The sequence below is a fragment of the Methylocystis rosea SV97 genome (genome assembly GCF_000372845.1).
GTDB lineage: Bacteria > Pseudomonadota > Alphaproteobacteria > Rhizobiales > Beijerinckiaceae > Methylocystis > Methylocystis rosea.
In genome coordinates this window covers 2321923-2377799 of sequence record NZ_KB889963.1, presented here as the reverse complement: position 1 = coordinate 2377799, position 55877 = coordinate 2321923, and the positions used below count along the sequence as shown (strand labels likewise).

Annotated in this window: 54 protein-coding genes, 2 tRNA genes, 2 rRNA genes and 2 pseudogenes (2 of these 60 only partly in view); 23 read left to right on the top strand and 37 right to left on the bottom strand. The window is 62.2% G+C overall.

The genetic code is table 11. The features are described 5' to 3' along the window. Positions 1-19: the beginning of an acetate/propionate family kinase gene (locus tag A3OO_RS0112510; RefSeq protein WP_018408181.1), read on the bottom strand. Its footprint begins 1169 nt before the window's first position; the window shows 19 of its 1188 coding nt (coding positions 1-19); its start codon is at positions 17-19; its stop codon lies beyond the left edge, outside the window. A gap of 22 nt (positions 20-41) precedes the next feature. Beyond that, complete coding sequence (locus A3OO_RS21625; protein ID WP_040573428.1) at positions 42-5513, bottom strand: GH36-type glycosyl hydrolase domain-containing protein; 5472 nt, start codon at positions 5511-5513, stop codon at positions 42-44. A gap of 218 nt (positions 5514-5731) precedes the next feature. Here A3OO_RS21625 and A3OO_RS0112500 point away from each other — a divergent pair, with 218 nt between their 5' ends. Next, entirely contained in the window at positions 5732-6469 is a 738-nt protein-coding gene (locus tag A3OO_RS0112500; protein ID WP_018408180.1) for a hypothetical protein, read from the top strand. Between the two features lie 3 nt (positions 6470-6472). On the opposite strand, the gene A3OO_RS0112495 is transcribed toward A3OO_RS0112500, so the two are convergent. Continuing rightward, on the bottom strand, positions 6473-7354 hold the full coding sequence (locus A3OO_RS0112495) for a metallophosphoesterase family protein (protein ID WP_018408179.1): 882 nt from the start codon (positions 7352-7354) through the stop codon (positions 6473-6475). Positions 7355-7466: 112 nt separating this feature from the next. Between A3OO_RS0112495 and A3OO_RS0112490 the strand changes: the two genes are divergently transcribed. Continuing rightward, the gene (locus A3OO_RS0112490; protein ID WP_026222936.1) at positions 7467-7961 is read left to right on the top strand and encodes an NUDIX domain-containing protein; all 495 of its coding nucleotides are present in this window, start codon (positions 7467-7469) and stop codon (positions 7959-7961) included. Here the strand turns inward: A3OO_RS0112490 and A3OO_RS0112485 are convergent. Further along, positions 7947-8522, bottom strand: coding sequence for a GNAT family N-acetyltransferase (locus A3OO_RS0112485; protein ID WP_018408176.1), 576 nt, complete (start codon positions 8520-8522; stop codon positions 7947-7949). The genes A3OO_RS0112490 and A3OO_RS0112485 overlap by 15 nt on opposite strands. Positions 8523-8631: 109 nt before the next feature. Between A3OO_RS0112485 and A3OO_RS0112480 the strand changes: the two genes are divergently transcribed. Then, entirely contained in the window at positions 8632-9129 is a 498-nt protein-coding gene (locus A3OO_RS0112480; RefSeq protein WP_018408175.1) for a GNAT family N-acetyltransferase, read from the top strand. After that, a complete protein-coding gene (zapE, locus tag A3OO_RS0112475; protein WP_018408174.1) occupies positions 9126-10277 on the top strand; it encodes a cell division protein ZapE in 1152 nt (383 codons plus the stop codon). The genes A3OO_RS0112480 and zapE overlap by 4 nt, the downstream gene beginning before the upstream one ends. Here the strand turns inward: zapE and A3OO_RS0112470 are convergent. The 4 genes from A3OO_RS0112470 to surE form a co-directional block, all read right to left on the bottom strand. Further along, on the bottom strand, positions 10252-10545 hold the full coding sequence (locus tag A3OO_RS0112470) for a hypothetical protein (protein WP_018408173.1): 294 nt from the start codon (positions 10543-10545) through the stop codon (positions 10252-10254). The genes zapE and A3OO_RS0112470 overlap by 26 nt on opposite strands. Before the next feature lie 159 nt (positions 10546-10704). Beyond that, a complete protein-coding gene (locus tag A3OO_RS0112465) occupies positions 10705-12087 on the bottom strand; it encodes a peptidoglycan DD-metalloendopeptidase family protein (RefSeq protein WP_018408172.1) in 1383 nt (460 codons plus the stop codon). Between the two features lie 114 nt (positions 12088-12201). Beyond that, the gene (locus A3OO_RS0112460) at positions 12202-12891 is read right to left on the bottom strand and encodes a protein-L-isoaspartate O-methyltransferase family protein (protein ID WP_018408171.1); all 690 of its coding nucleotides are present in this window, start codon (positions 12889-12891) and stop codon (positions 12202-12204) included. Further along, positions 12888-13661 carry a 5'/3'-nucleotidase SurE gene (surE, locus tag A3OO_RS0112455; RefSeq protein WP_018408170.1) on the bottom strand — a complete coding sequence of 258 codons (774 nt, stop codon included), beginning with the start codon at positions 13659-13661 and terminating at the stop codon, positions 12888-12890. The genes A3OO_RS0112460 and surE overlap by 4 nt, the downstream gene beginning before the upstream one ends. A 122-nt stretch (positions 13662-13783) precedes the next feature. Here surE and A3OO_RS0112450 point away from each other — a divergent pair, with 122 nt between their 5' ends. Continuing rightward, a complete protein-coding gene (locus tag A3OO_RS0112450) occupies positions 13784-14293 on the top strand; it encodes an SH3 domain-containing protein (RefSeq protein WP_198008803.1) in 510 nt (169 codons plus the stop codon). Here A3OO_RS0112450 and serS read toward each other — a convergent pair. From serS to A3OO_RS0112390, 12 genes are all read right to left on the bottom strand, one after another. Then, positions 14231-15658: a serine--tRNA ligase gene (serS, locus tag A3OO_RS0112445; RefSeq protein ID WP_018408168.1), complete on the bottom strand. Its 1428-nt coding sequence runs from the start codon at positions 15656-15658 to the stop codon at positions 14231-14233. The genes A3OO_RS0112450 and serS overlap by 63 nt on opposite strands. 320 nt (positions 15659-15978) lie before the next feature. After that, on the bottom strand, positions 15979-16773 hold the full coding sequence (tatC, locus tag A3OO_RS0112440) for a twin-arginine translocase subunit TatC (RefSeq protein ID WP_018408167.1): 795 nt from the start codon (positions 16771-16773) through the stop codon (positions 15979-15981). Then, positions 16770-17246: a Sec-independent protein translocase subunit TatA/TatB gene (locus A3OO_RS0112435; protein WP_018408166.1), complete on the bottom strand. Its 477-nt coding sequence runs from the start codon at positions 17244-17246 to the stop codon at positions 16770-16772. The genes tatC and A3OO_RS0112435 overlap by 4 nt, the downstream gene beginning before the upstream one ends. 145 nt (positions 17247-17391) lie before the next feature. Beyond that, complete coding sequence (locus tag A3OO_RS0112430) at positions 17392-17628, bottom strand: twin-arginine translocase TatA/TatE family subunit (protein ID WP_018408165.1); 237 nt, start codon at positions 17626-17628, stop codon at positions 17392-17394. 166 nt (positions 17629-17794) lie between these two features. Continuing rightward, positions 17795-18550 (bottom strand): SMC-Scp complex subunit ScpB, encoded by a 756-nt coding sequence (gene scpB, locus A3OO_RS0112425; RefSeq protein ID WP_018408164.1) that lies wholly within the window; start codon positions 18548-18550, stop codon positions 17795-17797. A gap of 24 nt (positions 18551-18574) precedes the next feature. Next, the gene (locus tag A3OO_RS0112420) at positions 18575-19381 is read right to left on the bottom strand and encodes a segregation and condensation protein A (protein ID WP_018408163.1); all 807 of its coding nucleotides are present in this window, start codon (positions 19379-19381) and stop codon (positions 18575-18577) included. Between the two features lie 129 nt (positions 19382-19510). Then, positions 19511-19921 (bottom strand): PIN domain-containing protein, encoded by a 411-nt coding sequence (locus tag A3OO_RS0112415; RefSeq protein WP_018408162.1) that lies wholly within the window; start codon positions 19919-19921, stop codon positions 19511-19513. Then, positions 19918-20205: a hypothetical protein gene (locus A3OO_RS0112410; protein ID WP_245257154.1), complete on the bottom strand. Its 288-nt coding sequence runs from the start codon at positions 20203-20205 to the stop codon at positions 19918-19920. Before A3OO_RS0112410 ends, A3OO_RS0112415 begins: the two co-directional genes overlap by 4 nt. A gap of 4 nt (positions 20206-20209) precedes the next feature. Then, positions 20210-21217 carry a beta-N-acetylhexosaminidase gene (gene nagZ, locus A3OO_RS0112405; protein ID WP_018408160.1) on the bottom strand — a complete coding sequence of 336 codons (1008 nt, stop codon included), beginning with the start codon at positions 21215-21217 and terminating at the stop codon, positions 20210-20212. Between the two features lie 9 nt (positions 21218-21226). Next, positions 21227-22555 (bottom strand): SPOR domain-containing protein, encoded by a 1329-nt coding sequence (locus A3OO_RS0112400; RefSeq protein ID WP_018408159.1) that lies wholly within the window; start codon positions 22553-22555, stop codon positions 21227-21229. A gap of 89 nt (positions 22556-22644) precedes the next feature. Then, positions 22645-24426, bottom strand: coding sequence for an arginine--tRNA ligase (gene argS / locus A3OO_RS0112395; protein WP_018408158.1), 1782 nt, complete (start codon positions 24424-24426; stop codon positions 22645-22647). A gap of 102 nt (positions 24427-24528) precedes the next feature. Further along, a complete protein-coding gene (locus tag A3OO_RS0112390) occupies positions 24529-25767 on the bottom strand; it encodes a deoxyguanosinetriphosphate triphosphohydrolase (protein ID WP_018408157.1) in 1239 nt (412 codons plus the stop codon). A 187-nt stretch (positions 25768-25954) separates the two neighbouring features. On the opposite strand from A3OO_RS0112390, the gene A3OO_RS0112385 reads away from it, so the two are divergent. From A3OO_RS0112385 to A3OO_RS0112375, 3 genes are all read left to right on the top strand, one after another. Further along, entirely contained in the window at positions 25955-26293 is a 339-nt protein-coding gene (locus tag A3OO_RS0112385; protein WP_026222934.1) for a HesB/IscA family protein, read from the top strand. Between the two features lie 86 nt (positions 26294-26379). Further along, entirely contained in the window at positions 26380-27288 is a 909-nt protein-coding gene (locus A3OO_RS0112380) for a sugar kinase (RefSeq protein ID WP_018408155.1), read from the top strand. A 114-nt stretch (positions 27289-27402) separates the two neighbouring features. Continuing rightward, a tRNA-Asn gene (locus A3OO_RS0112375) sits at positions 27403-27478 on the top strand. 241 nt (positions 27479-27719) lie between these two features. Here A3OO_RS0112375 and A3OO_RS0112370 read toward each other — a convergent pair. Continuing rightward, positions 27720-28472 (bottom strand): hypothetical protein, encoded by a 753-nt coding sequence (locus A3OO_RS0112370; RefSeq protein WP_018408154.1) that lies wholly within the window; start codon positions 28470-28472, stop codon positions 27720-27722. Positions 28473-28765: 293 nt separating this feature from the next. On the opposite strand from A3OO_RS0112370, the pseudogene A3OO_RS24265 reads away from it, so the two are divergent. The 4 genes and pseudogenes from A3OO_RS24265 to A3OO_RS0112350 form a co-directional block, all read left to right on the top strand. Next, positions 28766-28960 (top strand): annotated as a pseudogene (locus A3OO_RS24265) (TrbI/VirB10 family protein); the annotation flags it as partial. 202 nt (positions 28961-29162) lie between these two features. After that, positions 29163-29501: a hypothetical protein gene (locus A3OO_RS0112360; protein ID WP_018408153.1), complete on the top strand. Its 339-nt coding sequence runs from the start codon at positions 29163-29165 to the stop codon at positions 29499-29501. A gap of 195 nt (positions 29502-29696) precedes the next feature. Continuing rightward, a complete protein-coding gene (locus tag A3OO_RS23600) occupies positions 29697-29990 on the top strand; it encodes a hypothetical protein (RefSeq protein ID WP_156824814.1) in 294 nt (97 codons plus the stop codon). Positions 29991-30440: 450 nt separating this feature from the next. Next, a complete protein-coding gene (locus A3OO_RS0112350; RefSeq protein WP_018408152.1) occupies positions 30441-31277 on the top strand; it encodes a hypothetical protein in 837 nt (278 codons plus the stop codon). A gap of 24 nt (positions 31278-31301) precedes the next feature. Here A3OO_RS0112350 and A3OO_RS0112345 read toward each other — a convergent pair whose 3' ends face one another. Further along, entirely contained in the window at positions 31302-32495 is a 1194-nt protein-coding gene (locus A3OO_RS0112345) for an extracellular solute-binding protein (RefSeq protein ID WP_018408151.1), read from the bottom strand. Between the two features lie 309 nt (positions 32496-32804). Between A3OO_RS0112345 and A3OO_RS0112340 the strand changes: the two genes are divergently transcribed. From A3OO_RS0112340 to A3OO_RS0112325, 3 genes are all read left to right on the top strand, one after another. After that, the gene (locus A3OO_RS0112340) at positions 32805-33170 is read left to right on the top strand and encodes a hypothetical protein (RefSeq protein WP_040573868.1); all 366 of its coding nucleotides are present in this window, start codon (positions 32805-32807) and stop codon (positions 33168-33170) included. Positions 33171-33452: 282 nt separating this feature from the next. Then, positions 33453-34424, top strand: a complete 972-nt coding sequence (locus A3OO_RS24260; protein WP_245257153.1) for a hypothetical protein — start codon at positions 33453-33455, stop codon at positions 34422-34424. 289 nt (positions 34425-34713) lie between these two features. Next, positions 34714-35178 carry a peroxiredoxin family protein gene (locus A3OO_RS0112325; protein ID WP_018408148.1) on the top strand — a complete coding sequence of 155 codons (465 nt, stop codon included), beginning with the start codon at positions 34714-34716 and terminating at the stop codon, positions 35176-35178. A gap of 3 nt (positions 35179-35181) precedes the next feature. Here A3OO_RS0112325 and A3OO_RS0112320 read toward each other — a convergent pair whose 3' ends face one another. Further along, the gene (locus A3OO_RS0112320) at positions 35182-35595 is read right to left on the bottom strand and encodes a metallopeptidase family protein (RefSeq protein ID WP_018408147.1); all 414 of its coding nucleotides are present in this window, start codon (positions 35593-35595) and stop codon (positions 35182-35184) included. Positions 35596-35686: 91 nt separating this feature from the next. Between A3OO_RS0112320 and A3OO_RS0112315 the strand changes: the two genes are divergently transcribed. Beyond that, a complete protein-coding gene (locus A3OO_RS0112315) occupies positions 35687-35983 on the top strand; it encodes a hypothetical protein (RefSeq protein ID WP_018408146.1) in 297 nt (98 codons plus the stop codon). Between the two features lie 175 nt (positions 35984-36158). Continuing rightward, positions 36159-36455 (top strand): hypothetical protein, encoded by a 297-nt coding sequence (locus A3OO_RS21620; protein ID WP_040573867.1) that lies wholly within the window; start codon positions 36159-36161, stop codon positions 36453-36455. Between the two features lie 75 nt (positions 36456-36530). Here the strand turns inward: A3OO_RS21620 and leuC are convergent, their stop codons facing one another. After that, entirely contained in the window at positions 36531-37943 is a 1413-nt protein-coding gene (gene leuC / locus A3OO_RS0112305) for a 3-isopropylmalate dehydratase large subunit (protein ID WP_018408144.1), read from the bottom strand. A gap of 267 nt (positions 37944-38210) precedes the next feature. Between leuC and A3OO_RS0112300 the strand changes: the two genes are divergently transcribed. Further along, a complete protein-coding gene (locus A3OO_RS0112300) occupies positions 38211-39212 on the top strand; it encodes a small ribosomal subunit Rsm22 family protein (protein ID WP_018408143.1) in 1002 nt (333 codons plus the stop codon). Next, positions 39212-39625 carry a VOC family protein gene (locus A3OO_RS0112295; RefSeq protein ID WP_018408142.1) on the top strand — a complete coding sequence of 138 codons (414 nt, stop codon included), beginning with the start codon at positions 39212-39214 and terminating at the stop codon, positions 39623-39625. The genes A3OO_RS0112300 and A3OO_RS0112295 overlap by 1 nt, the downstream gene beginning before the upstream one ends. A gap of 56 nt (positions 39626-39681) precedes the next feature. On the opposite strand, the gene rplS is transcribed toward A3OO_RS0112295, so the two are convergent. Continuing rightward, positions 39682-40068, bottom strand: coding sequence for a 50S ribosomal protein L19 (rplS, locus tag A3OO_RS0112290; RefSeq protein ID WP_014889526.1), 387 nt, complete (start codon positions 40066-40068; stop codon positions 39682-39684). A gap of 236 nt (positions 40069-40304) precedes the next feature. Between rplS and A3OO_RS0112285 the strand changes: the two genes are divergently transcribed. Further along, on the top strand, positions 40305-40700 hold the full coding sequence (locus A3OO_RS0112285) for a hypothetical protein (protein ID WP_018408141.1): 396 nt from the start codon (positions 40305-40307) through the stop codon (positions 40698-40700). 33 nt (positions 40701-40733) lie between these two features. On the opposite strand, the gene A3OO_RS0112280 is transcribed toward A3OO_RS0112285, so the two are convergent. From A3OO_RS0112280 to gltX, 4 genes are all read right to left on the bottom strand, one after another. Next, positions 40734-40961 (bottom strand): dodecin, encoded by a 228-nt coding sequence (locus A3OO_RS0112280; protein ID WP_018408140.1) that lies wholly within the window; start codon positions 40959-40961, stop codon positions 40734-40736. A gap of 76 nt (positions 40962-41037) precedes the next feature. Then, complete coding sequence (locus tag A3OO_RS0112275) at positions 41038-42546, bottom strand: YcjX family GTP-binding protein (protein ID WP_018408139.1); 1509 nt, start codon at positions 42544-42546, stop codon at positions 41038-41040. A 159-nt stretch (positions 42547-42705) separates the two neighbouring features. After that, positions 42706-43992, bottom strand: coding sequence for a citrate synthase (locus tag A3OO_RS0112270; protein ID WP_026222933.1), 1287 nt, complete (start codon positions 43990-43992; stop codon positions 42706-42708). Between the two features lie 314 nt (positions 43993-44306). Then, complete coding sequence (gltX, locus tag A3OO_RS0112265) at positions 44307-45731, bottom strand: glutamate--tRNA ligase (protein WP_018408137.1); 1425 nt, start codon at positions 45729-45731, stop codon at positions 44307-44309. 155 nt (positions 45732-45886) lie between these two features. On the opposite strand from gltX, the pseudogene A3OO_RS21615 reads away from it, so the two are divergent. Then, positions 45887-46638 (top strand): annotated as a pseudogene (locus tag A3OO_RS21615) (IS1595 family transposase); the annotation flags it as partial. Between the two features lie 10 nt (positions 46639-46648). Here A3OO_RS21615 and A3OO_RS24795 read toward each other — a convergent pair. Continuing rightward, positions 46649-46810, bottom strand: coding sequence for a hypothetical protein (locus A3OO_RS24795; RefSeq protein WP_425338978.1), 162 nt, complete (start codon positions 46808-46810; stop codon positions 46649-46651). 3 nt (positions 46811-46813) lie between these two features. Next, complete coding sequence (locus A3OO_RS23595) at positions 46814-47269, bottom strand: hypothetical protein (protein WP_156824813.1); 456 nt, start codon at positions 47267-47269, stop codon at positions 46814-46816. 363 nt (positions 47270-47632) lie between these two features. On the opposite strand from A3OO_RS23595, the gene lexA reads away from it, so the two are divergent. Further along, positions 47633-48343 carry a transcriptional repressor LexA gene (gene lexA, locus A3OO_RS0112255; protein WP_026222932.1) on the top strand — a complete coding sequence of 237 codons (711 nt, stop codon included), beginning with the start codon at positions 47633-47635 and terminating at the stop codon, positions 48341-48343. A gap of 25 nt (positions 48344-48368) precedes the next feature. Here the strand turns inward: lexA and A3OO_RS0112250 are convergent, their stop codons facing one another. Then, positions 48369-50633 carry a ComEC/Rec2 family competence protein gene (locus A3OO_RS0112250; RefSeq protein WP_040573866.1) on the bottom strand — a complete coding sequence of 755 codons (2265 nt, stop codon included), beginning with the start codon at positions 50631-50633 and terminating at the stop codon, positions 48369-48371. 222 nt (positions 50634-50855) lie between these two features. Between A3OO_RS0112250 and A3OO_RS0112245 the strand changes: the two genes are divergently transcribed. Beyond that, positions 50856-51218, top strand: a complete 363-nt coding sequence (locus A3OO_RS0112245; protein ID WP_018408133.1) for a DUF983 domain-containing protein — start codon at positions 50856-50858, stop codon at positions 51216-51218. Positions 51219-51241: 23 nt separating this feature from the next. Here the strand turns inward: A3OO_RS0112245 and A3OO_RS0112240 are convergent, their stop codons facing one another. The 5 genes from A3OO_RS0112240 to A3OO_RS0112220 all read right to left on the bottom strand — a co-directional run. Beyond that, positions 51242-53083, bottom strand: a complete 1842-nt coding sequence (locus A3OO_RS0112240) for a CocE/NonD family hydrolase (RefSeq protein ID WP_018408132.1) — start codon at positions 53081-53083, stop codon at positions 51242-51244. Between the two features lie 87 nt (positions 53084-53170). Beyond that, entirely contained in the window at positions 53171-53704 is a 534-nt protein-coding gene (locus A3OO_RS0112235; protein WP_018408131.1) for a DUF421 domain-containing protein, read from the bottom strand. A gap of 167 nt (positions 53705-53871) precedes the next feature. Then, positions 53872-53948 (bottom strand) — tRNA-Met (locus tag A3OO_RS0112230). Between the two features lie 104 nt (positions 53949-54052). Then, positions 54053-54168, bottom strand: a 5S ribosomal RNA gene (gene rrf, locus A3OO_RS0112225). Positions 54169-54243: 75 nt separating this feature from the next. Continuing rightward, positions 54244-55877 (bottom strand): 23S ribosomal RNA (locus A3OO_RS0112220); it runs 1188 nt beyond the window's last position.

The following is a 55877-nucleotide window of genomic DNA, read 5'->3' as shown; positions in this document are numbered from 1 at the left end:
TGACGACGCGATCGGCCATATCCACTCACGCCTCCAGGCCGCTACCAAACGCGGCGACGCTTCTCCGCTTCGAACGTCTTTCCAAGGTAGACGACGCGCTCCAGCCGCAGTTCGCCCTTGGGATGGAAGGCGTCCGGGCGCGGCTGCAACTCGCCGTTCTCGAATTCAAGGCCAAGCATCGCATATGCGGCCGACAACATGCGCGCCGCCGCGCCGGAGTACCAGCTCCACCCGCCTCGCCCTTCATAGCCCTCGCCATTATAGACGTCTGCCGGCTGCTGATGCGGCGGCAGCCCGTAAATGTCGGCGGCGGCCGGCGTCGTGAGCTTGGAGATCGGCGAGATCGCGATCCATGTCTCAAAGGCCTGGCGAAACAGTTCGTCGGCGGCGCGCGAGTCGCCGTCCTGTTGCGCCTGCGCGGCGAGCTTCGCCAGCGCGTCGACGAACCAGGACACGCCATGCGAATATTGGCCGCCGTTCTCCCGCACGCCCGGCGGATATTCGGCGCTGCGCCCGGGATAGGGCTGCGAGTGTTCGTCGAAAGGCGGATGGACGAGCAGCACGCGATCGCCGAGACCGAGAACGGCCAAGGCGTTCTCGATCGCCTCGCGTCCACGCGCAGCGTCAACGGCGCGCGCCAGAGTCGGCCATGAGGACGTCATCGCGCTCATCGGCGCGACTTCCTGGCCATTATCAGCATAGGCGCGGATGTAGCGATCGCCGCGCCAGCAGTTCTCAAGCGCGGTCCGAAGCTTCGCGGCGCGTTCGCGATAGCGCTCGGCGCGGTCGGCGTCGCCCTTCGCCTCGAACAGCGGCGCGATGTCGAGGAGGATGCCGTGCAGGAAGAAGCCAAGCCAAACGCTCTCGCCGCGGCCTTCGTCGCCGACGAGATTCATGCCGTCGTCCCAGTCGCCAGATCCCATCAGCGGCAGGCCATGGGCGCCGAAACGCTCGAGCGTCCAGTCGATGCCGCGCGCGCAGTGGCCGAGCAGCGTATCCTTGTCGCGCGACGTCAGCGGCACGGTGGCTTCGCCCTCCTGATCCTTAGGGACGGGACTTGCCTCGAGGAAGGTCTCGACTTCGTCGAGGATGGCGTAGTCTCCACTCCCGCGGACATAGCGAACCGTCACATACGGCAACCACAAGTGCGGATCCGACGCATGCGTGCGGTCCGCGAGGCCCGTGCCGCCGTTGGGCGCGCGATGCCACCATTTGCAGGCGTCGCCCTCGATATATTGATGCGCTGCGTGCAGCAGAATTTGAGCCCGGGCGCGCTCGGGCGCGAGATGGATGAGGGGGATGACGTCCTGCAGCTGGTCGCGATAGCCCGTGGCGCCGGAACGCTGTGAAGGACCTGTGCGTCCCCACAGGCGCGCGGCGAGCAACTGATAGGGCAGCCAGTCGTTGACGAGGCGGTCGAAGTCGGGGCGATTGGTCTTGATGCGCAACACGGACAATTGTTCGTCCCATGCGCGCGCATTCGCCTCGAGTTCGGCATAGGCGTGGTCGGGATCGCGCGCATAATCGGCGAGCCGCTTCGCGTCTTCGATCGTGGTCGTCTGTCCAAGCGCCACGACGACGACGGCTTCTTCTCCGGCAGGCACGTCGATCGCGCCGCTGAACGCGGCGACTTTCCGTTCATGCGCGGGCGCGCCAGCGTCCGGATGGCCGTGCTCGACCATATAAGGAAGGTAAGGATCGCGGCTCTCATGCCCCAGGAAGCGGCGACGCGACGTCTCGGCAAATTCCGCCGGTATCGATGTCGTCACAAAGGCCCAGCCCTGCACGAAATTATTGCGAGGATTGCGGAAGTAAATCGAATGCACATTTTCGTCGATGATCGATTCCAAAACGCCGAGACTTTCGTTCGGCGTTTCCGCCAATACGATTTCCATTGACGGCGTGATCTGCAGCAGACGCTCATGGTCGGTCTTGTTGCGGATCTTCAGGATCTTGAACTCGATCGGTTGCGTCGGGCTGACGAATACAGTCATCTCGAGCTCAAGATGATCGCGCTCGGCGCGAAAAACCGCAGCGCCCGGCGAAAACGTCACCTGATATTCCGCGTCGCGACGGCGCAGCGGGACGAAGGTCGGACTATGCGCGTCGGTGCGGGCGAGATCATAGACGTAGATCCTCTGCCCGGCCGGCGCCATGCGGCCCTCGCCCATGCGAAACGGGGTGAAGCTGTTTAAGCGCGAATTGCCGTGGAAGGAAAAAATTTCGCCGTCATTCGTGAGCACTGCGCCCTGTCCGAAAGCGTTCGCGATGACGTGGCCGAAAGGACGCGGCGTGCCGGGCGCAAGCGTGACGCTTTTGCCGTCTTGAGAAAAGGCGTAGCGCGGCTTCTTGGGCGCGGGCGGCAAAATGAGCCCGCGGCGGCGCGACAACGCCTTATTCAGCGTCTCAGGCGCAACGGGGGCGATCCCCAGATGCCGTGCAATAGAATCCGTCGCGCGTCCCATGTCGCGCGCCCAGCCGTCGACCATGATCAGTTCCGTCGCGCCGGCGGCCGCGAGTTCGACTTCGACGCGCAGACTGGCGCAGGGCTCGAAGCCATAGAGCAGACCTTCGTCCTTCGGATCACGGGGCGCCGCCAATCCAAGCAGGCTGTCCGGCGCATAGGTCGATCCCATTCCATAGAAACGCGACTTCACATCCTCATAGCCGACGACGGAGATCTTCGCGTCGGCGCTGGCGCCGATGGCGTGAAAGCCGATCTCCGGGGACAGCCGGCGATCGGATTGGCGCCGCGCCCCGCCCTTGAGCAAACGGTTCTGGGCGAAAATCGCGTTCAGCGATCGAACGTACCAAGTGCCGATGTGAATCGCGTTATACGCGGCGTCGCGAAGCTCGACGCCGGTCTCGTTCAGCACCCACTCACGCAGCGACGCCAGCATCAATTTACGATGACGCTGCTCGAGATTGACGATCTTGAGATGCGTGATCTCGACCGCTTCGTCGGCGGCGAGCGAAACGCGCGCTTCGATCGCGAATCCGTTGCGCTCCGCCATGAAGAACAGGCAGTTCTCGCCGGCGTCGGTGAGCGACGCTTGAGTGGCTCTGCAGCGCGTCGGCGCCTCGCCGATCGACCATAGCTCGCCGCCGTCTTCACGCAAAAAAAGGAAACGTCCGCGCGGGTGGGCGTGATCGTCCGGGCGTCGCGTCAAATCGATCGGAGGGCCGCCGCGCGCCACGCCTTCAATGCGCATGGCCCCCTGCCCGTCCTGAAACCATTCGCTGATCATCAGCCCGTTGGTCAGTTTCAGCGGCCGCGAGCCCGGCACGCCGCCAGCGCCGGTAATGCCTTCAATCGTCACTTTCTGCGCGCGCGCAAGCCGTCCGAGAAGGAAGAGGACAAGGCCGAAGGCGACAATGCCGGCGTAGATCAGATATCCGCTGACAAGATAGGCATAGGATGGCGGCCGCGTCTGCGACATCTGCTCGGCGGCGCTCCACGCCTTGTCCCATTCGGCGCCGCGCGGGATATAGAAGGGCAACAGCAGCGGCGCCCAGGTGCCAAAGCGGCGGATGCCTTCGGGGATCGCGCGGCTTGTTTGCGCCTTTCCAAGGAAGCGCGCGGCTTTCTCATCGGCGACGTCGCCGCCGACGAAGGACAGATTGACGAGCGTCGCGACGCGCAGGCCCATGTGGTCGAACCAGATCAGCACCCGCAGGGCGTCATAGGCGAGAAGCGCCGTGAAAATGTCGAGGCTCCAGGCGCGAAAATCGGAGTCCGGCAGGATGTAGCTCATCCAGCTCGCGACGCCGGTGCGGATGAGTCCGTCCTGATTGTACCAGGCGGGGTCGGGCGACGCTTTCAGGAAGGAATAGATCACCGGCGCCATCCACAGGCCCCAGCGCAAAACGCGCACGGCGTTTTCGATGAGCATGTCGAGGCCCTGCCAGCTCGCGAGTTGGCGAAGCGGCTGCAGGCTGCGCTGAACGAGCGCTGTAAGGAAGAAAAGATTGATCGAAAAGAGCGGCGCGGCGAACACCCATTGGATGACGCCCGAGAGCGACTCGTCGAACAGCAGCCTCACGCCGCCGTCGACCCTGCCGAGATCCGTCGCGCCCCACTTCGAGAAGAGCGGTCGAATGACATATTCGGTGATGGGACGTCCGTCCGCGCCGTAGTCGAGCGACGTGTAGGCGAAGAATTTCGCCGTGATGTTCTCGACCTGCCCCGCGTCGAGATACCAGGCGACCGCGCCGGCGACGAGCGCGCCGAGAAGCGCGCCCAGCGAATAGACGCGCCAACTGCGCAGATGCTGCCGGCGCCCTTGCGTCAGCGCCGCGAAATCAAACGCCGCATCGACGCCGGCATAGGCGAGCGCTCCCGCGGCCGCGCCGAACAGAAACCGCCCGCTCCCACTCGCCTCGGGAAGCCCAATCATCAGGGCTAATCCGATGGCCGCGCCGGCGACCGCGCCGCGAAAATAGTTGGACGGATGCAGATAGAGTTCTTCGACGCGCGCAAAGAAGGGCGGAGTCGAATCGGTGCTCTCCACGATCGCGCGCGCGAGCGGAAAAAGCGCGGCGCCAATCAGCGCGCCGCCGATCGGGCCGGAGGCTGAAACGACGGCGACGGCGGGCGCAAAAGACACGACCAGTCCAACCGCGAGCAGCAGCGCCATGAACACAAAGCCATAGACGGCGCCCTTTTCGGCGCCGGTCCGCCAGTCATGGAACACCACGACCTGCAGCGACGGCGTCGCGCGCAAAAGACCAGCCATCGCCTGGGTCACGAGATAGGTTTGGCCCCATAATCCCGCTTGCGCGAGCGCCGCCGCCACCGTCGCGACCAGCGCCGTCACCGGATAGGGCAAATAAGGCGCGACGAAATACGAGACCGACGTCGCGATGTAGGGCGTCAGCGAAGCGACGAAGGCCGAGGCGAGCAGAATGCTATGCGGACGCCATTGTCGGGGCAGAAAACGACCGAGCGCGAGGGGGATGCCGACGACAATCGATTCGTTGAGCAGAAACAGGATCAGCGTATGCCCGACGATTTTTCTGAAGGCCTCCGGAACGTCGAGGCCAAGGAGCAGCGCGCCGCCGATCTGGGCGACGGGCGGCGAGCCGAGCGCGATCAACAGGCTGAACTGCAGCGGCAAAACGAAAAGGGCCGCGCGGACCGCCATGCGCGAACGCGCTCTCAGCGTGACGACCCCGGCGAGATAGAGAATGGTGGCGGTCGCCGCGCCGACCGGCGAGAGCCGGAACAGTTCGGCGAAAGTTTCCGGCGATCGCCACAACAGGCCTGCGCGGTCGCACAGCAGCGTAAATGTCGCGACAGCGAGGAAATCGACGGCGAAATCGGCCGCCTGGCGCGCGCTTTCCGAGGAGCGGCGCAGCACGAAAATCGTCGCGCCGGCGAAAAACCCGGCCACGATCGCATGCTCGCCGCCGCCAGCCGCCTCCAGCGCCGCAAAGACCGCAAAGCCCATGCCGATCAAAATGCGCTCGAACAATGCGCTGTTGACGTCCGATTCGCCGCGATTGACGGCCATGGATTCCCTCCGCGCCTTTTGTTGAATCCGGCGATTTTTAACGTTAATGGCCGGAATCAGCGGCGATCGTATGGAATCCCTTGCCGGAGCCGGGGGAAAAAGTCGACTCCCCGCTTCCCTTCGTCGCGCTTGCGCTTCGCAGCGCCGCCGAGAGCCGCTATAGTCCACAACGCTTTAATGCCCCGGCCGCGCAGCGAGGGCCTCAGCGAGTGGACGACATGGAAGAGCCCCTGCCCGCGCCGCCAGCCGACACTCGCGTCGCAGACCAACCGCACGCGTCCGCCGCCACGCCCGCCGAGCGTCTATCGCTTCTCGTCGAGCGCGAGCGCGTCGCCCGCAAAGGCCCGGCGGGTTCGCTTGACGAGCGTATGGCCAGTCTGTCCGGCGCGCTGCGCCGCGCGCGCCTCGAGAACGCGGAGCGCTCCGCCGCCATTTCCGATTTACGCGCCGCGGAAATCGCCCGGCTGGAAATGCTCGGCGAGGCTCTGTCGCCGGTTTTGGCGCAGTTGCCGCGCGATTGCGATATTTTCGACGTTGGCGTGGCGCCGGCGGAGCGGCCGCGCCTGTTCATCGACCAGATCGGCTTCGTCGAGATGGATCGCGACAGGCGGACCTATCGCTTTCTCCAGGATACGCGTCACGGCCGGGTGACGCTTCGCGAAAGCGACAGCATCGACGACCTTGTCGAAGCGATCACCAGCTACATCGCGCATCGCCTGATCGAGCGTGAAAAGGCGCTGGCGGTCGATTATGCGAGCGGCGGCGCGGCGCAGGCGCTTGGCGTGAAGATCGCCGCAGCGCGCGAGAGGGCGAACGCGCGCGAAAACGACAAATCTCTCACCGGAAAAACGACTCGCGCAGCCGCGTTCATCGCCGAGTTTTTTGGCGCGGCCGCTTTCTTCGCATTCTTGGCGGTCCTGGCGGCATGGATCTATCGCGCCTATTTCGCAGGCTAAACTTCATAGCTGAACGGACTCGAGCTCAACGACCTCGCCAGCGTCGTTCAGTCCACGCCTGCGCAGCGAAATCCTGACGCCGTCAGCTTCGCGCTCGATCTGGTAAAGATTGTAGGCGGCGCCTGGATAATGGCCGCCGGGCCGCGCCGAAGCCGAGGCGACGCCGACGACAGGCGTCCCGGCGCCCGGCCCTGACAGACGATGCAGACTGGGCTTGTGATTGTGCCCGTGCAGAACGAGTTCAGCGCCATGACGCGCGATGACGCTTTCGAATGCCGCCGCGTCTTCGAGCCCGCGCAGCCGCTTGGCGCCGCCGACATGTGGCGGGTGATGAAGGCAAACGACGCGCGCAAGCCCCTCCGCCTTGGCGCGTTCCAGCAGATCCGCGAGCGCCGCCAGCTGAGTCACCCCCAGCCGCCCGGAAGCGACGAATGGCGCCGTCGGCACGCCGGTGTCGAGACCGATCAGCGCGACGCCGCCGCGCCGGCGCAAATAGGGAAAGCCCGCGACTTCGCTCTCGCTGCTCGTCCAAGGCGCGAAAACTTCGCGAACGAGATCGGTCACGCTCGCCACATAGGCGTCGTGATTTCCGGGCGTGAAGCTCACGTCGCCGGAGGCGCCGAGAGAGGCGAGCCAGTCTTTGGCGAGCGCGATTTCGCCGGGAAGTCCGATGTTGACGATGTCGCCGGTCATGACGACATGATCGGGCGCCTGCGCCTTAATATCTGCGACGATCTTGGCGAGCACGCCCATATCGTGCTGATCGCCGCGCTTATACAGCCAATTCACATAGCCCGTGACGCGCTTGCCAAGGAGCTCCGCGAGATTAGGCCGAGGAATTGGGCCGATATGCGCGTCGGAAAGATGGGCAAGCCGGAAGTTCAAGAATCCTCGCTAACTGCCTGTTGCGCGCGCGGCGCTTTCCTCATCGGATGCGTCAGCGACACTAGAGCTTTCGGGCGTCATTTGCCATAGTTTCGGGCGATCGGAGGCGGTTTTGACGAAGCCTGAAGAAGGACGCTCGGCGCCATCGAGGCGCACGCGCTTTGCGTCGCGACTCATCGCTTTTGGCGCACGCTTTCAGCGTCCCATGACCCTGGGCGTGCGCGGCCTCGTCGTTGATGAAAGAAACCGCGTGCTGCTTGTCCGGCATACTTATGTGGAGGGCTTTTACTTGCCGGGCGGCGGCGTCGAAAGCGGCGAAACGCTTGTGGAGGCGCTTGAGCGGGAGCTGAGCGAGGAGGCGAATGTCCTGCTCGATGCGCCGCCTGAACTGTTCGGCATGTATTTCAATCGGCGGTTCTCGATGCGAGACCATGTCGCGCTTTACGTCGTGCGCGCGTTCCGCCTCACGCAGCCGCGCGCCCCTGATCGCGAGATCGCCGAGGCCGGTTTTTTCGCGCTCGACGCTCTGCCAGCGGATACGACCGCAGGGACGCGGGCGCGGCTGTCCGAGGCGCTCGAGAACACGCCTGTCTCACCTTATTGGTGAACGCGTGATGGAGCCGGCTCCGGCGCTCAAGGCGTGCAGATCGCGCCATCCATAAGCGATGTCGGGGAGGACGACGCCCTCAATCTCCCACACGCCCTCGACGCCGACGGGCTCCGCGCCTAGCGCTTCATAAAAGCCGCGGGCCTTCTGCGAGTCGCGCAAAACCCAAACGGCGGCGCTCGCACAGCCGGCGGAAATCAGATGCTCTGCGATCCGCTCCACCAGGCGCCTGCCCAGTCCCCGGCGCTGGCTCCGCTGCAGCAGGTAAATCGACGCAATCTCGCCCTCGAAGCCAAGCGGAACGAGCTTTGGATTGGACAGGCGACTGCAGCGGGCAAACCCCACCGGCCTCTCGCCCTCGCAGGCGATGAACACGGCCTGAGCGCCTTCGCTCGAGCCGATCCGCTCCCGCCAGCGCCGCGTCCAATCGTCGAGATTGATCGACGCCAGCGCCTCCGCGCGCATTACCCCGAGGTAGGTCTCCCGCCAGGCCTTGGCGTGAATTTCGGCGATGGATCGGGCGTCCTCGATGCTTGCCGAGCGCAAGCGATACTCCGCCATTGGCCTCTCTCCGCCCATAGCGTCGCATGACGGCATGTCGCGGCGCAACGAGAGGTTTTGCCGCGCAGACGGCGCGTGATATGGCCTGCGCCCAGGGTCAAGCCGCCACATGATCGATCTCGCCGTAAAATTTGCGCCGCTGACGGCCGCAGACGACGCGCATATTGAAAAGCTCGACGAACGCGCGTTCGGTCCGGGCAGGTATGCACGTACGGCCTATCGCCTGCGCGAAGGCGTCGAGCCGGACCGTTCGCTGTCCTTTGTCGCGCGGATCGGGACGCTGCTTGTCGGCGCGAACCGCATGACGCCCATCCTCGTCGGGTCAACGCCAGCGCTTTTGCTTGGTCCGTTGACTGTCGAGCCGGCGTTTCGTCAGCAGCGCGTCGGCGAGACGCTGGTTAAATATTCGCTGGACGCCGCGCGCGGCGCCGGACATGGGCTCGTCCTGCTCGTCGGCGACGAGGACTATTATGCGCGGCTGGGATTCGCGCCTGTGCCGCGGGGCAAAATCACGATGCCCGGTCCCGTGGACCCGGAGCGCCTGCTCTATTGCGAACTCCGCCCTGGCGCGCTCGCTGAGGCGAGCGGCAGGATGCGGCGCGCATGACGTCGCGCGCGCAGACCATCATCGAGAAATATGACGCGCTCGTCGCGCAAGGCGCGCTGGAACGCGACGCGTCGCAGCGCGCAGCGATTGAGAGGCTGCAAGCGCTCGCCGACGCTCTCGCGGGCCGCAGGCCGAAAAGCGCCAGTGTGACGCAAGCGCTCCTCGCGACCCTTCGCCCTCGAGCGCGGCCGGCGCGCGGCCTCTACCTCTGGGGATCGGTCGGGCGCGGCAAAACCTTTTTGATGAACCTGTTCTTCGGCGCGCTTCCGGTCGAAAAGAAGCGGCGCGCGCATTTTCACGCCTTCATGGCGGATGTGCACGATCGGCTGCATCGGCTGCGTCAGAAGCCCCATAATAAGGACGCCGATCCGGTGAGCTGCGTAGCGCAGCAAATCGCGCAGGAAACCCGTGTGCTATGCTTCGATGAGTTCGCCGTGCACGATATCGCGGACGCCTCAATCGTCGCACGGCTTTTTTCGTCGCTGCTCGAGTCGGGCGTCGTCATTGTCGCGACGTCCAACGTCGAGCCTTCGCGGCTCTACGAAGGCGGCCGCAATCGCGATCTGTTCCTGCCCTTTATCGCCATGTTGCAGGAGCGAATGGACATCCTGCGTCTCGAAGCGCCGAATGATTATCGGCAGCGGCGCGAAGATCTCGGGCAGGTCTATTTCACGCCCGCCGACTCTTGCGCGAGATCGGCGATTGACGCGCTCTATGCGACGCTCGCAGGCGGCGCGGCGGAAACGCCCGCGACAATTGAGGTCAAGCGACGCCGCATCGAGATCCCGCAGACGGCGGGCCGCATCGCGCGTCTGAGCTTCGCGGCGCTCTGCGGCCAACCATTGTCGGCGGCGGACTATATGGCGATCGCGGAGAGGTTCGACGCAGTGATCGTCGAAGACGTTCCAACAATGGCGCCTGAACAGCGGAATGAAGCGCGCCGCTTCATCACGCTGATCGATGTCCTTTACGAGGCGCGCGTCCTCCTGGTCGTTTCCGCTGCGGCGGAGCCTTCCGAACTTTACCGCGTGGGCTTTGGCGCCGAGGCGCGTGAATTCGAGCGCGCGGCCTCTCGACTGATGGAAATGCGGGGCAAAGATTACATCGACGCCCGCGCGGCGCTCATGGCTTCGACATGCAGTCCTTGATGTCGCTCGCGCGCTTCATCAACTCGAAGCGATCGGCGCAATAGCGTTCGAGATCCGACCGTTTCGCGGGATCGGTCGCCGCGGAGCGAATGCCGACCGCGCCATCGAGCAGCTCTTTTTGCGCATCATGGACCTGAGAAGGCGGCAGTTGTCCCGAGCAGGCCTCATAGCGCTTGAGCAGCGCGTCACACTGCGGGACGCCGGTCGGATCAACCGCGAAAGCCGGCGTGGCGGCAAGCAGGAAAACGAAAGCGAGACGATGCTTCACTGGCGCGGGATCCTCCGGTTATGACCCGCGCCATATAGCATTTTGGTCGGCCGTGAGACATCAAAAGACGAGAGCGGCGGGCCTTTCTTTGGACCCGCCGCCCCGAAGTCTCCAGCGCCTTCGTGTCTCGCGGACGCCGGAGCGTTCCTTGCGCCTTGGCTACAGCCCCGCCAGATAGCGCGTAGGATCGACGGGCGTCGAACCCTTGCGCAGTTCGAAGTGAAGCTGCGGCGACCCGACATTGCCCGATTGGCCGGATTTGGCGATCGTCTGACCGCGCTTGACCTGATCGCCGCGCTTGACGTCGAGTTCGCCATTGTGGGCGTAGGCCGAAACGTAGCCGTTGGGATGGCGAATGAGCACGAGATTGCCGTAGCCCTTGAGCTCACTGCCGGCGTAGGCGACGACGCCGCCTTCGGCCGCCTTGACCTGCGTACCCTCAGGCACCGCGATGTTGATCCCGTCGTTACCGCCCGACGTGAAGCCCTGAATGATGCGGCCGCGGGCAGGCCAGCGGAACTCGGGCCGACCTTCGTCGGACGCCACCGCTTTCGCGTCAGTCGCCGGGGGAATGGAGGCGGTCGCGGTCGTATCGACTTTGCGGGCGCTCGGCGTTTCCGCCGGCGTTTCAGCGACAACGGGCTTGCTACGAGCGTCGGCGATCTTGGGTTCAGCTTCCGGCGCTTCGGCAGAAGCCGGCCCACGCGCGATCCGCTCGGTTTTGACGGGGCGCCCCGGCGTTGCGGCGGCGATGCGCGCCTCCGCTTTGACAAGCGTCTTCTCCGGCGCGGTCTTGGCGACGGTCTTCGTCTTCTCAGCCGGCTTGGCCTTCGCCGGTTCTACTTCGGTCTTGCGCACCGGCTTCGCCTGCTCCACCGGCTTGACGGCGGCCACAGGCTTCGCCAGCGCCGCGGACTTCGCGGCGACCGGCTTGATCTCGGCTGGGGCGGCGGCGGCAGCTTTGGCCGGAGCGGCGGGGACGCGCGCGGCCATGACCAGAGCGCCGCCGGCGCGATAGACCGGTATCACCAGACGAGAGCCCGGCTGAACCTGAGACGCGACGTTGAAGCCGTTAGCGCGCAGCAGCGCGTCGGTGGGCACGCCGTAGCGGGTGGAGAGCAATGCCGCCGTCTCGCCTTGGGCGACAACGACCGGGGTGCCGCCTTCGGCGCTCCAGTGGCCTGCGGCGCCGGCGGCTGCAATGCTCTTTGGCGACGACTGCGTCGCTGACGTAGCGGTTCGCGTAGTGGAAGCGCCGCCGCTTGGAGCAGCGGACGCGCTGGCGGCGGCGGGAGCCGGCAAGGGACGGGTTTCCACCGTCGATGACGGCGACCTCTGCGCAGGCGCGTCAGTGATCGCGCCAACAGGCGCCCGATCGACGCCAAGCGAGGCGGTCTTGGCCGAGCCTGAGAAGGGGTCGGCAAAGGGATCGGCTCCGAAGCGCGAGGCGTCCGAGCAGCCGGCGACAAGGGCGGCGACGCCAACGGCCGCCATGAACCGCACAGCGGCGCGGGAATAAGCAATATGATGCTTGGTAACCATGACGCGACCCACCCGAACGCAACATTGAACGGTCTTATGGGTAACAGCGCGCGGTTAAGGAGGCGTTTAAGATGAACGCAAAGCGTGCGCGACTGAAATTTTCAGCATGATGTTTTAGAGCGCCTGCGCCAGTCCTGGGATGGCCGGCCCTAAGCGACACGGGCCAAGATCGATCTCACGCAGCTCGCCGTCCTCATTGCGATCAAGCTTAATCAATCGTTCCTTCGCCCGCGCGCCGGCCTGCGCGTGCTCCCTTCGTGCGAAGAGCAACGCGCCGCCCGGCGTAAGCATCTGGATGAGCGCGGCAGGCGCGGCGCCGACCGAGGCCTGGACGATGATTCTATCGAAGCGTCCAAGCTCGCGAGGCGGATCGAGGCCGTCGGCGAAAATCGCCTTGGCGTTTGCCGCGCCGTGGGCCGTCAAGCGGCGCGAGGCTTCGATCGCGAGCGTCTCGAACCGCTCGAGGCTTATGACCTCGCTTGCGAGCTGCGCGAGCGCCGCCGCGCCATAGCCCGACCCCGCGCCCACTTCCAGCACCCGATGGCCGCGGCCGATCTTGAGCGCCTCGAGCCGTCTGGCAAGTTCGACCGGACGCGACATGGTCTGCCCGCAGCCGATCGGCAGCGAGAGATTGCGATTGGCGAGATCGCGAAAGCGGTAGGGCGCGAACGACTCCCGCGGGGTCGCCTCGATGGCGCGCAAGACCGAAAGATCGCGCAGCCCCGCCTGACGCAACGTCAGCAGCAGCGCCGCGCGCTCCTCGAATTGTTGGCTGGCCTGGCGCGCGCCGGCCTCCTCGGTCATTCCCTGCCCTCGAATGCCGCCGCGAGCCGCGTCACCGTCGGGTGATCGGTGAAATCGAGCTGCAGCGGGGTGATCGAGATTTTCTTTTCTTCGAGCGCCAGCAGGTCGGTGCCCTGCCCCGGCTTGAAGTCGCCGCGCTGGAAAGTGATCCAGTGATAAGGATTGCCGCGGCCGTCCTTGCGGTCCTCGATCCGCATGATGTCGCTGCTGCGCCTGCCCTGCATCGTGATCGCGACGCCCGCGACGTCCTGGGGCGCACAATGCGGAAAATTCACGTTCATCAACACGTTCTTCGGGATGCCCGCCGCGAGCAGGCGGCGCACGACCTCAACGCCATGCGTCGCCGCGCATTCCCAGTGGATCGTCCGGCGGTCTGCAAAAAAATCATAGACCTGGGAGAGCGCAATCGACGGAATGCCCAGAATCGTGCCCTCCATCGCCCCGGCGATGGTGCCGGAATAGGAGACGTCCTCGGCGACATTCTGGCCGCAGTTGACGCCGGAAATGAGAAGATCGGGCGGATGATCGAGCATCAGCTTGCGCAGGCCCATGATGACGCAATCGGTCGGCGTTCCCTTGAGCGCGAAGTGTCGCGGCGAAATCTCCCGCAATCGCAGCGGATCGTTGAGCGAGAGCGAATGCGAAACGCCCGATTGCTCGAATTCCGGCGCGATGACGAAAATATCGTCGGTGAATTCGCGCGCGATCGCCTCCGCGATGGCGAGGCCACGCGCGTGAATGCCGTCGTCATTGGTGATGAGAATGCGCATGCTTACAGCGGTTTCGCCTCGCCTGGCGGGCGTCTGAGGAGCCCGAGTTTCTTTGGACGATTCGACGCCGAACGTCCACAATGACCCTATATCGGCTCGCCTCATTCTCTGGAGGAATTTTGATGCGTTCACGACTTGCGCTTTTGCTCGCGGCGGCGATGAGCGCCCCTCCCGGCGGCGCCGCCGCTTTTGAGGCCTATGTGGCGGCGGTGATGCCGCTGCGCGTGAGCCCGAGTTCGGATGCGCGGCCGGTCACGACGATGGCGGCGAATATTCCCTTCAATGTCCTGGGCTGCGGCCGCTGGTGCCAGGTGCAATATGGCGGGACCATGGGTTATGTCCCGGCGCCGCTGGTCATCCCCGGCGCGCCGCCGACCGCGCCCGGCTCTGGCCTATTGGGGTTTTTGGCCGCGCCCGTGGTGCTGCCCGTCGCCGCGCCTGGCCTGCTCAGCGACGGCTATGCGCCGCGCGCCGATTACGGCTATGGCTGGACGCCGTTTTTTGGGACGTCGCCCGAGCCCTACTGCGAAGAGCCCGCGAAACGCGGGCGCTGCGTCCACCGACGGCGCTCAGCTCGGGATGCGCGTGAGCCCGCCCATGTAAGGCCGAAGGACGCGCGGAACGTCGACTGAGCCGTCGGCCTGCTGGTAGTTCTCCAGAACCGCGACCATGGCGCGCCCGACCGCGACGCCGGAGCCATTCAGCGTGTGGACGAAGCGCGGCTTCCCGTCAGCGGGTCTATAACGGGCGTTCATGCGCCGCGCCTGAAAGTCGCCGCAGACCGAGCATGAGGAAATCTCGCGATATTTCCCCTGCCCTGGCAGCCAGACTTCGAGGTCATAGGTTTTTTGGCTCGCGAAGCCCATGTCGCCGGTGCAGAGCACGACCTTGCGATAGGGCAGCTCGAGAAGCTGCAAGACCTTCTCGGCGCAGCCGGTCATGCGCTCATGTTCTTCGAGCGAATCTTCCGGCTTCGTGATCGACACGAGTTCGACCTTGTAGAACTGATGCTGGCGGATCATGCCGCGCGTGTCCTTGCCGGCGGCGCCGGCTTCGGCGCGGAAGCAATAGGTGCCGGCGGTCATGCGCATCGGCAATTGCGCTTCGTCGAGAATGGATTCGCGCACGAGATTGGTGAGCGGCACTTCGGCGGTGGGGATGAGCCACTTCTGCATACGAGCAGCCTCAGCCAAGGCAAGACTGACCTGCGAATGCAACACCTTCGTAATGCGCGCCACGTTCAAAGTTCCGTCGGCGGCCATTTCGTCAATTGCCTCGCACGTGCCCTTGACCGTCTCTCTCATCAAACCGTCAGAAAAGGTGGTCGTATTTACAAGGAACTGATCCTCGAGAAACTTGGGCAGTTGCGCCGTGCCAAACATTGCGTCGTCGCGCACGAGCAGCGGCGGGCTCACCTCCATATAGCCGTGCTCATTCGTATGCAGATCGAGCATGAATTGCGCGAGCGCGCGTTCCAACCGCGCCAATCCGCCCTTGTTGACGACAAAACGCGCGCCGGAAATTTTCGCCGCCGTTTCGAAATCCATCAGCCCGAGGCCTTCGCCGATTTCAAAATGCTCTTTCGGCGTGAAGTCGAATACGCGCGGCTCGCCCCAGCGCGCCAATTCGACATTGTCGTTCTCGTCGGCGCCGTCGGGGACTTCATCGAGCGGCGTGTTGGGAATGGCGGCGAGCGCAGCGTCGAGTTCGGCGATCGCATAGCGCTCGGCTTCTTCGAGCCCCGGCCAGTTTTCCTTGATCCCCGCGACTTCCGCTTTGAGCGCTTCGGCCTTGGCGCTATCGCCGGCCTTCATCGCCGCGCCGATCTCTTTCGAGGCCGCATTGCGCCGCTCCTGCGCGCGCTGCAATTCGCCGATCGCCGCGCGCCGCGAATCGTCAAAGGCGAGAAGCTGCGTCGACAGGGGCTCCAGCCCGCGCCGCGCGCGGCCAGAATCGAAAATTTCAGCGTTCTCGCGAATCCATTTGATGTCGTACATGATGCTCGGACAGTGTTGAATGAAGCGATAGGAGGCCGTCATGGCCGGGCTTGTCCCGGCCATCCACGCCAAGACATTGCGGCAAACAAGTAAGTGCAAGCGACCCGAACCACGTGGATGCCCGGCCCAAGGCCGGGCATGACGCCGCTGAATCAGACTGCTTTCTCTGCTTCCTCCTCGCGCCCCACAACGTCAAGTGGCCGCTTTATTCGCGCGACCGCCGCTTGGGCTGCCGGGACAAGCCCGGCCATGACGGCGGGGGCTTTGTCGAGGGCGCCTTTCTCTCGCGGGCATGGCAGGGTCAAGCGGCGAGATGTCGCTTACGATCCACCGCTCGCCGCCGCTTGGGCCGCGGCCCGCTTCTTCTCGATCATGCGCACGGCGTAAATCGACGCCTCGTAGAGCAGCACGCCAGGGACAGCGAGCGCGAGCTGCGAGAACACGTCCGGCGGCGTCAAAACCGCCGCGACGATGAAGACGAGCACAACGGCGTAGCGCCGTTTCTCCTTTAAGAACTCCGACGTCACGATGCCGACCTGACCGAGCAGCGTCAAAACCACCGGCAATTGAAACACGATGCCGAAGGCGAGCACGAGCGTCATGATCAGCGAAAGATATTCGGAGACGCGCGGCAGCAATTCGATCTGCGCCTTGCCCGGTTCATTCGCTTGCTGCATCCCCATGAAGAAACGCAGCAGATTGGGCATCACCAGAAAATAGACGACGAGCGCGCCGAAGGCGAAGAAGATCGGCGTCGCGAAAAGATAGGGCCGGAACGCCGTGCGCTCGTGCTTGTAGAGGCCGGGCGCGACGAAGGCGTAGATCTGCGACAGCACGATCGGGCAGGACAAAAACGCCGCCATAAATAGCGCGACCTTGATCTGGGTGAAGAAATATTCCTGCGGCGCCGTGTAGATCAGCCGCGCCTCAGGGCCAGCGACCTGCGTATAGGGAATGAGAAGCAGATTGTAGATATCCTTGGCGAAGAAGAAGGAGAGCACGAACATCGCGAGAAAGGCGAGCAGCGCCTTGATCAGGCGCTCGCGCAATTCCATCAGATGTTCGATCAGCGGCGCTTTGCTCGCTTCGATTTCGGCTTCGTCGGCCTCGTTCATGTGGCGGTCTTCTTTGGCGAATCGGCCTGCTCGCCGACAGGAAGACCAGAATCCTCATCCTGAGGAGCGGCCGAAGGCCGCGTCTCGAAGGATGCGGTTGGCGCGTCCTCATCCTTCGAGACGCCGCTGCGCTTCTCCTCAGGATGAGGCGGTTGCACAGGCGACCGCTCTGCGTCGCCTGTGATTGCCCCAGTGATCTGCTTGCGCGCCTCGGCCATCGGATCGAAAGCGCCGTCGAGCTTCACGCTCTCCTTTACGGCGTCCCGCATCTCGCCGACCTCCTTACGCAAATCCTCAAGATCCGCCTCGCGCATGGCCTCCATGAATTGTCCCTGAAACTCCGCCGCCATGCGGCGCATCTTTCCGGTGAACTGCCCGAGCGAACGCAATACGCGCGGCAGGTCCTTGGTCGGAATCGCAATAAGAGCGACGATGGCGATGACGATGAGCTTGCCGGGTTCGAGATCGAACATGCGTGTTGCTCGGGCGCCTTGCTCCCTCCCTTGCGGAAGGGTCGAAGCGCGAAGCGCTTCGGGATGGAGTGACGATGGCGAGGTTCCAGGGGTTCTCTTACCCGCCTTCAGCGCGACCCTCCCCCTCAAGGGGAGGGGGTCGACGCTAGACCTTCTTGCTGTCCGCCTTGTCGCTCTCCAGGGCGCGGCGCTCGCTGGCCTGGCCTTCGAGCGGCTTTTTTGCGTCATCGGCCGCGACGTCGTCTTCCGACATGCCCTTCTTGAAGGCTTTGATGCCCTTGGCCATGTCGCCCATCACGTCGGAAATCTTGAACTTGCCGCCGAAGAGAATGAAGACGACCGCGCCGACAATGATCCAGTGCCAGATCGACAGACCGCCCATGGCGCGCATCCTTCCTAACGAGAAAACCGGGACGACCGGCATTTGCCGGGAAACTATGCGCCCCTCGCCATAAAAACAAGGACGCGGCGCACAGACGCACGCTGCGGACGGCCTTAAGGGGACGCGGAAATTTGTTGTCGCCTAACTGCGCCGCTCGGCGGCGCCGTCAATGCTCTTCGTCGTCGCCGAGTTCGGGCGGCTCGAGCGCCTCGGGCTCGTCCGGGAACTCCATGTCGAGCAGCTCCGGCGCGTCGTCTTCAAGCGGCTCTTCATCCTCGCGCAACGCGGCGTCGTCCGAAGGCTGCGGCACGCCGAAGCCCTTCGGCAGCCGGCCGTCGAACAGGCCAGCGCCCTTGAGTTCGTCGAGCCCCGGCAGATCGCCGATCTGCTCAAGCCCGAAATGCATCAGGAAGGCGTCGGTCGTGCCATAGGTGATCGGCCTGCCCGGCGCCTTGCGGCGGCCGCGCAGCCTGATCCAGCCGGTGTCGAGCAGCACGTCAAGCGTGCCCTTGGAAATGGCGACGCCACGAATCTCTTCGATCTCGGCGCGGGTCGTCGGCTGGTGATAGGCGATGATCGCGAGCGTCTCCAGCGCCGCGCGGGAGAGCTTCTTCTCCTCGACCTGCTCGCGCGCGAGGATCCAGTTGAGGTCGGCGGCGGTGCGGAAAAACCACTTCTTGCCGACGCGGGTGAGATTGACGCCGCGACCCGTGTAATGGGCGCGCAGCCGCTCAAGGACGCGCTCGAGATCGACGCCCTCCTCGATACGGCGCGCCATTTCCGCTTCATCAAGCGGCTCGGCGGAGGCGAAGAGCAGCGCCTCGATGATGCGCTCCGCTTCGCGCAGCCGAGCCTCGTGACGCGCAAGCTCGTCGTCGCTGTTCACGTCAAAAAGTTCGATCTTCTCCGCAGCCTGCGCCACCACGCGTCCTCCTGAAGTTCGGGGCTAAGACGCGCCCGCAGTCTCTTCCGCTTGATCAGGCGCCCGCCGCCGCACCCAAAGCGGGGCGAAGTGCCGGTCCTGACGGATGTCGAATCGCCCCTCCCGCACCATTTCGAGCGAAGCGGTGAAGGCCGAGGCGCGCACCGTGCGCGCCGTTTGCATGTCGACACAGTAATGCAGCAAAAAATCGTCGAGCACGGTCCATTCCGTCGCGACGCCGACCAGCCGCTCCAGGGCTTCGCGCGCCTCGGCCAAAGACCACACCGCGCGCTGCCGCATCACCACCCGCGACGTCGCCGTCTTCTGGCGCTGCCGGGCGTAAGCCGAGAGAAGATCGTAGAGGCTCGCCTGAAATTTGGGATGCGAGATCGTCTCTACGCCTTCCGGGCCGCCGCGCAGAAACATATCGCGCCCGAGCCGCGCGCGCTCTGTGAGCCTGTCGGCGGCGCGCCGAATCAGCTCCAGCCTGCGCAGGCGCTCCGCGAGCGCGGCGGCGAGATCGGAGGCGGAGGGCTCATCCCCCTTTGGCGGCTCCGGCAGCAGCAGCCGCGACTTCAGGAAGGCGAGCCAGGCCGCCATCACCAGATAGTCGGCGGCGAGCTCGAGGCGCACGCGCCGCGCCGCCTCGATGAAGGCGAGATATTGCTCGGCGAGCGCGAGAATGGAAATGCGGGCGAGGTCGACCTTCTGCCGGCGCGCAAGCTCGAGCAGCAAATCGAGCGGCCCTTCGAACCCGTCGACGTCGACGAGAAAGGCCTCTTCGGCGTCGCCGCGAGGCTCGTCCAGCTCGAAGCTCAGTTCCTGGGCCATTCCCGCTTTGCGCCTGTTTCCGTTTGCGAATCGGCGTCACCGACGGCTTCGGCCCGAGATTGGCCCCGATGGCCCGCTATCGCAAGCGCAGCCGGCGCTTTGGGAAGGCCAGTCCACAGGAGAGAACTGCTATCGAAAGGGGTCGATAATCTGCAGATTGTCGATGACTTGCCCGTGCGAGAGGTCTTCGGAATAAAGCCGCGAGCACCCCTGCGCTTGCGCAGCGGCGACGATTGCGGCGTCCCAATAAGAAAATCCATAGCGCGATTTGATGTCCAGCGCGGCGTTGACGATCGTCAGCGTGATTTCCTGAACCCGAAACCTCTGCCACGCGCGCACGAGACCAGCGGCGATCTCATGCGGTAAGGCGTCCGGCCGCGAGGCTCGCGTCGCCTGCACATAGAACTCCTGCAATACCTGCGTCGACAGGCTCCAGTCATCCCGATCCAGCAATGCGATGGACCGCTCGCGTTTTTCCGCCTCAGAACGATCGCGACTGATCGAGTAAAGCAGAATATTGGTGTCCAGAAAGCCGGTCACCTCTTTGGTTGCCCGATCGGCCTCTCATGAACGCTCTCGCGCGAGAGCCGATCCGCAGCGCGAAATTCCTGGATTTGCGTGCGGAGTTCATTCTCCTCGCGTTTCAGCCGATCAAACTCCGTTCCTTCCGAAGCGAATTCAATCAGGAAACGGCGAACCACGGCCGACACAGAAGTATCGTCCTGCGCCGCTCTGATCCGCGCCCGGCGATACAGCTCGTCGTCCAGTGAAACTGTGATGTTCTTCATAATTTCACAGTTAGGCTCGGATGCGCCTGCGCGCAAGAGTTCACGCCACGGCTCGCATCGCCGCGTCGAACTCGCGCGTCGCCTCCGCTACGTCAAAGGTTTCGAGGGGCCGCCACACGCATTCGAGCGCCTTTTCGGCGCGCGCGAGCGCCGCGCCCTCAAGGGGCGGCGCGCCTTCGGCGACCGGCCGCACTTCCGCTAGATCGCCGTTGCAGTGCAGCACGATATCGCATCCGGCGCCGATCGCGTTCTCGGCGCGCTGGCGAAAGCTCCCGGAAAGCGCCTTCATCGAAAGATCGTCGGTCATGAGGAGACCTTCAAAGCCAATATGGCCACGCACAATGTCGCCGATCACCGCCTTCGAGAGCGTGCAGGGCGCGGTCGGATCGATCGCCGTGTAGACGACATGCGCGCTCATCGCCATCGGCAGATCGGCGTTCGCCTTGAACGGCGCAAAATCAGTAAGCTCCAGGTCCTCGCGGCGCGCGCTGACCACCGGCAGCTCCAAATGGCTGTCGGCGCGGGCGCGCCCGTGGCCGGGAATGTGCTTCATCACCGGCGCGACGCCGCCCGCCATCAACCCTTCGGCGGCGGCGCGGCCGATCGCGGCGACGCGCGCGGGATCGCGGCTATAGGCGCGATCGCCGATGATGCTGTGGGAATCCTCCGCCGGCGTATCGAGCACCGGCAGGCAGTCGACGTCGATTCCGACTGACCGCAGATCATGGGCGATAAGCCGCGCGCTGACCCAAGCCAATCGCTCGGCTTGCGCGGCGTTGGCGCCCGCCAGCTCAAAGCGTGCGGCGGCCGGATAGGCGCGCCAGTGGGGCGGGCCCAAACGCTGCACGCGGCCGCCCTCCTGATCGACTAGAACAGGCGCATGGCGGCCGAGCGCGTCCCGAATGTCGGCGGTCAGCCGCGCGATCTGCTCGGGCGCGTCGACATTGCGGCGAAAGAGGATCACGCCCCAGGGCGCGGCGTCGCGCAGGAACGCGCGCTCGTCGGCCTCAAGGGTGAGGCCCTTTAATCCACAGATGAAGGCGCGCATGTCGTCCCGTCAGTTGCCCGCGACGAAGCAGGAGCCGCCGGACGCCTTCACCTTGCTGCAGATCGCGTTCGCGGACTCCTTGCTCACCGCCCCGACGCGCACGCGATAGACGGTCTTGTCATTCACGGTCGCCATTTTGAAGGTCGGCTTCAGGCCGCCAAGCTGTGAGCGATATTTGCTCACGACCGTCTTCAGCAATTCGCGGGCGTCGGCCTCGCTGTCGGCTGCGCCGAACTGCACGGCGAAGCCGCCTTTGCTCGGAGGCGCCGACTGACCGGAATCCGCATCCGGCGAAGACTCTTCCACTGCGGCCACTTTCGGCGCCACAGGCTTCGGCTTGGCGATTCGCGGGGGCGTCGCCGTTGGCTTGGCCTGGGCCGGCGGCGTCGCGGTCGCCGCGCCGATGGCGCCGGCCACGGCTGTATGCGCCGCCGTCTCCGCGGGCCGGCTCGCCATGGCGACGGCGGGCGGCAGAGCGCCATCCTCCACCCGGCTGCCGTCCGGCCGCACGGTGACGGTTTTGACCTTCTTTGGCGCGGCCGTGGCGGGAGCCGGAGGCTCATGCGGCAGATTGACAGGTCCGTCGCCGAGCTGCGCCGTAGTCGGCGTGACCGAAGGATCCACCGCCTGTTCCTGATTGGTGACGACTTTCTGAACCGGCGCCTGCTCCCTGCGGTCCAGAACGACAGCGGCGCTGGCGTCTGGCGCCGTCGTTTCGGCCTCCGCGCTTGGCTTGACCTTCACCGGTCCTTCCGGCGCGACGATGGTTGCGATCTCGCGCGAGGCGCCGGAGCCGCTGCGATGCCAGAAAGCGAAGCCGATGCTCAGAACGGCGACGAGCGATATCGCGACGACGGCGTGCCAGGGCCGGAACCAGGAGCGCCATCCGCCGTGGGGATCCTCATATTCTTCATCGCTCTGGCCGTAATCGAGATATTGCGAATCATCGCTCCAGCCGGCCTCTGCGCCGTAATGGGCGGGCTCGTATCCCGCCTGTTGGGCGCTATAGCCCGGCGGCAAATCGCGATAGTCGGGATCCACCGGATAGGCGGGCTCCAGAGGCTGCTCCATCGACGGCTCTGGATAATAGGGCGGCTCAGCGGCCACTGGCGGCGCGGCGTCATAGGAACCGCGCAGTTCGGCGGCTTGAACGCGAGCGTCGCGCGCCTCCGCGAGAATTTGGCTGTAGGGATCAGCGGCGACGTGGTCCTGTCCTTGGACCAGCCGCGCGAGTTCGCTGAGCGGATCTTCGACTTGCGGGGCGCGTTCGGGCCCACGCAGCCGCCGCTCGAATTCGCCGAGATCGATCGCCGGGCCTCTAACCGATGTCTCGCGCATGATGCACCTCGCTCGTTAATTCCTGGGGGGGCGCGAAGCAAAATTGTTAAGCGCGTCCTACGCCTGGCCGTGGCCGCTCAAGGCGTCGATTAGCGCATCTCGTCGGGGGCGCTCACGCCGAGCAGCCTCAAGCCTGACCCCAGGACGATCGTTAAAGAGCTAACCAACGCAACCCGAGCGATGGTTAACTCTCTCTCTTCAGACTTAACAAACCGTAATTGCGGCTGATCTTTGCCGCGATTCCAATGCGAATGGAACACGCTCGACAGTTCGTGCAGATAAAAGGCCACCCTGTGCGGCTCATGCGCCGCCGCCGCCGCCTCAATCACGCGCGGATACTGAGCGATCATCTTGGCCAAAGCAAGTTCGCCCTCGTCCGCCAAAAGCGCCAGATCCGCCTCGGCTAGGCTTTGGGCCGAGAGGTTCATATCGGGAAAAGCGGCGAGCGCCTGGCGCAGCGCCGACTTTCCCCGCGCATGGGCGTATTGGACGTAAAAGACCGGGTTATCCTTCGATTGCTCGATGACCTTGGCAAGGTCGAAGTCGAGCGGCGCATCGTTTTTGCGATAGAGCATCATGAATCGCACGGCGTCGACGCCGACCTCGTCGACGACCTCTCGCAAAGTGACGAAGTCCCCGGCCCGCTTCGACATTTTGACCGGTTCGCCGGCGCGCATCAGCTTGACGAGCTGGCAAAGCTTGACGTCGAGCGTCACCCGCTTGTCCGAGAGCGCGGCGACGGCCGCCGTCATGCGTTTGACATAGCCGCCGTGATCGGCGCCCCAGACGTCTACAAGCGTGTCGAATCCGCGATCGATCTTGTCCTTATGATAGGCGATATCGGCCGCGAAATAGGTCGGCGAGCCGTCGGATTTCTTCAAGGCGCGGTCCACGTCGTCGCCAAAGAGCGTCGATCTGAACAGCGTCTGCTCGCGATCCTCCCAGTCGTCCGGCAATTGCCCTTTCGGCGGGGGCAAGCGGCCTTCATAGACGAGGCCTTTGGCTCGAAGCCAGTCGATGGCGGCGTCGATCGCCGAAACGCCGTCCTTTTTTGCATGCAAGGACCGTTCGGAGAAGAACGTCTCATGCGTGATGTTCAAGGCGGCGAGATCGCCGCGGATCAACTCCATCATCGCGTCGATGGCGGCGGCGCGAACGACGGGCAGCCACTCGCTCCCCGCCGCGCCGGCGAGCGCCTTGCCCTGCGCTTTGGCGAGCGCCTCGCCGACGGGTTTCAGATAGTCGCCCGGGTAGAGCCCCTCGGGGATCGTGATCGCCTCGCCCAGAGCCTCGCGGTAGCGCAGATAAACGGAGCGCGCCAGGACGTCGACCTGGGCGCCGGCGTCATTGATGTAATATTCGCGCGTCACGGCGCAGCCCGAAAAGGCCAGTAGATTTGCGAGCGCGTCGCCAAAGACGGCGCCCCGGCCGTGGCCGACATGCATCGGCCCCGTCGGATTGGCCGAAACATATTCGACATTCACCTTGCCTTGCAGAGCGCTTGACCGGCTCTTGCCGACGCGGCCGAAATTCTGCGGATCGCGCAACACGGCGCGAAGAACCTGCGTGAACATCTCGGGCTTCAGCCGAATATTGATGAAGCCCGGCCCGGCGACCTCGGTCGCGACGACGTCCGGCGATTGCGCAAGGGCGTAGCCGATTTCGACCGCCAGTTCGCGCGGAGAGGCGAAATGCGGCTTCGCCTCCCTGGCGAAGACCATGGCGGCGTTCGACGCGAGATCGCCCAGCGTTGCGTCCTTTGGCGGCTCGACGACGAAGCGCGCGTGATCGAGCTTCGGCAGGCGGCCATCGGCCGCGATGCGATCGAGAATGGCGGCGATGCGAGCGTGAAAGTCGTCGAAAATGTTCATGGAGGTCCGTGGGCAAGGTCGGCCGCCCGTTTAACAGCTTGGGCCAGGGAAATCACCCCTTCCGCAGGGCTCGACAGACGACACGCTGTCCTGCGGCAGGTCCTATGATCGACCAGCGGCTTCACCTCCAAACACCCGCTTCACTTCGTTCAACGCATAGCGGTCGGTCATGCCGGCGATATAATCGGCGACCACCACCGCGCGGTCGGCGCCCTCCTGGGCCACCGCCTGCGCCGCCCATTCCGCCGGCATCAGCTCCGGGCTCTCAAAAAAAGCCGGAAACAGCCGTGAAATCGCGTCGCGCGCCCGCTCCCAGACGCCCAAGACCTTCTCGTGCCGATACATGTTGGCGAAGAGGAAGACCTTGATGTCGCGCTCGGCTTCGGCCATCGGCGGCGAAAGGCCGACGAGGGTTTCGGCCGCGCCCCGCACATCGTCGGCGCTCGCCGGCGCGACCCGCGCGATCCGGCGCTGCGATTCGCCGATCGCGTCTTCGACGAAGGCGGTGATGACTCGGCGCACGAGTTCGTGGATGACGCGCGGCCGTTCGAGGCCGGGGTGTTCGTCGCGGACAAGCACGAGAACACCGGCGATGAAGGGCGTTCGCGCAATGTCGTCGAGCGAAAACAGTTCGGCGCGCAGGCCGTCGTCGATGTCATGGCCGATATAGGCGATATCGTCGGCCTGAGCCGCGGCCTGCGCCTCAATGCTGGCGAAGGTCGAGAGATCGAGCGGAAAGATGGCGTCGAAGGCCGCGATATAGCGCGACAGTGGACGATCTTTTGCCGCGCCGGCAATTGCCTCCTCAGGATGAGGAAGAGGCGAATCGGGATCTGCATCGCGCCGCACGAGCGGCCCATTGTGCTTGACGATGCCTTCGAGCGTCTCCCAGGTCAGATCGAGACCGTCATAGCGCGCGTAACGGCGCTCGAGCAGCGTCACGACGCGCAGCGCCTGAGCGTTGTGATCAAACCCGCCAAAGGGCGCCATGCAGGCCTCGAGCGCGCCCTCGCCGGCGTGGCCGAACGGCGTATGGCCGAGGTCATGGGCGAGCGCCACGGCCTCCGCGAGATCCTCGTCGACGCGCAAAGCGCGGGCGAGCGCGCGGGCGATCTGCCCGACCTCGATCGTATGGGTGAGGCGGGTGCGAAAATGATCGCCGTCGAGCGGCACGAAGACCTGCGTCTTGTGCGCGAGGCGGCGAAAGGCGGTGCAGTGGATGATTCGGTCGCGATCGCGCTGAAATTCGCTGCGTGTGGGCGATGGCGCCTCTGCATAGAGCCGGCCGCGCGAGCGCGCGGCGTCGCTGGCGTATGCCGCGAGAGGGCCACGAACCGCCATATGCGCGCCTTTCATTGAAACGCCTCAGGTTTGGACCTATCTTGCTGCAGAGAGCATATCCCGCAAACGGCCGGGCCGCCGTAGAATGGGATATGCCGAATTTCGGATTTCGGGCGAGTTTCTTTCGATCGGGCGTCCGCCCGCAGTAACTCGCGACGGCCCGCGCAGGCAAGTGACGGAGAAACGGATGACGACGGCGGCAAGCGATATCGCGCTCACCGATCAAGCGGCGCGGCGCATTCACGCGATTCTCGCCAATGAGTCGCCCGGCGCGGTGTTTCGCGTTTCAGTCGAGGGCGGCGGCTGCTCCGGCTTCCAGTATCATTTCGCCGTGGACTCCGCTCCGGGCGCGGAGGATGCGCTTCTTGAGCACGCCGGCGCCCGGGTTGCGATCGACCCCGCGTCCATTGGCTTTCTCGCCGGCGCCAGCATCGACTTTGTCGACGATCTGATGGGACAGTCCTTCCGTGTCGTTAATCCCAACGCCGTCTCCTCCTGCGGCTGCGGCACCAGCTTTTCAGTCTGACGCCACAGACGCGTCGCAGGCGTGCGTCACGCTGCTGCGGGATCATTTTGCGGCGACCGCTCGGCGCCATCTTGGGAGTCTCAGCCTTGGACGCTCTCTTCATTGGCCATGCCTATATCGACGTCACCATGCGCGCCGAGCGCATGCCCTCGGGCGACCAGAAGGCGTTAGCGCGCGACTATGCGGTGAGTTTCGGCGGCAACGCCGTCACGGCCGGCTTCGCCTGCGCCAAGCTCGGCCATCCCGTCGATCTCTTGACCACGCTCGCGCCCGACTGGCTCGGCCACATGTTCATGGACATGGCCCATACTTACGGGATCGATGTCCATCCGCGACGGGTGGCGCGCTCGTCGCTGTCGTTCGTCTGGCCCAATGACGGCAAGCGGGCGATCCTGCGCGCGCGCGACGACACTTATCTGCAGGGCGTTCCGCGCCTCGACATTTCGGAAACGCGACTTCTCCATATCGATGGGCATATGGCCGACGCCGCGCTCCATTACGCGAAGGGGGCTCGGGCGCGCGGCGCTCTCGTCTCGCTTGACGGCGGCGCGCTGCGGCCCTGCATCGAGGAGCTGACGGGTTACGTCGACGTCGCGGTGGTGGCCGAAAAGCTCTGCGAGCAAATGTCCTTGTCGGAGCTCGACATGCTTGGCTGGCTGAAATCCAAGGGCTGCCGGATCGGCGGGGTGACGACCGGCGAAAAGGGCATGCTGTGGTATGACGAGGACGGCGAGATTTCGCAGATGGCCTCGCTCGCCGTGCCGCACGAACTCATCGTCGACACGTCCGGCGCCGGCGACGTCTTTCACGGCGCCTATTGCGCCTCCTATCTCGAGCGGCCGGACGCCCCCTGGCGCGAGCACTTTGAATTCGCCCGCGCGGCGTCGGCGCATAAAATCCAGCATCTGGGCAATGAGGCGGGGCTGCCCTCGCCCGACGACGTCGCGGCGGCGCTCGCGGCCTTTGCGCCGGCGGACGCGCTCAGCCCGGTTTGAGCAAATCGTCGCGACGACCCAAAGCCGCCCGAACGACGCCGATACTTATGCACGACGGAGTCGCCGAGGCGGGCTTGGCAAACCGCCGCCCGCCTTGTATACGCGGGACCGCATTCCCCGATAGCTCAGCTGGTAGAGCACGCGACTGTTAATCGCTAGGTCGTAGGTTCGAGTCCTACTCGGGGAGCCAATAAATTCAATAAATTACGGAAATAGCCGGAAGCGTGTAGACACTTTAATCGGTGAGTGTAGACACTTCGGCGACGCCCTTCCCTGTCAGATTCAGACCTGAGACAAGCGCCTTCGCGTGATCCGGGAGCGCTGCGTTCTCGGAGTAGTGGCGAGCCATCGACGTTGAACGCTGGCCTAGAATGTCCCGGAGCTTGCACAACGCGCCAATGCCCGTGCCTGTAAGGCATCAAGCTCGACGATCATTTTGACGCTTCCGTCAATGTAATTCGCGCTATCGCAGTCGATGGTAGCAGAATATTGTTATTTCTTTCCCTAATCACAGTATGATTTGCGGTAATAACTACTATTTTAGCGTCTAGTATTTCATCAAAATAGCCATTTTCGCTTCGCACTAGGATAACATGTTTTTCTGTCGATACATCCCTTAGCCATAAACCATACGTCCGGCCCATCGCCCAAGACCCAATCACCAAAAATACGCCGACAAGTATCACCAATGCTCCGTTAATTAGATAAAAATCAACTTCTCTACACATTTCTATAAACATAAACGCAAGCGCTGCAAAGCCAAGCATAATAAAAAATGCTAAATACTTGTATATATGGAACTCTATACGACTATTATTTGACGTTATATCCTGATATATATCTAAGATTAAACTCAAAATCAAAATAAATCCCATTATTCCAAAAACCGCTATCTTCGTGCCGGTAGATAGCTTTTCCCATTTCATGAAAATATCAATTACTACGTATAATGAAAATATATATCCCGTAGCCAAGGCGAAACCGATCACACAATATTTCACAAGATCCGTTGATTCAACTATCCAAACAAGAGAGCTGTCAAAAACTGACAAGTATGAATATATAAACGTAGTTACCATACCGGCTATAGTAATGGTGACTGCGGCAGATATAACTACGAAATTGTTTGATAGGTAGCTGAAAAATGTAGCGGCATTCGACGCAATTTCTGAACGATCGTCCATCGGAAGACGCCTCCTCTGTGCCCTTGAGGGCGACTATTTTCCGGACGGGGTGAGTGATTGTGAAAAAATCATATCAAGAGGCTGAGCTTTATGAAACCGTGCGGCCGTCGCTCGAAAATTGTGTAGACAGTCTTGTCATGTTCCATTGGTTTTCCGTGGGCGTGTAGACACAAATTTTTGAGCTAAGTCTTTGTTATAAAACAGACCAGAGCGCGACTGTTAATCGCTAGGTCGTAGGTTCGAGTCCTACTCGGGGAGCCATCTCGGAACGAAACTGCGAACGCCGTGCGTAAAATGCTGCGGCCGACCGTCGAAACGTGAACTCCGATCGGCTCCAGAGCCCCGCCTCCCGCTATGTCCTGCAAGCCGGCGCCGTCATTCCGGCGACCCTCCGTCTCTGACATACGTTCCGATCTTCCCGGCCGATACCGCACAAGTGACCGAAAACGTCGATGACGCCAACCGGGAAATTTCTGCTGATCGCGCAAGCAGTCGCTACCGAAATCATGTCACTCGTTTAGGCCGAGTTTTGCCAAGACATTGGTTTCATTAAAATTATTCAGCACCTGAGTTCCCCAAAAAAGAGTTTGCCTCTGCCTTCGGAGGGGTTTTTGAACACAATCGAGTGAATTTAAGCTGCGCGAATTATGCAAGCATGAACACAGGCGATTCGAAATCGGGGCTGCAAAAATGAATGCCAATCGATTGAGCGAACCACGTTTCAACATCGTCATCTGGAATGGCGCGAAGCAACTCGGAACGCTACGAGATCGCGACGCCAGCCGGGCGCTCAGCAATTTCGGCGGCGTTGTGGCGCGCTATAAAAATTCCACTGAAAATCACCGGGTCGAACTTTACGACGGAGAGAACCTGATCGAGGCCTGGTCGAGCGATGACGGAAACAAGGCTCCTTCCGCGGCGGAGGCGCCTGTCCCCGCCAGCGGAAAAATTCATGGCGAGGGCGAGGGCGTCCGGCGGGCCATTTCGGTCCCCTGTCAGCTTGTGCCATCACGTTCGGCGGAAGCGTGAGCTAGCGTGAGAAGGTAGGGATTCTCACCTCTCTTGCGTCGCCGTGCTTCCGCTTCCTGAATACGCTCGCGGAGGTCGGCGAAGTGACGCCGGACCCTAAAAAACTCGGGCGTCGCCGGCTCAAAGGCATTGGCTCGGCCGCGACCGCCAATTATTGATGAGGACCCTTTTGCAGAGAGAAACAGGGAGGTTGGCATGGCGTGCTTTAAGAACGCGGGATTGGTATTTGGCCTGATGGTCGGCTTTGCTCTCACCGCTCAAGCAGCGAGAGCCCAAAATCCTATTTCAGAGCTTGCCTCTGGAGTGAATCGCGTGGGGGCCGAGGCGGGACTGGCGGTTACGAACGTGCTCAACAACGTGACGGGAAAGACTACTTCTATGCCTGTCGCCCCTTCACCGGCTCCCGCGATGGCGAGATCGGCTGGCGTCGTGCATCATCATCACCACCATCATCATAATCTTCACCACCATCATCACCATCACTTGTGAATCGGGCGGCGGGGTTCTCAGCTCCGCCAGTTCGACGCAGGAAATCCGCCTCGCCGGTTAGGCGCGGCGTGACGCGAATGGCGTCCCCGCCCTAGGCTCCGACCTGCGCATCCGTAGGGCTCGGTCCTGATGCGCAGGCTTGGCGCCCGGCTTCGGCTTCCGGCGGACAGCAGAGCCGCTTCCAAAACTTCAATTTTTCGAAGGCGAGCGCCTGCCCGGCGTCGTGACGTCGCGCCCGTCCCAAGTGATGGAGGCGCCCCACGGGCTTACTTAACAAGCACCTGCGCTTCCCCCGGACACGGCGGCAGCAATCTTTGTATGTGGGACACGTCCTTTAGACATTGCATCAATTGTTTCATGCAAGGCCATGAGTTGCCATTTGCTCGAGCAAGACAATGTTTTCAGTATTGAGCCTGAGTTCGTCGGGCATTGAAAATCCGAGAGGGCCCGATGATGGCCATTCTGAACAGAAAAACACTAGAGGCGGCGCAGCTCGTGGCGGGAACCGCGCTCCTTGTGCTGATCGGCCCCTCGTCCGTCGGACGCGGGCCAAGCGCCGCTTGGGCTTTGGAACCGGCCTATGAGCCGCAACAGATCGCTCGGCGCGAATATCGCCATCACGGCGTCCGCCGTTCGGAAGATCGACTTCAGGAAGAAGCTCCGGAAGAATTGAACTCAGCAAGCAACAGCGGGGCTCTGGCGGCGGCGCTGGCCGCCTGCGACTCGAATGGAACGGCAAGCTTAACGTTGCCAGGCGCCAAGGGCGCGATCAGATTGGACAGCTGCTATCGCGGGCGCGAGCAATTCGTTTGCAGCCTTAATACGCTCTTGGATGAAGCCAAAAAGCTCAACAGCGATTTCGGACACATCATCGAGGCTAAATATCTCGCGGTCGGCAATGTCGATGCGATCTGTCGCATCAGGCCCGACGCGCTTTCGGCGGATTTGACAAAAGCCGGCACTTTCGCCGCGAGATTTAAGGACTTGAGGATCGAATACGACCGGCGCATCAGCTGCGCCATGAAAGTCGAGCAGAACCTGAAACAGGTGAATCTGGGCGATATGCCCCACTCGGCGGACATATTGAAGTCGATGAACGACACGCTTGAGGCTGACTTGAAGGATGTCGCCGCCACAAGACAACAAATTTTCGATCTCAACGAAAAAATGCAGGCTTCGCAGAAGGCCATCGTAACGATCGAAAAGCTTCGTCCAACGATGTGTCTCTCGACATCGGTTCCAGCAACCGCCGAGCGCGTTGAAAAACCTGTCGGTGGAGGCCAGTAGGCAACGACGCCCCGCAGTTGGCCTTTAGAAGATAGACGACTTGGCCGGCTTAGAGACACGCCGGCCTAGTCCCCACATCGTAGCTCCCCTTCCGATCGGCGTTCCTTCGCGACTGATCGTCTGTCCGGTCGCGGGCGCGCCGTCGTCGAGTTGAGGAGCGACCAGACGCTTCATCATGGCGGCGTCCGGGTATATCGACTTGTTCCTTGAGATGCTCCCATCGACCAAGGATTTCGAGGCAAGGACGCCGTTGGCGACGCCAATAAAATTCGTATTGCGGGCTGCAATTTCCGGCTGCAGAAGAAAATCGATGAATTTGTATGCTTCTTCGACATGTGGAGCGTCGATCGGTATGACGAGATTGTCGAGTCGAATAGGAGCGCCCTCCCGGGGGATGAAAAAGTCGATCTCGACGAATTCCTCCACCATGCCGGCTGTGTAGCGGGCGCGCAGGCTATCCAGGGAAAAGCCGACCGCGACGCAGACGTCGCCGTTGACCAGCGCGTTGACATAGTCGCGAGAGTCGAGGCGTTTGCTGTCGCGCCGGACGGCGGTCAAAAGCTCGGCGGCGCGGATGCCGTCCGTGCGTCGATCCAATCCCGGCGAAAGCCGCCAGTTGGACCACAGATATTGCAACGCAGCTGAAGATAAATCCTCAGGACTGTCCAAAATTCCCACCCCGCATGTCGACAATTTCTTCAAATTTTTCTGTTGGAAAAGTAAGCCCCATGAGTCGAACGAGGAATCCGCCGACGGCGAGGCCTTGCCCATGAGTTCCCGGGCCTTGCCGACGTCGTAGGCGATCCCCATCGCGAACCACGCATAATTGACGGCGTGTTCGTTCCCGGGGTCATAGGTGGCAAGGCGCTCCATAATCTCTGGCCAAAGATTGACGGCGTTTGGAAGCTTGCTCCTGTCGAGCTTCTGATAGAGGCCCCTGGCGATCTGCTTTCGCAACACTCCACTCGAGACGATCACGACGTCAAAAGCGCGGCTCCCAGGCTGAAGCGTTTTTTCTAAGCTCTCGTCAGAACTGTAGCTCTCGTAAGTCACCTCGATGCCGGTCGTCCTGGTGAAATCTCTCAGCACACGGGGATCGACGTAGTCGCCCCAGCCCAAAACATTGACGATCCGTTCTTGGCTGATTGCAGGAACGCAGCAAGAGAACGCCAACGCGACGCTGCTGAGCGCGACCCTAAGGACGCTTGTGGGATTCATTGGGGAACGCTCTGATCTCTCTGTCGATAACCCCATGGCGGGGGTCTTGAGAGCAAATATCTATGCGCCTCGGCAATCGCGGCAATGCGCAGACGGAATATCCACGGCGTGCGAGCTAAAGCGTGGACGGCGACCCTGCGGCCGTGTCCTAAACATGCCGCGCGCGCGTGTAGGGTTGCGTATCCGGGTGTCGGATGATCGCACGGCCGGGCGACTCAGCGTATGCAGGCCGAACGCTTGACCCGAAAGGACGAGACTGACATCAACTCGCCTGCCGAGAGAGACGCCCGAATTGAGGAGAGCGCGCGCATGCGATCGCGCGAAATTTCAGCCGAAAAACGCTGGCCGCGTCGGCCGCTCCGCGTGCGCTATCGTCATTGGGTTTTCAGACTCCCATTCGTGCGCAATTATCGTGGGATGGTGGTTGGACGCACGATCCTCTTTAAGGGAGACGATTCGGAGGTTTCACAGACGCTCCTTCGGCATGAACTCATTCACCAAGAGCAGATTGATCGGCACGGGATCGCGCGCTTCTATCTGATCTATTTCCGCGACTATCTTTCGAACCTTTGGCGCTTACGCAATCACGACGCCGCCTACCGCAATATTCCGTTTGAAAGAGAGGCTTTCGAGCGCGAGTACGAAGCCGGAAGAGACATTGACCGACGGACGTGATCCTCTGACCCGATCGCGCGCAACGCCCGGGACTGACGGCGGCGACTATGGGGAATAGAGCGAAGCGAGACTCGTGACTTGGCACACCACGCCCCTGGCCTATAAAGGCGGGACCGCATTCCCCGATAGCTCAGCTGGTAGAGCACGCGACTGTTGATCGCTAGGTCGTAGGTTCGTCCTAAGTGGAGCCATTAGTCAGCTTTTCAAATCAGGGGCAGGATGCTATCCTTTTAATGGTTTTTTCTCTCCGATGGCGCATTGCTGTGTTGAGGAGGATTTTCGTTGCTACGGTTATTGATTTATTCTTTTCTACTCATCACGCTCGCCTGCACGTCCGAGGCTGCAGCTCAAGCGAATGTCCTGAAAGAATGCGGATCGCAATATCAGTCCGCCAAGACCGCCAATGAGCTCGCCGGACAGAGCTGGCAGGACTTCTTGAAGGCGTGTCGCGCTCGGCTGGCGGAGCGGCCGGCTGAAGCCAAGCCCGCCGAAGCTGTGCCTGCGTCCCTTGCTCCGGCCATAACATACAGTCACGCTAGTGCTTCGTTAGCCTCTGCTGTTTTGGCAATAAATGCAAGTGGTTACGCGTTTCTATACAGTAGGGGATCTGAAGCTTCTGGGTATGGTTTGTATTCGTATGCGATACTTCGCAACGGATCACAGCGGAGCGCAGCCCTACTGAAACAGATTTTTACCCAAGTCAAAGATGTCCACTCTCTTATAGCATCGCCCGCCGAAACTAATATTCTTTTCGTCCCTTCCACAAAGGAAATGGGGAGGAGAAAACAAAATGACTTTTATAAAAATGAAGGAAACATTCGGAGGTTTTTGTCAAATGAATCAAAATCTTCTGCTCATTATAGTTTTGCAATTGCAGGCCAATTGATCGCAGCGATATGCAACAGACCTGTGGACGAGGTCAAAAGCTTGTGCAATGGAGACGAAACTAGTGGTCCATATATAGTTACTTATGCTAAACAGATAGGGAATACCAGCCCTCTTCCTCCCCCATTCTTACTTGTCGACTTAACCCCGGTGGATGAATCAGCTTTTGGCACGCTAGTGTCCTCCTATCTTTCTCAGGTTCAGGAGGAAAAATTTGATGACAGAAAGAAAATAGACACGTTTAGGAACACGCTCTTGAATTTGATACTTCACTCTGCCCGTTCATTGGAACCAATAACCGCTGCTTTGCTGGGAATCGTCCACCAAGTTAACGCTACCGAGAATTTAAATGACTCGGGGAAGAAATGACGCTTGTTTTCCAAATCACGGCAATAATTTTTATTGCTATTCTCCTCCGAGTGGGATTTCAAATCGCCTATCCTGAGGTTCCTATTGACGGTGCCTTGACGAAGCTGTTCGTTATTGCGGCGGTTGTTATTGTAGCAGTATTGACGTTCGTGCACCTGATGAGGACGAAGAGCGGCTGAACTTTGCCGTCTGTTTCGCGATCGACGGATGTGATCCTCTGATGTATTCGCCCACAGCGCCGGTCGAGCACGGCCGCGCGCAGCAAGACGAACGTGCAAAGGAGGCATGAATGCAAGCGCCGGAACTTGCCGTATCGCGCTGGTTCAATACGCCGACGCCGATCACACTCGCGGCGCTCCGCGGGCGCGTGGTCATGCTGCACGCCTTTCAAATGCTGTGTCCCGGTTGCGTGGCGCATGGCACGCCGCAAGCGCAGCGCGCGCATGCGCTGTTCCGCGACTCCGACCTCGCCGTCATCGGCTTGCATACGGTGTTCGAACATCACGCGGCGATGACGCCCGTGTCGCTCGAAGCCTTCATCCATGAATATCGGCTGTCATTTCCGATCGGCGTCGACCAAGCGGCAGAGAGCGGGCCGATTCCCGTCACCATGGCGCGCTATGAAATGCGCGGAACGCCGACCGCGATCCTGATCGGCCGCGACGGGCGCATTCGCCATCATGGATTTGGACAGGAGGACGACATGGCGCTTGGCGCCATCATCGGAACGCTGCTCGCGGAACGCGCGCCCTGAATCTTATTCAGCGCGCCGTTCAATCTCCTCCATATCGGCGTCGGTCAATCCGAAATGATGGCCGATCTCATGCACGAGCACGTGGGTGACGATCGCTCCAAGCGTGTCTTCGCTATCGGCCCAATAGTCGAGTATCGGTCGTCGATAGAGCCAGATCATGTTCGGCTGTTCGCCCGTCTCGGAGAGATGCGCGCCTTGCGTCAGGCCGCGCCCGCGAAACAGGCCCAGAAGATCGAATTCGCTTTCGCATTGCATGTCGTCGAGCGTTTCGTCGTCCGGAAAGTCATCGACACGGATGACGAGGCCCTCGCACAGCCGCGTGAAGCTTGTCGGCAGAGCAGCGTAGGCCGCGTCCGCGAGCGCTTCGATATCGGCAAGCGTCGGCGCTCTTAACCGAGTCCAATCCTGTTCAGTCATCGTCAGATCATCGCAGGCGATATGCCACGACGCGCAGGAACAATCGGCGCCGCGCGGTGTTAGGCAGGATCACCATCATAGGAGCTCACTCATGAATAAGCTGTTGATCGCGGCGCTTGCGCTTGGCGCTTTCGGTTTCGCGCAATCCGCAATGTCGGCGCCCACCGCTTCTCATGCGCCGGGCATGATCCAGACCGATGACGGCCTCGTGCAGAACGCGCGCGATCGTGACGGGGACTGGAAGGAGAATCGAGGCTACCATCGCGGTTGGGATAAAAACCGACGTGGCTACTGGGGCCGTGAAAACCGCTCCTGGCGCGACGACAGCTGGCGCGGTGGGCACAAGCGCGACTGGGACAACGACCGCCGCGGGCGCGACCGCGACTAAGCGAAAGCCTCTCGACGCAAGGCGTTCGACGCATAGGGGCGTCCGCAATGCGGGCGCCCCTTTCCTTGGCACCGGCATGGCGAGCCACGGCGACGCCGCGAATCCGCGCGATCACACAGGAACAATCGGGCGCGATGCGATGTTCAGGCAGGATCATATCAGGAGGAGAAAACTCATGAATAGACTGTCGATCGCGGCGCTTGCGCTTGGCGCTTTCGGGTTCGCGCAGTCCGCAGTTGCCGCACCGGAGTTTTTTCCCGGGCGCCTGACGCAAGCGGACCATGGTCTTATGCAGAAAGCAGATGACCGCGATCAGGGCTTGAGCGATCAGGGCTTGAGAGGCGAGCGGGGCGACTATTGGGGTCGTGGCGGCGGCGGCGATCGCATGTGGCGCGATACGCGTCCCTGGAGCGATGATCAATGGCGGAACGACCCAGATTTGGATCAGAACGCTCCGGACGACGACGACTGACGCGATTTCAGTCGCTGCTCTCCGCTCTGCTTTTTTGCGACGCCAGCAGGGAGGTTGCGGCGTCGCTTCTTTTGATTAGCGCCAGTTGCGCACGTCCACCAAGCGTCCGGCGACTGCGGCTGCGGCCGCCATCGCCGGGGAGACGAGGTGGGTTCGACCCTTAAAGCCCTGTCGCCCCTCGAAATTGCGATTGGACGTCGAGGCGCAGCGCTCGCCCGGCGCTAACCGGTCGGGATTCATCGCCAGACACATGGAGCAGCCCGGCTCCCGCCATTCGAAGCCGGCGGCGGTAAAGATCTTGTCGAGACCCTCCGCTTCCGCCTGCGCCTTTACGAGACCCGATCCCGGCACAACCATCGCGTTGATGCGTTCGGCGACGCTCTTTCCCTCCACCATCTTCGCCGCCGCACGCAAATCTTCGATACGGCCGTTGGTGCAGGAGCCGATGAACACGCGGTCGATCTCGATGTCGGTGATGCGTTCGCCGCCCCTCAGACCCATATAGTCCAGCGCGCGTTCGATGGCGGCGCGCTTTTGCGGCGTCTTTGCGCTGTCGGGGGTAGGCACGAATCCGTCGATGGTCGCGACGTCTTCAGGCGAGGTGCCCCAGGTCACAATCGGCGGCAGATTGCTGGCGTCGAGCCTGACGATCTTATCGAAATGCGCGCCCTCGTCCGTGTACAGCGTCTCCCAATATTTTCGGGCCATGTCGAACGCTTCGCCCTTTGGACTTTTTGGGCGATCCTTCAGATAGGCGAAAGTTTTCTCGTCCGGCGCGACGAGCCCAGCGCGGGCGCCGCCTTCGATCGACATGTTGCAAACGGTCATGCGGCCTTCCATCGAGAGATCGCGGATCGCCTCGCCTGCATATTCGATGACGTGTCCGGTGCCGCCGGCGGTGCCGATCTTGCCAATGATCGCGAGGATGATGTCTTTCGCGGTGGCGCCGTCGGCGAGCTTGCCGTCGACCTGCACCAGCATATTGGCCGCCTTATTCTGGATCAGCGTCTGGGTTGCGAGCACATGCTCGACTTCCGACGTGCCGATGCCATGCGCGAGCGCGCCAAAGGCCCCGTGAGTCGAAGTATGACTGTCGCCGCAGACGATCGTCATGCCGGGGAGAGTGAAGCCCTGCTCCGGGCCGACGATATGCACGACGCCTTGGCGCCGGTCGTGCTCGTCGTAATATTCGACGCCGAACTCGCGCGCGTTGAGCGCAAGCTGTTCCACCTGCGCCCTGCTCTCGGAGTCTTCAATCGGCAAAGAGCGATCGGTCGTCGGCACATTGTGATCGACGACGGCGAGCGTCCGTTGCGGGGCGCGCACCGACCGGCCCATCATGCGCAAGCCTTCGAACGCCTGCGGACTCGTAACTTCATGCACGAGGTGACGATCGATATAGAGCAACGACGCGCCATCATCCTTGTGGTCGACGACATGGTCGTCCCAGATCTTGTCGTAAACGGTGCGGGGCGCGGCTTTGGACATTTATCTCTTCCTCTTGCTGGCTTCTCGCGATCCGGCTCGCTGATTGATTTCCTCATCCTGAGGAGCGGCCGCAGGCCGCGTCTCGAAGGACAAGGACATCACGGGCGGCGCCCTCGTGCTTGGAGACGGCTCTCCGCTCTTCCTCAGCATGAGGCCGACTGCGATTGGCCGCCTCTATTCGTCTCCCTTGAATTGAGGCTCTTCTACCCGTAACGCAAGCTGCATGGAAGAGAGTTCAAGGCGCAGCCCTCCCCGAGCCAATACGCGATGAGCCTGCCCTCCCCAGAGCTTCCTGCGCCGCTTTCGGCGGCCATCGAGGCGAGGCTTGAGGGCCTCTCGCATAGCGCGCTGCGCGACAGAGCCCGACAGCTGTCGGAGCGCTATAGAGCCCATAGGCCGACCAGCGAAACTATTCGGGACGAGACGGACGCCCTGGCCTATGCGGCGACGCGCATGCCCGCGACCTACGCCGCCATCGTGACGGCGCTTGGACGGCTGGACGAGCAGAGCCCTGAATTCGCCCCCAAGCGGATGCTCGACGTCGGGTGCGGCCTTGGCGCGGCCTCGTGCGCCGCCGCGACCGTGTGGCCAAACATCGCCGAGATCACACTCCTTGACCGCAGCGCGCTATTCCTGAACCTCGCGGCGGCGCTGGCGCAGGAGAGCGGACTTCGCGCGACGATCGAAGCGACGCACGCCGATATGGCCACGCCACGGGCGGGCGAGGACGCCGCCTCGTTCGACCTCGTCGTCGTCGGCTACGCGCTTACTGAAATCGCCGAAGCCGACCTCGCCGCCGTCGTCGATCGGCTTTGGTCGCGCACAAGCGGCGCGCTTGTCATCGTCGAGCCGGGCACGCCTCGCGACCATGCCCGGCTGATGATCGTCCGCAGCCGACTGATCGCTCTCGGCGCGAATATTCTCGCGCCCTGTCCGCACCAGGCGCCCTGCCCCTTGCCGGCGAACGATTGGTGCCATTTCTCGGTCAGGCTGCCCCGGCGGCGCGCGCACAAATTGGTCAAAGGCGCCGACGCGCCCTTCGAGGACGAGAAGTTCGCCTATCTCGTCGCGGGGCGGTCCGGTGGGACGCCGCCATGGGCGCGCGTCATCGCCCCGCCCCGCGTCAGCAAGGCGGGAATTTCCCTAACGCTCTGCGCCGATAAAGCATTCGAAGAGACATTCATTCCCAAGCGCGACAAGGCGCGCTACGAAAAGATCAGGAAAAAAGACTGGGGCGATCCGCTGCGCGCCCCGGCGGAGGAAATTTGATGAAACAGCCACGTCCGAGGGTCGCGCCCTATCTGACCGTCAGCCCCGCCGCCGCAGCCATCGCTTTTTACACCGGCGCCTTCGGCGCCCAGCAGCGGGCCCTCATGCCGTCGGTCGACGGGCTGCGCATCGCCCACTGCGAACTGCTGATCAACGGCGGCTCGGTGATGCTCGCCGACATCTTTCCCGAATTTGGCCAGACCCGCGTGCCTCTGCCCGGCGAGCACGTGACCGTCTCCATCAGCCTCGAATACGACAAGGCGCAGGACGTCGACGACATCTGCGCCCGCGCCACCAAGCTTGGCGGCAAGGTCGAGACAGCCCCGACGAATTCTTTCTGGGGGACGCGCTACGCCTCCTTGCGTGACCCGTTCGGCCACCGCTGGATCCTCAACGCGCCGCTGGAGACCTAAAAAAAGCCGCCCGAAACCGGGCGGCTGCGGACGGCGGCATTCTCCGAAAACTGTCGTTATTTGCCCGCGGCCGCCTTCGGCTTGGTGTCGATGCGCTCGGCGATGCGGGCGGATTTGCCGCGGCGATCACGCAGATAATAGAGCTTGGCGCGGCGCACCTTGCCGCGGCGCACGAGCTTGATCGAGTCGATCAGCGGCCCATGGATCGGGAAGACGCGCTCGACGCCCTCGCCATAGGAAATCTTGCGGACGGTGAAGCTCTCGTTCAGCCCGCCGCCCTGGCGGGAGATGACGACGCCTTCATAGGCCTGAATACGCGCGCGCTCGCCTTCCTTCACCTTGACGTTGACGATCACCGTATCTCCCGGCCGAAACTCGGGGATTTTCTTGCCCTCGATAAGCTTGGCGGCATGTTCCGCCTCGAGCTGCTCGATAATGTTCATAACGAAAACTCCTGCCGTTTCGTCTTAGCCTTGGGGCCGACGAGCGTTTCGGAACGCTGTTCTAGTTGAGTCCCGTTCCATAACCGAAAGGCGGCGCATTGTCGAGCCGCCTGGGGTCGCTCGAAATCGTCAAGCTTCGGCAATGTGCGGAGGAGCGATCGTCACAGACATTCCCTGAAGTGGTCTTATATACTGGCCCCGGGGAGCTGGCGTTTCAGACGAGGGAGAGACGCGACATGACCCAGCAGGAAGAGCGGCTCAGCGAAAGTGCGCAACCCGCCGAAGCGGCGGCGGAAGTTGCTGCGGAGGGACGGCGGCGGCTGGAAGATTTCAGCGAAGCGCGGACCGAGATCTGGGACTGTCTGCAGGACGCCAACCGCGTCTTGATGGAGCGCATGCAGCAGGAAGCGGCGTTGACGGCGGAACTTGCCTCAAAGCTCACGGCGTCGCGCTCGTTCACGGAGACCGCGTCGGTTCTTCAGAATTGGACGAGCAAACATATCGAGATGACGACGGAGGACACGCGCCGCCTATTCTCCGACGCGCAGCAAATGCTCAATGCAAGCACGCGCTTCTGGTCGAACTCAGCGCAAGCGCCAAGTCCAGAATCCGCGGGACGGTTCATGTCCTAACGATGTGAAGCGGAAGCCCTCAGCGGCTTCCGCTTATCCCATGCTCTCGTCTTCGCGGTCGAGCGTGAAGCCGACCTTCAGCACCACCTGATAATCGCTGACCGCGCCCTTATTGATGTTGCCGCGAATCTGCGCGACTTCGAACCATCGCAAGTTACGCAGCGTTTCGCCGGCGCGCTTGAGCGCCGCCGCCACGGCGTCCTCGACGCTGTCCGGGGACGAGCCTACGAGTTCGACGACCTTATAGACATGACCTTCCATATGAAGCTCCCTCAATTCAGCTGTCTAACGGCTTTGCCTTCGATAGGTAGCGCGGCCTTCGCCGCCGACAGCCGCGTTACTTCAATCGGTCGCCGAAAAGAAACTCCATCGCGCGATCGAGCCTGATATGCGGCAACGGCAGCGGCTTCTGGTCGGCGCCCAGCGCCGCGGCCGGCGGCCTGAATTTGAGAAAGCGGAAGTCAGCCTCTTCATCGGAAACGGCCAGCGCCTCGCCTTTAAACACGTCGCGCGGATCCGCCGGCAACTCGCCGGGGAAAATGGCGCCTTCCGCCACGCCGTCGAAAGTCTCGTGGCCAATGCGCTCCCCAGCAACAGGCGTGCCGACAATAGCCGAAAGCTTATCGCCCTCATGCCGCACCATCGCTTCGCGGGTGGCGCGAACGGCGGCGAGCGCGATCACGTCGATCGAGGCGCCCACGCCTTCCGCGCGCTCTATGGCGCGGGCGGTCAGGTGACGCAGGATCGCTTCGAGCCGGTCATGGCTCGTGTGATGCAGATGGTCGGCCTTTGTGGCCGCGAAGAGAATGCGGTCGATCTTCGGGCGAAAGATCGTGGAGAACAGATTGGCGCGGCCGGTGCGAAAAGCCGTCAGCACGTCGGTCAGCGCCGTCTCCAGATCGCGCACCGCCTCTGGACCGGAATTGAGCGCCGCAAGCGCGTCGACGAGCACGATCTGCCGATCGAGCCGGGCGAAATGATCCCGAAAGAACGGCCGCACGACTTGCGACTTGTAGGCCTCGTATCGTCGCTCCATTTCGCGCCCGAGGCTGCGATAGGGCAACTCCTCGCCCTCCGACACGGGAAGCGGCGCGAAGGTCAGCGCCGGCGACCCTTCGAGATCGCCCGGCATCAGAAACCGACCCGGCGGCAGGCTCGAGAGCGCGAAACGCTCGGAGCGCGCCAGACGCAGATATTGCGTGAAGGTCTGCGCCAGCTTCTGCGCGGTTTCTTCGCTATAGCGCGCCTTGACGTCCGTATTCGCGGTCAGGCCCCGCCACTCGCTTGCGATCATCGCCCGCGCGGAGGCGCTCGCGGCGTCGAGCGTCTCGTGAGACCATTGGGCGTAGGATTTGCCAAGAAGCGGCAGGTCGAGCAGCCATTCGCCGGGATAATCGACGATGTCGATGTCGAGTCGCGTCGGCCCCTGGCCGAAGCCTTTACGCAGTGACCAGCCCTTCGAGCGATATTCCAGCGTCACCCGCAGTTCGGAAATCCGCCGCGTCGATTGCGGCCAATGCCGGTCTAGCCCGGTGAGCGCCGCGAGATGCTCCTCGTAAGCGAAGCGCGGGACGCTGTAATCTGGCTGCGGATCGAGATGCGCCGACGTAATGCGGCCTTCGGCGAGCGCGCGAAACACCGGGAGCTGAGTCTTGCTCTCGCCGCCCTTTTCCGGGCGCGCCGATATCGCCCGCGTCAAATGGTGCACGAGCGCGGTGATGAAGACCGTCTTGCCGGCGCGCGACAGGCCGGTGACGCCAAGCCGCAGGCGGCCGCCGGCGAGAAAGTCGGCGACGCTCTCGGTGGCGATGCGCGTTTCGAACAGCAGATCGGATAATTGCGACAAAGGCGCTCCGGGTCCGCCGACCTATAGCATCACGTCGCGTCCCTTCAAGAGACGCTGGTGAGAACATGTCGCGCTGCAAACCAAGGTGAAGACTGGCCGGGACGATTCTGCGCCGGATGGGATGAAGACGATGCGCCTACCGCGGCCCGGCGCGCATCATCACCGCTTCGACATCGGCACGTAGTCGCGCTGCTTTTCGCCCGTATAGAGCTGGCGCGGACGACCGATGCGCGAACCCTGATCCTCGATCATCTCCTTCCACTGGGCGATCCAGCCGACGGTGCGCGCGACCGCGAACAATACGGTGAACATCGCCGTCGGGAAATTCATCGCCTTGAGCGTGATGCCGGAATAGAAGTCGATGTTGGGATAGAGTTGCTTCTCGATGAAATAATCATCGTGCAGCGCGATGCGCTCGAGCTCCAACGCGACGTCGAGCAAATCGTCCTTGACGCCGAGTTCGTTCAACACTTCACGCGTCGTGCGCTGCATGATCTTTGCGCGCGGGTCGTAGTTCTTATAGACGCGATGGCCAAAGCCCATGAGGCGGAACGGATCGTTCTTGTCCTTGGCGCGCGTGATGAACTGCGGAATGCGGTCCGGCGTGCCGATTTCCGCGAGCATTTTCAGCACCGCTTCATTGGCGCCGCCATGCGCCGGCCCCCACAGCGAGGCGATGCCCGCCGCAATGCAGGCGAAAGGATTCGCCCCAGACGAGCCGGACAGTCGAACGGTCGAGGTCGACGCGTTCTGTTCGTGATCGGCGTGCAGGATGAAAATCCGGTCGAGCGCGCGCGACAGCACCGGATTGACTTTATATTCCTCGCAGGGAACCGCAAAGCACATGCGCAGAAAGTTCGACGTGTAGTCGAGGTCGTTCTTTGGATAAACGAACGGCTGGCCGACCGAGTATTTATAGGCCATCGCCGCGAGCGTCGGGATCTTCGCGATCATGCGCGTCGACGCCACCATGCGCTGGGTGGGATCGGCGATGTTCGTCGAGTCGTGATAGAAGGCCGAGAGCGCGCCCACGGAGGCGACCATCACCGCCATCGGATGCGCGTCGCGGCGGAACCCCTGGAAGAATCGCGCCATCTGCTCATGCACCATTGTGTGGCGCGTGATCCGATAGTCGAAATTCGCCTTCTCGGCGGCGGACGGCAATTCTCCATAAAGCAGCAGGTAGCAGGTTTCGAGAAAGTCGCCATGTTCGGCAAGCTGTTCAATCGGATAGCCGCGATAGAGCAGAACGCCGGCTTCCCCGTCGATAAAGGTGATCTTCGATTCGCATGACGCGGTCGCGGTGAATCCCGGATCGAAGGTGAACATGCCGGTTTCGGCGTAGAGATTGCGGATGTCCGCAACGGACGGCCCCAGCGTGCCATCCTTGATCGGTAAATCGACCGATCCGTCGCCGACTGTGAAGATAGCATTCTTCTCCGGCATACCCGCTCCCCTCTCAACCGCCCCCGCGCTCGCAACGAGCCGGATCGCGGCGCGACGCGCGCGAACGCTATGCATGAATTGCGTCACATTCGCGATGTCGTCGCTTTGCTCGCGCACGCCGATGCGTTGCATTCGGTTTGTTGTGCGGTGCAAAAAGCTATATCAACCGCAAGGGCTGTCAAGCGCGCGCCACGCGTTTCGCGCATGCCTTGCGAATAAGGGCTATGTGTTTCGCAGTGGCGCGGAAAACGGCGCGGCGCCGAAAACCGCGTCAGCGATTTTTACGCGCGCCAACGCCCCAGCGACGCGCCGGCTTACCCGACGGCGGCCTGATCGGAAATTCGCGCAAGACTTTCCTCGCGCCCCAAAATTTCCAGCACGTCGAATATGCCAGGCGACGTCGCGCGGCCGGTGAGCGCGGCGCGCAAAGGCTGTGCGAGATCGCCCAGTTTGACGCCAAGCGCTGTCGCGAGATCGCGCACGACCGCTTCCGTCGTTGCGGCCGTCCAGCTTGGAAGCCCTGCAAGTTTCTCGACAAGCTGCGCAAGCCGCGCGCGCGCTTCCGCCGAAAGCAGCTGCGCCGCCTTTGCGTCGAGCGACAGCGGACGCTGCGCGAAGAGAAAGCCCGCGCCGTCGAGAAGTTCGTTCAAAGTCTTCGCACGCGCCTTCAGGCCCGGCAAGGCGGCGCGCAACTGCCCGCGCGTTCGGTCGTCGAGCGCCTGTGCGATGGCGCCGCCGCCTTCGAGATAGGGAAGCGTCGCGATGAGCAAGTCCAGCAGCTCATCATCGTCGCTATCGCGCAGATAATGGCCGTTCATATTTTCAAGCTTGGCGAAATCGAAACGCGCCGGCGAGCGATGCACCTGCGCGAGATCGAACGACTCGACCATCTCCGGCGTCGTGAAGAACTCCTTGTCGCCCTGCGACCACCCCAATCGAACGAGATAGTTGCGCAGCGCGGCCGGCAGGTAGCCCATCGCGCGGTAGGCGTCGACGCCGAGCGCGCCATGGCGCTTCGAAAGCTTGGCGCCGTCCGGTCCGTGAATCAGCGGAATATGCGCGAAGGCCGGAATCGTCCAACCCATCGCCTGATAGATATGCGTCTGTCGCCCAGCATTGGTGAGATGATCGTCGCCGCGAATGATCTGCGTGACGCCCATGTCGTGATCGTCGACGACGACTGCGAGCATGTAGGTTGGCGCGCCGTCCGAGCGCAGCAAAATGAAGTCGTCAAGATCCTTGTTCTGGAAGACGACGCGTCCCTGCACCGCGTCATCGACGATCGTCTCGCCGTCCTGGGGCGCCTTGATGCGCACGACATAAGGCGCGCCGGCGGGCGCCTCGGCGGGATCGCGATCGCGCCAGCGGCCATCGTAGCGCCAAGGGCGCTTTTCCGCCTTTGCCTTCTCGCGCATCTCCTCGAGCTCCTGCGCCGTGGCGTAGCAGCGATAGGCGTGTCCCTGCGCCAGCAGCTCTTCGGCGACCTCGGCATGGCGCGCCGCCCGCGAGGACTGGTAGACGATGTCGCCATCCCATTCGAGGCCGAGCCACTGCAGGCCATCGATGATGGCGCCGATCGCCGCTTGCGTGGAGCGCTCGCGGTCGGTGTCTTCGATTCGCAGCATCATCCGGCCGCCGTGCTTCTTGGCGTAAAGCCAGTTGAACAGCGCCGTGCGCGCCCCGCCGATGTGCAGAAAGCCGGTAGGCGACGGAGCGAAGCGGGTGACGACCTGAGACATGAGCGAGGTGGATTCCTTGGCTTGGGGTCGGCCCGTCTAGCACGGGACACGCGAGGCGAACATAGTTCGTCACGATGATGGTTTAACCAAAGCGTGAACATATGGGGGCTCTATCCCCTCTAGACATGTAAGCCGATTTGTGCGATAAAGTCGGCATGAGCACGAAGCCTCCCACACTTAAGCAGTTTCAAAAGCGGTTCCCCGACGATGACGTGTGCCTAGAGCACATCATGCGGGTCCGTTACGGCCAGCGTTTCGCTTGCGAGAGCTGCGGCCGCGAAGCCCACTATTATCGGGTCAAAGGCCGCCGGTGCTACGAGTGCGAGCATTGCGGCTATCAGGTCTACCCGACCGCCGGGACGCCTTTCGAAAAGACGCGCACGCCTCTGACCGACTGGTTTTTTGTCATGTTCCTGTTCACGGCCTCGCGCAATGGCGTCGCCGCCAAAGAAGTTCAGCGCCAGATCGGCGTGACTTACAAGACCGCATGGCGCATGTGCAAAGAAATCCGCACCTATATGGGAACGGTCGACGGCGACCGGCCGTTAGGCGGCGTGCGCCCTTTCTCGCCCATCGTCGAAGTTGACAAGGCTTTTATTGGCGGCAAAGACCGCCAAGGACAGGACGACAAGGCCGTTGTTCTTGGCATGATGGAACGTCACGGCGACGTGGTCACTCGGATTGTCGCAGGTCGTCACGGCCGCCACGTCATGCCGCAAGTGACGACTTGGGTCATTGAAGGTTCACGCGTCATGACTGACGACGCCCGCGTTTTCCAGCATATGCATAAGGCTTCGTTCACGAAAGCGTCAATCACGGCGAAAAAGAATATGTGCGCGGAGAAGCGCATACGAACAATATCGAAGCCTTCTGGTCAAACCTGAAGCGCGGCATTCAAGGCACCTACATCAGCGTTTCTAAGAAGCATCTTCAGAAATATCTGTGGGAGTTTGAGTATCGCCACAACCTTCGTCATGCTCCGCATCTGATGTTGCCGTGTCTGATGGTTGGCTTTGCGAAGCCGGCACACCGAGCATAGAAGCCAGCAGTTGGTCGAATCTGTCGTTCTGGGCTGACATGTCTCATCCTTCCATTGATACGCATTCCTTTAAAATTCCATCATCATTAAATGAAGCTACAACGCGTTTTTTCCCTTCTATTACATATGGCAAGGCGCTGCCCTTTGCGCCGTATTTTAGCTTAAATTCCACCATGCCTTCAATTGTACTACCGCGAGGGATATTTGCTAAATCAATCCCGTGATCGTTTGTGACTGTTATTGTATTGGGATTTATAATGAACTTATGATTTTTCAAACTATCTTGCGGCACAGTGTTACCAAGTTTTGTTCTTATTTCTAAAAATTCTATCTCGATAGGGAATGACGCCATATTGCGTATCATTATCCCAACAACAAAGCAGTTAGATTTTATGTCTTTTCCTACGGTGCCATTAATTGCATGTATCTTTCCTTCTACGCGGCTTCTGGAACTAAGTTCGCTGAAGCGCAGAACTCCATGCGTGACAGCTGCGAACATAACTCCAGTCCCTACATAGATATACATCCATGGCAACCCCTGTACTAATCCGAGAGGAACGGTGAGCGCGGACGACATTACAATCGTCCATAGATATTGAAGACCTTGTTGGGCGAGCTCGTCCCTGAACCACCCAACTGTGACCCTGAAAAAATTTCGTATTGCCATCTTTTTTTCGCTCGTAAAAAAGTGCGATTAACCATACCACGATTCCTGCACATGTTCAAAGGGGATACCTTCGACATATGGCTTGCGGAACGCAGTAAGAACCGATATCGTTCTGTTCATGATTTGTTTAGGTTATCGAGCCAGAAGCTGCGGCTCAGCCAAAATCAACGATTCGGCTTGCGGGGCGGTGCGGCGATGCTGACCAAAAAACAAAACGATCTTTTGCGCTTCATTCATGAACGTCTGAAGGAGTCGGGTGTGCCGCCGTCCTTCGACGAGATGAAGGACGCGCTCGATCTGCGGTCGAAGTCGGGGATTCATCGGCTGATTCTCGCGCTCGAGGAACGCGGCTTCATCCGCCGCCTGCCCAATCGCGCCCGCGCGCTCGAAGTGCTGCGTCTGCCCGAATCGGCCACGCCGCGCACCGCCGGCGGGCGCAACGGCAAGTTCTCGCCGTCCGTCATCGAGGGGAATCTCGGGCGCGTGCGGCCGCTCAGCGAACGTTTCGAGGACGAAGGCGAACGTCAGGTCGCCATTCCGGTCATGGGACGCATCGCCGCCGGCACGCCGATCTCCGCCATCCAGAATCGCAGCCACACCATCAGCCTGCCGCCCGACCTGCTCTCGAGCGGCGAGCACTTCGCGCTCGAAGTGCGCGGCGATTCGATGATCGAAGCCGGAATCCTCGACGGCGATACGGTCGTCATCCGCAAGCAGGACAGCGCCGACACCGGCGACATCGTCGTGGCGCTGATCGACGATGAGGAGGCGACGCTGAAACGCCTGCGCAAGCGCGGCGCCTCGATCGCGTTGGAGGCCGCCAATCCCGCCTATGAGACGCGGATCTTCGGCCCCGATCGCGTGCGCATTCAGGGCAGGCTCGTGAGCCTCCTGCGGAAATATTAGTTTCGGGGGCGTTGGCGCAACGCCGCTACTCCAGCTGCTCCATCGCGCGCGCATCTTCCGCGCTGCGCTCTTCATCGCTCAGCGGCGCGGTAAATCCGGACGTGCGGCGATTGCGGGGCGCCGGCGACCATGGGCGATCCTCGTCGATCGCGCGCGCGGTCGTCCATTCGACGCCCTCCGCCTTGAACCTCAAAGCCACGGCCCCTGTTTCAGACAGTCTGTGGCGATCGATCACGATCTCCGCCGCACAGCCCAACGGCGCGTAGAGCGGCGTCACGATGATGGCGGCGCGCGGGCAATCCTCGAAGAAGCCGCCGCGCCCGGCGACGAGCGCGACAAAGCGGCCATTGACGGCCTTCGCCACGCAACCCGTGTCGTCGCAGGCGACGCCGCTCCTGGCGTCAGCAGACTGGCGCGCGTCTCCGTCCGCCCGCAACCACTGTTCCGCGGCGAAAGCGCTCGGCTTTTGCCCCAAGACGGCGAGCTGTCCGGACGGCAGGCGCAGCGCCGCCGATTCTCCGGTCGCCGGCACGGCGAGATCAAAGGGCGCGCCGCTCCTCGCGCCCATCAGTCCGATCAAGGCGAGGGGAATGGCGAGCGCGCGCCACGCCCAAGTGCGCCATAGCACGAGCGACAAGACCGCAAGCGAAAGGAAGAGGATCGCCCAGGGCGCGAAGGCTTTGACCGGCAGACTCGCGCCAGGCGCGCTGGCGATCAGCCCGGCGAGATAGGTCACGAGGTCGATGCCCAGCTTGAGATAGCGCCAGATGAAGCCGTCAAGCCCTAAAGGGTAAAGCGCGGCGCCGACGAGCGCGCAGGGAACGGCGAAGAATTCGATGATGGCCAGCGTCAGCGGATTGCCGATCAGCACATAGGGGCTCAGCTCGTGAAAATCATTCGCCATGAATGAAGCGGTCGCCGAGGTCGCGCATAGCGTTGCGAAGATCGCCGCGCCCGGTCCGTGCAGCAGGCGCTCGGCGACGGATTCGCGAAGCGCTCCCAATCGCCCTCGCGGCGCGCGATCGTCGATGCGGCGCTTCGCGAGATATTCGCCGCGCCATTCGTACACCGCGATCAAGGCCGCCACCGCCGCGAAAGAGAGCTGAAAGCTCGCGCCGAGCAGCGCCTCCGGCTCGAAAGCGATGATGAAGAGCGCGGCAAGCGCCAGATTGCGCATCGACAGCGACGGCCGATCGAAGAGAACCGCCGCAAGCATGATGAGAGTCATCACGAGCGCGCGCTCGGTGCCGACTCGAGAGCCCGTGCCGATGTCGTAGAGAATGGCGCCGAGCATCGCGAGCGCCGCCGCCCATTTCTTGATCGGATAATTCAGCGCAAGCGTTTGCGACATCGCCAACAGGCGCCGAAAGCCGACGAAGAAGATGCCCGCGACGAGCGTCATCTGAACGCCGGAAATGGTGATGATGTGAAATATGCCCGCCCGGCGAATGAGATTCTTGGCGTCTTCCGACAGCAAGTCGCGCTTGCCGGTCACCATGGCGGCGGCGATCGCGCCCGCATCGCCTTCGATGATTCGATAGACCCGCATCGCCAAGGCGTTGCGCATATGGTCGACGTGCGCGAAAAAACCCAGCGAGAATGGCGCCGGTTCGGGCGGCGACATCGTCTCGATTCGTCCAAGCGCGTTGCCGACCGCGCCGATGCGCGCAAAAAAAGCGTCCCGCGCGAAATCATAGCCGCCGGGGAGCGCCGCCCGCGCCGGCGGCATCAGCCGCGCCTTGAAGGCGATGAAGTCGCCGGCTGAAAAATTCGGCTCGCCGCGCGTCGTCAGACGCACGCGGGAGGGAACGATGTCATCCGGAAAGCCTTCGGCGCTCGCGACGCGCAGAATAAAACGCGCCCCGGCCCGGCGCAGATCCACCTCCTCGACGAAGCCGGTCAGCTCACCGATGCCGACGCGTGGAACGATCGGCGCCGCAACGCGCGCCGTCCGCCAGGCGCCCGACGCAAAGCCGAGGGCGATGAAAGCGAGCGTCAGGAAAAGCGCATGGGCCCGCGCATGGCGGCGCGCAAGCGCGGCCAAGACTGCAAAGGCGGCGAGCGCGCAAAGGCAAAGCGCCAGCGAAGGTTCACGCTCGGCCGAGAAATAGAGCACGACGCCGCCGCCTGACGCGACGACCAGCCAGAGAAACGGACGGCGTAGCGCCCGCTCCTGCTCCAGCGCCGTGCGCAAGGCCTCGGCCAATCCTCGCACACGCAGCGGAAAGACGCGCGATGAAAGATCGCGGCCGCGCTCCTCCCTTTCAGCGGTGCGTGAAATGTCGTTCAAGAATGGCCGGCCCCGCACAAATACGGGAAAGAGCCTAGCGCCGACCGCGTCCCTTGTCTTGCGCCGCCTAGCGTCCCTGAACCGTCGCTCGCCAGTGGGCGGTTGCCTGCGGCGCCATAAAAACCTATCCCCTTTAATCAGAAGCGAGATCCACGCTTGAGATGGACTTGCAATGCGATCAGCGCGCAGCGGCGTGGCGATCGCCGTCATTCGGTTTAGTCAATGAACAGCGATCCATCGCCGGGCAGATCCTTGTTTCGCGGACTGACGCGAAAATGCCCGAACTGCGGCGAGGGCAAGCTGTTCGCGAGCTACCTCAAGCCGCGCGAGTCTTGCGCGCATTGCCGCGAAAGTTTTGCGGGCCTCGATGCGGATGATGGCCCAGCATGGCTGACCGTCGGCGCCGTGACGATTACAGTCGTGCCGCTTCTCTTCATATTGGAGAGCAGCGGACGTTACTCCTACGCGGTCGAGATGCTGATCGTTGTGCCGCTAACGATCGCGCTCGTGTTGCTCTTGCTGCCGCTTACGAAGGGATTTTTCATCTCGGCGCTATGGCTGCTGTCGAGGAAGCCGAACTCATAGATTCGCGTTTGTGAACACGGCTCTCACGCCGCCGGCGCCTCGGACACGGTAAGATAAGTATCCGGCCCGTAATGCAGCGTGTTCCGCGCGAAATAGGGCGGCCCCGGCATATCGAAATGCACGTAGCCGTGGCTGACGTCGCTCCGCAGCAGATCGAGGCGGCTCGCCACGTCGAGTCGCAGCCGGTCGCCGGGCTGAAGCCGGGTCGGTCCAGGCGTAAGGCTGAAGGAGAGCGTCACCGGCTGACCCGGCTCTAAGGGCTCGCGCACGGACGTGTCATGCACGATCTCACAGGCCGTATCGCGCGCCGGATCACGCCGCCGCCGCGCCGGACTCATGGCTCCGAGCGAGAGAAGGCTGTAGGCGCCGTCCTTGGCGACGCGGCCGAGCCGCGCCACGAGATGGGAATCGATCTCATTGGAGCTGAAGACGAGATTGAGCGATACGGGGCCGGCGAGCGTCATCAGCCGCTCCGCGGTAAGTTCGAATGTGAGCGTCTGATTCGCCACTTCATCGAACCCGCCGAGCACCGGCAGGCCCAGTGGAACGGCGGCCCAGCGGTTCTCGCACTCCCCCGGCGTCTCCGACAGTTTGTGGCGCGCCGCGTCGGCGCCGCCCGAGGCGAGATAGAAGCGCCGCTGCGCCGTTCCCGGCGCCGGAAAATCGGCCGCGCCGACGTACCGCGCCTCGCCTTCCAGCCAGTAGCGGACGGACGGTTGGCTGGCGTAGCCATTGTCCACGCCGTAGAAAATGTGATCGAAGAAGGCGAGCGCTTCCAATTGCCAGGCATAGACCGGAAGCTCGTAGCGCGGCGGAGCGAGGATCATCCATTTGCGGTCCGCCGGCGTCGCGGCGTTCTGGAACAGATCATAGGCGCCGAACTGGTGCAGGTTGAAATAGCCGAGATTCTGCACGACGACGAAGGGGATTTCGATCTTGCCGAGATCTCCCGAAGGGCCGGATTGAAGCACGCAAGTCTCTCGCGATTTTCCGTCGAGCATCCAGTTCGCGTAACATTCGCGCACCGGCTTGACCGGCGTTTTCGCCATGAAGGCGCGGTAGATGGCGTCGATCCGCTTCATCAGCAGAGGTCGCCACAACCGCTGGAGCGGCGAGTTGAAGACATGGCTGAGGAGCGCCCGGGCGACCGGCGGCACGCGCAGGCCATACATCGCCGGCGTGAAGTTGGCGCCCATCCAGAGATTGCAGAAATAAAGGTTGAAGACGCCGCCGAACTGCACGAGGTGCCGGAAATAATCCGTGCAGATCTCATTGCAGAAAAACGCCTTTAGCGCCGGCGGGCGGCGTATGGCGACGAGAGGCTGCGTCATGCCGTAGTACGACGTGCCGAACAGCGCCACACGGCCGTCGCACCAGGGCTGGGCGGCGGCCCAGGCGATGGCCTGTTCGTGATCGTCAACATCCTCGGGAGACAGAAAGACATTTTGCGTCCCGCCCGAGCGGCCCATACCCCGCCGCTCCACCACCACCTGGACATAGCCGCGGGAAGTGAAGACGGGCGGCGAACCGATCTCATTGCTGCCGGTAGGCGCGCCGGCGGTGTGCAGCTCACGCGTATAGGCGGCGAACTGGACAATCGCCGGATAACGGCCCGGCGCATGGGGCGTATACACATCGGCCGACAGAGTGACGCCGCCGGCCACGTCAATGCGCTGGTCGGCGAGAAGGCGACAGCCGAGCCCCTCAGCCGCGGCGCGGGTCGCCCGCCAGCCCGCGAGTTGTTCGTGCGTCAGTTCCGGCGCCTTGATGGGAATGAGATTATCGAGCCACTCCGCCATCGCGCCCCCTTGTTCGAATTGCCCAGTGTCGCGCCGATGCCCGCAAAAAGACGCGCGATCAAACATTCGCGCGCCTTACTTCTCATCAGCAATGTGACGTCGGAATTTAGCGTTGGCTGTATCGCTTAGGACGCACAGGCCGCAAGGAGAAGACTATTTGTTCTCGGCGACTCCGCTCACATCAAGTCCGCTCACATCCCGCAGCGTGTCGAGCCCCCCGCCCTTGTCCTGCACGACGCTAAGACTGCCGTCGTTTTCGAGTACGACCGCTTTCACACGATCGAGATCGGCGACGCCCTGGCTGCGCATCGCCGCGAGCGCTTCCTTTTCGGTGACGCGCTCGCGCCGTAAGGCCTCCGGAAGAAAGCTGCCTTCAAAATAAAGCAGCGCCGGCTCCGATTTCACCAGATTGGCGAATGTTTGCGAGCGCACCGAAGTGAAGGTCACGACATATTGAAGCGCGCACAGCAGCGCCAAAGCGAGCGCGCATTCGAGGAGCGACACCTGATTGTTGAGGATCGCTGCCGACAAGGTTGAACCGAGCGCCACGGTGACGATCAGATCGAATGCGTTCATTTTTGAAAGCGTGCGCTTGCCCGTGAATCTGAGCATGACGATCAACCAAATATAAGCGAGGACGCCGATCACGGCGATGCGCTCGAGGTCATAGAGGCTATGAAAGAACATGGAGAATCTCACCCGGCAGGCCCCTGCGCCTAACCGCTGGGATCGGACATTGGTTCCCCGATTCTCTGACGTTCTGCGGCGACGGATCCGCGACGCGGATGCCGAAAAGGGCACCAGCGCGCAAAGAAAAACCCCGGCTGCAAGAGCCGGGGTTTTTGGCATTGGATTGGTTGCGGGGGCCAGATTTGAACTGACGACCTTCAGGTTATGAGCCTGACGAGCTACCGGGCTGCTCCACCCCGCGCCAAGAGAAACACGCTAAACTATACGCGCTAAGACAAAAAAGCAGCGCGGCGAAAGCAGCACTGCTGAAAAAGTCTCGATAAGAGGATTCGATGTGCTTCGCAGGCCTGGCGACGACCTACTCTCCCAGGTCTTGAGACATAGTACCATTGGCGCAGAAGCGTTTGACGGCCGAGTTCGGGATGGGATCGGGTCTGATCGCTCCGCCGAAGGCCACCAGGCCGGCGAAACACATCTTCGAAGCAAATGACGTCTTTCTATTCGCGCCACACGAGTATGGGCGTCGATAAATGAGAGCGATCAAGCCAATCGAGCTATTAGTACCGGTAAGCTCCATGCGTTGCCGCACTTCCACACCCGGCCTATCAACGTGGTCGTCTTCCACGGCTCTCAAGGGAGAACTCGTTTTGAGGTGGGTTTCCCGCTTAGATGCATTCAGCGGTTATCCCGTCCATACATAGCTACCCTGCACTGCGGCTGGCGCCACAACAGGTCCACCAGAGGTATGTTCATCCCGGTCCTCTCGTACTAGGGACAAATCCTCTCAATTCTCCTACACCCACGGCAGATAGGGACCGAACTGTCTCACGACGTTCTGAACCCAGCTCACGTACCACTTTAATCGGCGAACAGCCGAACCCTTGGGACCTTCTCCAGCCCCAGGATGTGATGAGCCGACATCGAGGTGCCAAACAACCCCGTCGATATGGACTCTTGGGGGTTATCAGCCTGTTATCCCCGGCGTACCTTTTATCCGTTGAGCGATGGCCCTTCCACGAGGGACCACCGGATCACTATGACCGACTTTCGTCTCTGCTCGACTTGTCTGTCTCGCAGTCAGGCAGGCTTATGCCATTGCACTCGACGACCGATTTCCGACCGGTCTGAGCCCACCATCGCGCGCCTCCGTTACTCTTTGGGAGGCGACCGCCCCAGTCAAACTGCCTACCATGCATTGTCCCGGCGCCGGATGACGGCGCGCGGTTAGACATCCATGACGATAAGGGTGGTATTTCAAGGGTGGCTCCACACGAGCTGGCGCCCATGCTTCAAAGCCTACCACCTATCCTACACATGCCGACACGAATGCCAATGCAAAGTTACAGTAAAGGTGCACGGGGTCTTTCCGTCTGACCGCAGGAACCCCGCATCTTCACGGGGAATTCAATTTCACTGAGCTGACGTTGGAGACAGCGGGGAAGTCATTACGCCATTCGTGCAGGTCGGAACTTACCCGACAAGGAATTTCGCTACCTTAGGACCGTTATATTTACGGCCGCCGTTTACCGGGGCTTCAATTCAGAGCTTGCACTCCTCCTCTTAACCTTCCGGCACCGGGCAGGCGTCAGACCCTATACGTCATCTTGCGATTTCGCAGAGCCCTGTGTTTTTGTTAAACAGTTGCCACCCCCTGGTCTGTGCCCCTCCCGCCCGCTTGCGCGAACGGAAGGCCTCCTTATCCCGAAGTTACGGAGGTAGATTGCCGAGTTCCTTCAACGTCATTCTCTCAAGCGCCTTGGTATACTCTACCTGTCCACCTGTGTCGGTTTCGGGTACGGTCTCATGCAGGGGCTATTTCCTGGCGCCGCTAGGCTGCCCGAGAAATCCAGTAATCTCGAACAGCTTCCGCAACGCGTCACCACCTGCTGGCCCACGAATATTAACGTGGTTCCCATCGACTACGCCTTTCGGCCTCGCCTTAGGGGCCGGCTAACCCTGCGAAGATTAACTTTACGCAGGAACCCTTGGACTTTCGGCGACACTGTCTTTCACAGTGTTTGTCGTTACTCATGTCAGCATTCGCACTTCCGATACCTCCAGGACGCCTCACGGCTATCCCTTCGACGGATTACGGAACGCTCCGCTACCGCTTGCCCTTGCGGGCAAACCCAAAGCTTCGGCTCGTGGCTTGAGCCCCGTTACATCTTCG

Coding starts and splice junctions, on each gene's coding strand:
- A3OO_RS21625 (WP_040573428.1), bottom strand. CDS start 5,513: ATGGCCGTCAATCGCGGCGAATCGGACGTCAACAGCGCATTGTTCGAG.
- A3OO_RS0112500 (WP_018408180.1), top strand. CDS start 5,732: ATGGAAGAGCCCCTGCCCGCGCCGCCAGCCGACACTCGCGTCGCAGAC.
- A3OO_RS0112485 (WP_018408176.1), bottom strand. CDS start 8,522: ATGGCGGAGTATCGCTTGCGCTCGGCAAGCATCGAGGACGCCCGATCC.
- A3OO_RS0112480 (WP_018408175.1), top strand. CDS start 8,632: ATGATCGATCTCGCCGTAAAATTTGCGCCGCTGACGGCCGCAGACGAC.
- zapE (WP_018408174.1), top strand. CDS start 9,126: ATGACGTCGCGCGCGCAGACCATCATCGAGAAATATGACGCGCTCGTC.
- A3OO_RS0112465 (WP_018408172.1), bottom strand. CDS start 12,087: ATGGTTACCAAGCATCATATTGCTTATTCCCGCGCCGCTGTGCGGTTC.
- A3OO_RS0112460 (WP_018408171.1), bottom strand. CDS start 12,891: ATGACCGAGGAGGCCGGCGCGCGCCAGGCCAGCCAACAATTCGAGGAG.
- surE (WP_018408170.1), bottom strand. CDS start 13,661: ATGCGCATTCTCATCACCAATGACGACGGCATTCACGCGCGTGGCCTC.
- A3OO_RS0112450 (WP_198008803.1), top strand. CDS start 13,784: ATGCGTTCACGACTTGCGCTTTTGCTCGCGGCGGCGATGAGCGCCCCT.
- serS (WP_018408168.1), bottom strand. CDS start 15,658: ATGTACGACATCAAATGGATTCGCGAGAACGCTGAAATTTTCGATTCT.
- tatC (WP_018408167.1), bottom strand. CDS start 16,773: ATGAACGAGGCCGACGAAGCCGAAATCGAAGCGAGCAAAGCGCCGCTG.
- A3OO_RS0112435 (WP_018408166.1), bottom strand. CDS start 17,246: ATGTTCGATCTCGAACCCGGCAAGCTCATCGTCATCGCCATCGTCGCT.
- A3OO_RS0112430 (WP_018408165.1), bottom strand. CDS start 17,628: ATGGGCGGTCTGTCGATCTGGCACTGGATCATTGTCGGCGCGGTCGTC.
- A3OO_RS0112420 (WP_018408163.1), bottom strand. CDS start 19,381: ATGGCCCAGGAACTGAGCTTCGAGCTGGACGAGCCTCGCGGCGACGCC.
- nagZ (WP_018408160.1), bottom strand. CDS start 21,217: ATGCGCGCCTTCATCTGTGGATTAAAGGGCCTCACCCTTGAGGCCGAC.
- A3OO_RS0112400 (WP_018408159.1), bottom strand. CDS start 22,555: ATGCGCGAGACATCGGTTAGAGGCCCGGCGATCGATCTCGGCGAATTC.
- argS (WP_018408158.1), bottom strand. CDS start 24,426: ATGAACATTTTCGACGACTTTCACGCTCGCATCGCCGCCATTCTCGAT.
- A3OO_RS0112390 (WP_018408157.1), bottom strand. CDS start 25,767: ATGGCGGTTCGTGGCCCTCTCGCGGCATACGCCAGCGACGCCGCGCGC.
- A3OO_RS0112385 (WP_026222934.1), top strand. CDS start 25,955: ATGACGACGGCGGCAAGCGATATCGCGCTCACCGATCAAGCGGCGCGG.
- A3OO_RS0112370 (WP_018408154.1), bottom strand. CDS start 28,472: ATGGACGATCGTTCAGAAATTGCGTCGAATGCCGCTACATTTTTCAGC.
- A3OO_RS0112360 (WP_018408153.1), top strand. CDS start 29,163: ATGAATGCCAATCGATTGAGCGAACCACGTTTCAACATCGTCATCTGG.
- A3OO_RS23600 (WP_156824814.1), top strand. CDS start 29,697: ATGGCGTGCTTTAAGAACGCGGGATTGGTATTTGGCCTGATGGTCGGC.
- A3OO_RS0112350 (WP_018408152.1), top strand. CDS start 30,441: ATGATGGCCATTCTGAACAGAAAAACACTAGAGGCGGCGCAGCTCGTG.
- A3OO_RS0112345 (WP_018408151.1), bottom strand. CDS start 32,495: ATGAATCCCACAAGCGTCCTTAGGGTCGCGCTCAGCAGCGTCGCGTTG.
- A3OO_RS0112340 (WP_040573868.1), top strand. CDS start 32,805: ATGCGATCGCGCGAAATTTCAGCCGAAAAACGCTGGCCGCGTCGGCCG.
- A3OO_RS0112325 (WP_018408148.1), top strand. CDS start 34,714: ATGCAAGCGCCGGAACTTGCCGTATCGCGCTGGTTCAATACGCCGACG.
- A3OO_RS0112320 (WP_018408147.1), bottom strand. CDS start 35,595: ATGACTGAACAGGATTGGACTCGGTTAAGAGCGCCGACGCTTGCCGAT.
- A3OO_RS0112315 (WP_018408146.1), top strand. CDS start 35,687: ATGAATAAGCTGTTGATCGCGGCGCTTGCGCTTGGCGCTTTCGGTTTC.
- A3OO_RS21620 (WP_040573867.1), top strand. CDS start 36,159: ATGAATAGACTGTCGATCGCGGCGCTTGCGCTTGGCGCTTTCGGGTTC.
- leuC (WP_018408144.1), bottom strand. CDS start 37,943: ATGTCCAAAGCCGCGCCCCGCACCGTTTACGACAAGATCTGGGACGAC.
- A3OO_RS0112300 (WP_018408143.1), top strand. CDS start 38,211: ATGAGCCTGCCCTCCCCAGAGCTTCCTGCGCCGCTTTCGGCGGCCATC.
- A3OO_RS0112295 (WP_018408142.1), top strand. CDS start 39,212: ATGAAACAGCCACGTCCGAGGGTCGCGCCCTATCTGACCGTCAGCCCC.
- rplS (WP_014889526.1), bottom strand. CDS start 40,068: ATGAACATTATCGAGCAGCTCGAGGCGGAACATGCCGCCAAGCTTATC.
- A3OO_RS0112285 (WP_018408141.1), top strand. CDS start 40,305: ATGACCCAGCAGGAAGAGCGGCTCAGCGAAAGTGCGCAACCCGCCGAA.
- A3OO_RS0112280 (WP_018408140.1), bottom strand. CDS start 40,961: ATGGAAGGTCATGTCTATAAGGTCGTCGAACTCGTAGGCTCGTCCCCG.
- A3OO_RS0112270 (WP_026222933.1), bottom strand. CDS start 43,992: ATGCCGGAGAAGAATGCTATCTTCACAGTCGGCGACGGATCGGTCGAT.
- gltX (WP_018408137.1), bottom strand. CDS start 45,731: ATGTCTCAGGTCGTCACCCGCTTCGCTCCGTCGCCTACCGGCTTTCTG.
- A3OO_RS24795 (WP_425338978.1), bottom strand. CDS start 46,810: ATGTCAGCCCAGAACGACAGATTCGACCAACTGCTGGCTTCTATGCTC.
- A3OO_RS23595 (WP_156824813.1), bottom strand. CDS start 47,269: ATGTTCGCAGCTGTCACGCATGGAGTTCTGCGCTTCAGCGAACTTAGT.
- lexA (WP_026222932.1), top strand. CDS start 47,633: ATGCTGACCAAAAAACAAAACGATCTTTTGCGCTTCATTCATGAACGT.
- A3OO_RS0112245 (WP_018408133.1), top strand. CDS start 50,856: ATGAACAGCGATCCATCGCCGGGCAGATCCTTGTTTCGCGGACTGACG.
- A3OO_RS0112240 (WP_018408132.1), bottom strand. CDS start 53,083: ATGTTTGATCGCGCGTCTTTTTGCGGGCATCGGCGCGACACTGGGCAA.
- A3OO_RS0112235 (WP_018408131.1), bottom strand. CDS start 53,704: ATGTTCTTTCATAGCCTCTATGACCTCGAGCGCATCGCCGTGATCGGC.